We start from the raw sequence: 57003 nt of genomic DNA, 5'->3' as shown, positions 1-57003 counted from the left end.
CTGCGAAAGGCGTGTAAAGGTGCCGCATGACCAGCCTTGATGAAACCGACTCGCATCTTTTGGCCGCGCTCCAGAAAGATGCCCATCTGACCGCGCAGGAATTGGGCGAATTGCTGAACCTGTCGCCCTCTCAGGCCGGGCGGCGGCGCCAGCGGCTTGAGGCCGAGGGTTATATCGAACATTACACGGCGCGGCTGAATGCCCGGCGCCTTGGCCTGTCGATTCAGGCCTTTGTGCAGGTGGAAATGGCCAGCCATGAACCGCAAAAGGCGCGCAGCTTTTCAACCCTGCTGTCCACCCGCCCCGAAGTGATCAGCGCCTGGACCCTGACCGGCGAGGCCGATTATCTGCTGCGCGTCTTTTGCGCCGATCTGCCCGGGCTGAACCGCCTGTTGCACGATGTTCTGTTGCCCCATCCGGCCGTCGCCCGGGTGCGCAGCCAGATCGTGATGGACCAGTTGAAATCTGACGCCCCCTGCCAACCTGAACCGCACCTTCACCCCTGCCCCACCCGGAGACATTATGGAATCCTTTCTTTACCAAGCGACGATCTATCTCGGGGCGGCGGTGATCGCGGTGCCACTGGCGGCGCGGCTGGGGCTTGGGTCGGTGTTGGGGTATCTGGCGGCGGGTATTTTCATCGGCCCGGTTGTCGGGCTGGTGGGCAGCGAAACCGCCGATCTTCAGCATTTCGCCGAATTCGGTGTGGTGATGATGCTGTTTGTCATCGGGCTGGAGCTGGAGCCAAAGGCGCTTTGGGGGATGCGCCACCGTCTTTTGGGGTTGGGCGGGTTGCAGGTGACGGTAACCATGGCGTTGGTGGCAACAGGCGCGGTGATGTTGCTGGGTCTGCCGGTATCGCAGGGGATCGCCATCGGCATGATCTTTGCCCTGTCGTCCACCGCCATCGTGTTGCAAACCCTGTCGGAAAAGGGGCTGATGCAAACGCCGGGGGGCCGGTCATCGTTTTCGGTGCTGCTGACGCAGGACATCGCAGTGATCCCGATGCTGGCGCTGTTGCCGTTGCTGGCCATTGGCGGGCTGAACGCAGGGCATCAAGTCGACACCCACGCCACCGCCCCCACGGAACAGACCACGCCCCATGGCGGCCCCGAGCATGACATTGAAAGCGCCGCTGCCCTTGTCGAACAGGCCGGCGACACCACCGAGGCGATGACATCAGGCACCCCCGTCAAAGCCGCCGAAGCGGCAATGACCCTGGTACAAAGCCTGCCCGGCTGGGGCATCACCCTTGTCACCGTTGCGGCCATCGGTCTGATCATCCTGTTCGGTGCCTATGCCACGCGCCCGATCTTTTACTTCATCCACCGCGCACATCTGCGCGAACTCTATGTGGCGCTGGCGCTTTTGATCGTGATTTCCATCGCCTTTGTCATGACATTGGTTGGCCTGTCGCCGGCCCTTGGCACCTTTCTGGCCGGTGTCGTACTGGCCAACTCGGAATTCCGCCATCAGTTGGAATCCGACATCGACCCGTTCAAGGGCCTGCTTTTGGGGTTGTTTTTCATCACCGTGGGGGCCGGGATCAATTTTCACACCTTCTTTGCCGCGCCTTTCACCCTTTTGGGGCTGACGCTGGGGGTTATGGCGGTCAAGGGGGTGGTGCTGTACCTGCTGACGCTGATCTTTCGGATCCGGGGGCGCGATCGCTGGTTGTTTACTCTTGGTCTGGCACAGGCCGGTGAATTCGGCTTTGTTCTGGTGTCCTTCGCGCTCAGCACCGATGTGTTGCCCGTAGATCTGGCCGAAAAGCTGTTGCTGGTGGTGGCCCTGTCGATGTTGCTGACACCGCTGTTTTTCATTCTGTACGAGCGGCTCTCGCTGCGGATGGTGGAAACGGCCGAGACGCCGGAACACGACACCATCGACGATCAGCAGCCAATCATCATCGCGGGAATCGGCCGGTTCGGGCAGGTGGTCAACCGGATGATGCAGATGACCGGCTTTGGCACCACGGTGATCGACAACAATCTGGAAACCATCCAGTTGATGCGCAAATTCGGGTTCAAGGGGTTTTTCGGTGATCCGACCCGCCCCGAGTTGCTTCACGCGGCCGGTCTGGACAGTGCAAGGGTGCTGGTGGTGGCGCTTGATGATCGCAACGCGGCGTTGAAACTGATCCGCTATGCCCGCAAGGCGCGCCCCGACATCCACATTGTCGCCCGCGCCTATGACCGGGTGCATACCTATGAAATGTATGCCGCAGGCGCCAATGACATCGTGCGGGAATTGTTCGACAGTTCCCTGCGCGCCGGGCGCTATGTGTTCGAGCAAATGGGAATCAACGATTACGACGCAAAAGAGCTGGAACACGAGTTTTTCAAGCTCGACCGCAGCGCCCTGCGTGAATTGGCCCAATTGTGGCTGCCCGGCGTACCGCTTGATCGCAACCCCGCCTATGTGGCGCGGGCGCGCGATCTGAACAAGGAATTGGAAACCGCCCTCGTGCGCCGTGCCGATACGGAAAAACGCACCGGCACGGATGATTAAGCAGGGTTAACCGTCGGACACGCCCGCTTCGGCAAAGGTGGCCATGCCCGAATGGCAGGCCACCGCGCCCTGCACCACGGCAATGGCCAGCGCGGCCCCCGACCCTTCGCCCAGCCGAAGCCCCAGCGACAACAGCGGCGCCTTGCCCAGCCGGTCCAGCAACGGCCCATGGGCGCCCTCGGCCGAAACATGGCCCGCGATACAGTGATCCAGCGCACCGGCACCGACCACGGCCAAGGGGGCAACGGCGGCGCAGCAAATGAACCCGTCCAATATCACCGGAATGCCCAGCATTCTGGCCCGCAGAACGGCCCCTGCCATTGCCGCCATTTCCCGCCCGCCCAATGCGGCCAAAACCGCCAGAGGATCGCCCAGTACCGCGCGATGACGCGCCAATCCGGCCTCGACAATGGCGATCTTGGCTTTCAGGGCCTCTCCCTCCACACCCGATCCGGCACCCGTCCAATCCTGCGCGCTGCCCCCGTACAGCGCCGTGCAGACCGCCGCCGCTGCCGTGGTGTTGCCGATGCCCATTTCACCGACAACCAAAAGATCGCTGGCCGGATCGACCGCATCCCAACCGCAATGCAGGGCGGTCAGGCATTCGGCCTCGTCCATGGCGGGGCCTTGGGTGAAATCCGCCGTGGGGCGGTCAAGCTCCAGCGCGTGAACATCCATCCGCGCCCCGAAACAGCGCGACAATTGGTTGATCGCAGCGCCACCTGCCTTGAAATTCGCCACCATCTGCACTGTCACCTCGGGCGGAAAGGCCGATACCCCGCGCGCCGCAACCCCGTGATTTCCAGCAAAAACAATCACCTGTGGCGCGCTGACCCGGGGGCGTGCATCGCCGCGCCAGCCCGCATACCAGATCGCCAGATCCTCAAGCTGGCCCAGGGCGCCGGGGGGTTTGGTCAACTGCCCGTTGCGGTCATGGGCACCGGCCAGCGCGACGGTATCGGGGGCCGGAAGATGCGACAGGATCGCGCGGATTTCGGAAAAGGTGGTAAAGGGGGTGCTGGTCATGTCTTCTGCCTCGTTGATCTGTCTCGCCCCCTGTTTAACCATCGACCCGACAGGCGAAAGCGGCAAATAAGGTGATCCGATGCGCAACTCCGACAAACCACAGCTTGCCGATCTGGCCGCCGCCCTCGGATTGCTCAGCCGCCTGCCGGTGCCCGTTGACACCGCCCATGCCACCGCGCGGGGCGCAAGGGCCGCGTGGGCCTGGCCCGTGGCGGGCGCGGTGCTGGGGGGCTGGCGGGGTTGGTGGGGTTTGTCGCGCTTTGGCTTGGCCTGCCCACAGCCATGGCGGCGGGGCTTGCCCTTGGCGTGGGGCCGGTCGTTACCGGGTGCATGCACGAAGATGGACTGGCCGATTCCGCCGATGGTCTTTGGGGGGGCTGGACCCGCGAGCGCCGCCTTGAAATCATGAAAGACAGCCATATCGGAACTTACGGCGTGGTCGCGGTTGCCCTGTCCCTTGGGTTGCGCTGGTCGGCCATTGCGGCGCTGTTTGGCGCCGGGCATGTGGTGCTGCCGCTGGTGGCCGCCGCCGCCCTGTCGCGGTTGCCCATGGTGGTGATCGCCTCGGCGCTGCCCAATGCCCGGCCTGCGGGCCTGTCGGCCAAAGTGGGGCGCCCGACGACAGTGACCGCCAGTTTTGCCGCCCTCGCCGCGGTGCTGATCGCCCTGCCCGCCCTTGGCGCTGCCATCCTGCCGGTGATTTTGGCCATCACCCTGACCGCCCTTGGCGTGGCCGCGTTGGCGCGTGCCAGGATCGGCGGGCAGACCGGTGATATTCTGGGCGCAAGCCAACAGCTTTGCGATATCGCCGCGCTGGCCTGCCTTGCGGCCTTGCTCGGCTAGCCCATGGCCGAATTGATCACATAGAAAATCGTCGCAGACAGGATCGCGGCGGCGGGAACGGTGATGATCCATGCGGCAATGATTGTCATGAAGTGCGACCGGCGCACCAGTTTCCGGCGGCGCCGTTCCTCGGGTGCAAAGATTGCGCGTTCGGGCATGGCCAGGCGCGCCTTGCGAATCCGGCGTTCCGCATCCCATTCGCGGAAAAACCCGACGCCGAACACCCCCACGGCGATATGGGTTGAACTGACCGGCAGGCCCAGCCAACTGGCCAGAATCACGGTGGTGGCCGCCGACAGGGCCACGCAATAGGCGCGCATTGGGTTCAGCTTGGTGATCTGCCCGCCCACCATGCGGATCAGTTTCGGCCCGAACAGGAACAGGCCAAAGGAAATCCCGAAGGCGCCAATCACCATGACCCAATAGGGAATGCGAACCGCATCGGCAAAATCACCCGACAACGACGCCTGCACGATCGCCGCCAATGGCCCAACTGCGTTGGCCACATCATTGGCCCCGTGGGCAAAACTGAGCAGCGCCGCAGACACCACCAGCGGAATGCCAAACAGCACCTTGAGCGATTTATTCCGGTTCTCAAGCCCCTGAGATTGCTTGCGGATCGCCGGAATCATCACCAGCCAGACCACGATGCCGACAGCGACACCGACCATCACCGCCGCCGACAGATCAAGGTGGATGATCTGTTTCAGCCCTTTCAGCACAAGATAGGTGGCAAACGTACCGGCCATAAGCCCCACAAGCGCCGGCACCCAAGTGCGCGCAGCGGCGATTTTATCATCGCGGTAGATGATCCGCGATTTGATCAGCGCCAGAAACAACGCGGCAACCACCCCGCCAAGGATTGGCGAAATCACCCAACTGGCCGCGATCGTGCCCATGGTGGGCCAGTTCACGGCGCCAAAACCCGCCGCCGCGATACCGGCCCCCATAACGCCGCCGACCACGGAATGGGTGGTCGAAACCGGCGCACCGATCCATGTGGCAAGGTTCACCCACAGCGCAGCCGACAAAAGGGCGGCCATCATCGCCCAGATAAAGACGGATGCCGTTCCCATGCTTTCGGGCGCAATGATGCCCTTGGCGATGGTGGAAACCACATCGCCGCCCGCGATCAGCGCGCCGGCGCTTTCGAATACCACGGCAATGGCAATGGCCCCGCCCATGCTCAGCGCATTCGCCCCCACCGCCGGCCCCATGTTATTGGCCACGTCATTGGCGCCGATGTTCAGGGCCATATAGGCGCCAAGACAGGCGGCAATCACAACGATAAGGGAATTGTTCGTCTCGCCAAAGAACACCATGGCGGCAATGCCCGCCAGCAGGACAAAGACAAGGGAAATTCCCGGCCCGACCAGCGGACGCGACGCATAGCTGGTGGCCAGTTCAACGTTGGAATAGCGCGCAAGGTCACGATCCAGCGTATCAAGGTGGCGCGGGTCGCCCTGTTCTTCTGCCATAGTGTTCGTCCCCTCGGTTCGAAAAGAGGACTAGCCCTGTGCGACCGGAAAAATCAACCGCACAACGCAGGCCGGGAAAAATTACTTACTGATGCCTGCGGAAAATCGTTTTCAGCTCCGATTCATGGACCATCTCGGCGGCAGCCTCGGCCCTGACCCATTTACGGGTGCGTTCATGGGCCTCGGGGAAATCTTCGGACAGGTCTTGCACCGCCACGGAATACACCAGCGTTTCCACCGGAATTTCCCAGCCCGCCGATTGCCGTTTGCGATAGGTATAACTGCCAACCGGGTCTTTCGTGGCTTTGCTGTTGCGAACGCCGGCCTCTTCCCAGGCTTCCTGCAAGGCGGCTTCGTTGGAATTAAGCCCGCGGATCGGCCAGCCTTTGGGAATGATCCAACGGGCGGTATCGCGGCTGGTCACCAACAGAAATTCCTTATTCCCCCCTCGCCACGATGGCACAGGGCGGCGACTTGCAACCGTTTCGGGCGTCGCAACATCGGGCCCAGGAACGAATCCCAGACGGTTTGAAGGGCGGCATTCATAACAGGACCACTCGATATTTTTTTCTTATGTCAGCAATATATAGGGTGCCGCTGCGGAAATTACAATTTTCATTCCGTCAATTCCGTCACAGGTGTTTGACAATACGCTGCACCAATCAGAGACGACAGCACAGACCACGGCCAGCGTGAAAAGGCATTTCCGCGCTGGCCGTGAAAATAGACGCCCCTAAAGAATGAAATCGCCCGCTGCCACGGATGGCGCGCCATGCAGTTCTATGGCGAAATCCCCCACACCGTCGCCGTTGACATCGCCCACAACAAAACTGACCCATCCATTGTCTAAATAGCGCAATTGCGCGCCACCACTAAATGCCGCGTCACCAATGAACGTCAGGTTCATGGTATCGAGGTTGATCTTGTCTATCCCGGTTTTAAAATCCATGATCTCGTCACGCGTCGCGCCGATACCGGCCTGTTGGGCGCTGTTGAACACAAACACGTCGGCGCCGCTGCCCCCTACGATCACATCACGCCCGGTTCCGGCAAACACCGTATCATTGCCCATGCCGCCATAGATTGTGTTCGCTCCGGCCCCTGCGGTGATCTGATCGTCCCCCCCGTCACCGTTGGCATAATCATTGCCGTGCCCCATGAAAATCAGATCGTCGCCGTTATCCCCATACAGAATATCATTGCCTGCACCGCCAACCAAAAGGTCGTCACCCCCGGCCCCCAATATATTGTCATTGCCGCCGTTACCCCAGAGTTCCTTGTCGTCAATACCCACGCCGCAGAATCGTATCGTTGCCCGTGCCGCCCTGAACCGTGTCTTCGCCCAGACCTGTATAAATCAGGTTTGCACCTGCCGATCCATAAATCAGATCATTGCCATTTCCGCCGCCAATCAGATCATTGCCTAATCCGCCATAGATCGTGTCGTCACCACCGTTGCCCCGCAGGGTATCACTGCCTGCGCCGCCGCCCATGAAGTCGCCGCCACTGCCGCCGGACACATCATCCTCACCCGCGTTGCCCAACAGAACGTTCCGCCCGTCACCGCCACCATAGATCGTGTCATTGCCGCTGCCGCCCTGCACGGTATCGTTGCCCAGACCACCATAAATGGTGTTGGATCCGCCAAGCACGGTAATGCGGTCATTGCCCGTTCCACCGCCGATGTAATCATCGCCCGACCCTGCCGTGATCACATCATTGCCGGCGTCGCCCAGAACAGTGTTGTTCCCATCCCCCGCAACGAGTGTATCATTGCCGCCGTAGCCGCGCAGATCGTCAGGGCCATCATCGCCTTCGATATACTGCGCCTCTTCCGGGTCTGGCACATGCACAGAATACGGAATTAGGGTGCCGATGCCATAATAATCAGACAGCAGCGTAAACGATCCATCCGCCTCCATCCGGTAGAGGTTTTCCTGATCAAGGTCGGTCCCCCCATAGCCATCGTCCACCAGACGCCCGCCTTCGAAATAAAGGGCGCCATTGTGAACCGTCAGATGTTCCACCGTGTCATAGGCAAACCCCGGAATATCAAACAGGGTTTCGAACGTTCCATCCGCGTTAAGCCGCGCAAGCACCCGCCCCCCACCATTTCCGCTGATCGCGGCATATATTTCACCGTCAAGTTCAACAACCTCCCACAAGAAGTGAGGTATTCCCAGCGTCGTGAACAGATTGTCGCCCAAGGTTCCGTCAGGCGAAAGTGGGTACAGCCCCTTTTGTGCATGCAGATACAACTGCCCATCAAACACCTTGAAGGCTGTGGGCCGAATAAGGGGCAGTGACGGGAGTTCAACTGCATTCCCGGTCGGCGTGTCAAACCGGAACATCCGGGACACCTCACTGCTGTAGCCGACTGTCGTGACGAAAAGACTGCCATCATGGACAATCATGTCCATGACCTCACCCGAGGAAGTGATATTCAGCGCCGGTTCAACAGTCCCGTCGGGCAATCGACGCCATATTTCTGACGTGCCAAGCGGGGTTTGCTGATCCGCCACAAAATACACTGCTCCATCAAACCCGGTGACGATGCCAATGGCCCCCAAGGCAAAGGGGCGGGAAAAGCCCGTCAACTGAGTTGAGTCCAGATTTTCATCGAACCTCATGTACTGACCGATCACCTCATGAAAATTGGCGTAGAGGCTTCCATCGATGACTGCCACACTGTCGGATTGACCACTTTGTATCCGGCCCGGCACTTCACGAGCGATCGGGTCAAATCGGCCATCGTCATGGACCTGCGCGATATAAGTGTCAGACCCGGTATATTGCCCGCCCGTAAAATGTGTTCCGTTCCAGAAATACGTAAGCGCACCATCAAAAACCGCCCAGCCCAATTCATCAAGGGCAAGCGATCCCCCTCATCCGCTGTGAACAATGGGTCCACAACGCGAGAGGGGGCCATGATCTCGACCACGGTATCGTCACTGGTCACGCCATAAAGTTGGGCGGAATTTGTGCTGTAATTCGGGCCAAGGGCGGTAAAGAAAAATTCGATATCTTGCGAGATGTTCATTTTATGACTCCCCAATAAATCAAATCAGAATACCCGGTATTTTTACTTTGACAATAATTTGAATCACGTCAGCCGGGCATCTGCGGCAGCGGTGAAACCGCCTTTAAAAAATTGCGCCCCGGGCGATCCGGCCTTGTCGAAGGCGCGGGGCGCGCCTATCTTTGGGGCTGCGGCGGGTTCTGGCCTTTTCGTGCCGGGGTAAAATCTGGTGGCCTTAATCAATTTCGAGGGAGCTGGCTCTGGCTGGATCGTGGTCCTGCTACCTGGTGCCCACCTGTACATACAGGCTCTCGAGATTTAACACCCTGACGGTCGTGCTGGTCCCGTCGCGCCTTGGTTCCATCGGCATTCCATCGCCCCGGCGGCCCGGGTTTACCATCTGGGCTTGGGAAATGCCCGCAACCGCCCCATATTGCATGGAAGGTCAAGGGGATGGGTGATGGACACGGATCGTAACATGAGCCGCGCCGAGGCGCAGGGGGTGCGGTATGCCCGCGAACTTGAGGGGCATCTGAGCTGGCTCGATACGTTTTCCGGGGCCGCTTTGGGGGTTCTGGCAGCGGCATCGGGGATTTACACCTATCTCGGGGTTTCATCGCTCTTGGACAGTGACGGCGCGCTCAGCGTCTTTGCCGCACTCGCCTATTCCATCGCCGTATCGGTCGGGATTTTCGTGTTCTGGTCCTATCTCATGCGCCTGCTGCCTGCGGTGCGTACTGCGGGCGCGCGTTTGGGCCTGCTTGGCTCGATGGTTCTGGGGTCGCTGGCGATCATTGCCATGTCATCCTGGTTGAACGCGGCGGCCTTGGCCGGGGCGGCGGCGGTTGAACAACATCTGGCGCGCACGGTGCAGCAATATCAGGGCGCGCTAGAGCGGGCCAATGCCATCGCCGTTGCGGCGCAGGGGTTGCAGCGGGATGTCGCCCGGGTGCGCCAGAGCTTTGAGGATCTGAGCCAGCAGGAAGCCACCGGCGATCTGTCAGGCTTTGCCGGGCGCGGCGCGGTGTTTCGCATCCTGCGCCAGAAATCCGAGGAACTGACCGGGCTGGAAACCCAGATCGCCAGTCAGGAGCCGCTGATCGCCCAGGATTTCACCACTGGCAACGAAATCCTGTCCCGGATGCGGTCGCTCACCGTTGAACCCGGCCCGGTCGAGGCCCGCTCGGTCGAATTTTCCGAAGAAGCGGTGCGTCTGGCCGGTATCATCACCCGGTTGCGCCAGCTTTCGGTGGCGCCGCTGGTTGCGCGGGCGGCCTCTGATCTGTCGGCCTCGGTGGTGCTGCCCCGGCTGGACGGGTCCAGCGCCGATATTCAGGCCGGTCAACAGGCCACCATTGATTCCGTGCTGTCGTTGCTGGGCCAGAGGGCCGATACCCTGCGCGCCGCCGCCGAAGCGGTCAGCGCCATGTCCCCCCCGCCTGACATCACCTACACCCCAATTTCCACCGCCGATGCGGTGATCCGCTATGCCGGAAATTTCATTCCCTCATGGGCAGGGGCCATTGCCATTGATCTGTTGCCTGCGGTGCTGGTGTTCATCCTGATGATCACCCAGGCCGCCATCCGTTCCGGGCGCGATGGAGTCGCCATGGAACAAACGATGACCCTGGCCGAATTGCGCGCCGCCCTGGCCGCCGCGCGGGAAATGGAATTGACGTTGGAGCGCGACACCCAAACGCCCCCGCACACAGGCCCCGCCCCCTGCGTGAACCGGCCGAATGAAACTGGGCGGCGTGACACCGGGCGCGATGATCAAGGGCATTCTCGGGCTGCAACTGGGAATGGCGGCGCTGATGTTTGGCGCTGATCTTCTGGATGGCTGGCAAGGGTTGTCTTTTGCCCCCGCCGCGCCGCAATTGGAAACCCCGGTCAGCCCCGGCGATCAGACCCGCCGCTATCGCCCCGGCGATCTGCCCCAAGGCCCCGCCAACCGCCCTTTTCCGCCCCCCGCCGACCTGCCCAAACGCCTGATGTTTCAGACCACTGGCGACGTTCTGCGCATCACAGGCACCATCGCCCCCGGCGACGGTGTACGTTTCACCAAATGGCTGTCCGAGGCGGATGATCCCCCCACCACAGTGTCGCTCAACAGCCCCGGTGGGTCGGTGTCCGATGCGCTGGAAATTGGTCACGCGTTGCGCGGGGCGGGGTTCAACACCGAACTGACCGCGGGTGACATCTGCCTGTCGGCCTGCCCCTATATTCTGGCGGCCGGGGTTGTGCGCACGGTGGATAGCGATGGCTATGTCGGGGTTCACCAGCATTATTTCGGCGAAAACACGGTGTTGCCCGCCTTTATGGCTGTCGAGGATATTCAGCGCGGTCAGGGGCGGGTGATGGAATACCTTGCCGAAATGGGCGTCGATCCCCTGCTCATGCGCCACGCGCTGATCACCCCACCGGACGAGATTTACATCTTCCTGCCCGAGGAATTGGAGCGTTACCGGATCGTGACCACGGCCTCTGAACGCTGAGCCGCCGATTTACCCGGTCAGCAGCTTTGCCGCCGCGCCGCGCGCCTCTTGCGTCACGATATCCCCGGACAGCATCCGCGCAATTTCATCCACCCGCTGCGCGGCGTTCAACGGCACCACGTTTGACGTGGTCACGTCGCCGCTGACCGATTTTTCCACCCGCCAATGGTGCTGCCCCAAAGCCGCCACCTGCGGCGAATGGGTGACGACCAAAACCTGCTGCCCCTCGGCCAGTGACGACAGACGCCGGCCCACGGCATCGGCGGTGGCACCGCCCACGCCCCGGTCAATTTCATCAAAAATTAATGTCAGGCCGGTATCACTGCGGGTGAGACACACCTTGAGCGCGAGGAGGAAACGCGACAATTCACCGCCAGATGCGATTTTTCCCAGTGGCCCGGCGGGGGCGCCCGGGTTGGTCGCCACGGTAAAATCAACGCTGTCACTACCGTCCGGCCCCGGATCGACCGGGGTGATACGGGTGGCAAACACCGCCCGCTCCATCTTGAGCGGGGTCAGCTCCGCTGACATCGCCAGATCAAGACGCTTGGCCGCCTCAATGCGCAATTCGCTCAGGCGGGTTGCGGCGGCGTGGTATTCGGCCTCGGCTTTGGTGACAGCAGTGCCAAGGCGCGACAGGTCGGCCTCGCCGGCATCAAGCGCCGCAAGACGGCTGCGCAGCCCATCGGCAAAGGAGGAAAGATCATCAGGCAGAACCCCGTGTTTGCGCGCCATCCCCCGGATGGCAAACAGACGTTCTTCCGTAATCTCAAGGGTATGCTGATCGAAATCAAGCGCTTCAAGACAGGCCAGCACCCCCTGTTCGGCCTCGGCCAGTTCATTCAGTGCGCGGCCCAGACTTTCCAACGGCGCGTCAAGCAGGCCGTCGGATTGCGCGGCGGCACCGTCAAGCCAACGCATGGCGTCGGTCATCTGCCCCTCGGCGCCATCCGCCCCAAGGGCACGCACCGCACTCAGCACGCCATCGCGAGATCCGCTCGGCACCCTGCATCTTGCGCCGGGCTTCATCCAGCGCGGCTTCTTCGCCCGGTTCCGGCGCCAAAATGTCAAATTCGTCCACCGCGTGGCGCAGAAATTCTTCTTCGGCGCGAATTGCCGCAATCGCGCTCTGTGCCTGATCCAACGCCTTGCGCGCCGCGCGCCACCCGGCCCAGGCAGCGCGCGTGGCCGCAAGGGGCAAATCAGCGCCCGCGAACTGATCGAGCAGCGCCATATGACCGCGCGGGTTCAGCAGCCCACGGTCATCATGCTGTCCGTGCAGTTCAACCAACGTATCGGACAGTGCGCGCAGCACCTCGCCGCTGGTCCGGCGGTCGTTGACAAATGCCGTCTTGCGCCCTTCGGCGGTGTTGATGCGGCGCAGAATCAATTCATCCGTGACGGGAAACCCCGCCTCTTCCAGCACCGCGCGGGCCGGGTGCTGGGGCGACAGATCGAACCACGCCGTCACCTCGCCCTGGCTGGCGCCCTGGCGCACCAATTCGGCCCGGCCCCGCCAGCCCAAAACAAAGCCCAGCGAGATCCAGCAAGATAGATTTGCCCGCCCCGGTTTCACCGGTCAACACGTTCAGGCCCGGCTGAAACATAAGTTCCAGCCGGTCAATCAACAGCATGTCCCTGATATCCAGACCGCGCAGCATGTTCAGATCACCTGTCGGGGCCGTCGTGCCCCGAAATCACAACCATTCGCCCTTGATGACCTGCCGATAAATATCACGCAGCCAGCTTTTTCCAGACGGCTCCAACGTGAGCCCCTGCCCCGTCAGCAAGGCAAAACTGTCCTCGTACCAAGGGGTAGACCGGAAGTTGTGACCAAGGATCGCGCCCGCCGTGCGCGCCTCATCCTGAAGGCCAAGCGAAAGATATGCCTCGACCAGCCGGTGCAGCGCCTCGGGGGTGTGGGTCGTGGTCTGGAATTGCTCAACCACCACCCGGAACCGGTTGATCGCGGCGGCATAATTCTTGCGCTTGAGATAATAGCGCCCGATCTCCATTTCCTTGGCGGCCAGATGGTTGAACGCCAGATCGAATTTCAGGATCGCCGAGCGGGCATATTCGCTGTCGGGGTATCTCTCGATCACCACGCGCAGGGCCTGAAGCGCCTGAAAGGTCAGCCCCTGATCGCGGCCCACATCATCAATCTGATCGTAATAGGACAGCGCCATGAGATATTGCGCATAGGCCGCATCCTCATCCGCCGGGTAAAAATCAAGGAACCGCTGGGCCGCACCGCGGGCAGATCTCGTAATCCTTGTCACGGTGATAGGCAAAAGCCTGCATGATCAACGCGCGTTTGGCCCAGTCGGAATAAGGGTAGAGCCGCTCGACTTCACCGAAATACCGCGCCGCCTCATCGGGCTTGCGCGATTCCAGCTCAAATTCGGCGCGTTTATAGATATCTTCGGCGGAAAAGCTCTCAAGCGGCTGTTCACGGCTGGAAAATCCATCGCCACACGCGCCCAACATCAATGCGGCAACCATTACGGCGGCAAGGGGCCTGTGCCTGACCGGGAAGAATTTCATGCCATTTACCTCCGACGCCGCCCTTGTTTCGACAGGGGCGTTCCCACTCTTACGGGGTGGTCTAGCATATTAAAAGTCGGGGCAAAACGCCTTTGCGCGCCAAATTTACTGGGCGCGTGGTGCATCTGTGCGCGACAGCCCCGCACCGGGCAGGCGCGCCTCCATCGGGGCGTCGCAAATCACCATCCGGCAGGCACCCGCGCGCGCAAACAAGGCCCGCAACAGGGCGTTAGTCATGGCGTGGCCCGCACGATACCCGGTGTAGCGCGCCAACAGCGGCGCCCCGGCCAGCGCAAGATCACCCAAGGCATCCAGCATCTTGTGGCGCACCGCCTCATCCCGGTGGCGCAGACCGCCCGGCGAAAGAACATCGGCCCCGTCAACCACCACCGCATTGTCCAGCGTCCCCCCCAGCGCCAACCCCTGGGCGCGCATGGCGTCCACGTCGGATTGACGGCAAAACGTGCGGCTGTCGCACAATTCATGCACAAAGGTGCCATTGGCCATGTTCAGGGTTTTATCCTGCACACCGATCGCCGCGTCGGGAAAGCTGATGTGAAAATCCATCTCAAGGGATTGCGCCGGGGTCAGGCGGGCAAAGGCATCACCGTTGCGCACCTCGACCGTTTCAAGCACCTGAAGCGCGCGCACCGGCACCTCAAGCCGCCGCAGGCCGCGGGCCAGAATCCCGGCAACGAAGGGTGCCGACGACCCGTCAAGAATCGGAACTTCGGGGCCGTCGATTTCGATCAGCAGGTTCTGGATGCCACACCCTGCAACAGCCGCCATGACATGTTCGATGGTCGAAACAGTCACGCCCTGCCCATTGGTGATCCGGGTACACAATTGCGATGGCATCACCGCATCCCAATGGGCCGGGATCAGGGTGTTGCCTGTTGTGATGTCGGTCCGGCGAAACCAGATGCCGAATTCGGCGGCGGCGGGGCGCAGGGTCATACGGACGGGTTGACCGGAATGCAGGCCAAGCCCTGTGAAGGTCACGGGTGACTTCAATGTGGTTTGCATGATCTGCCTCGTCTTTAGGTGTCGCCGATGCCAGGCCCGGTCGTTACAGAGAGCTAATCACACTGTGCGATGCAGACAATTCAATCTTTGTAACGGTCTGAAACATGCCATCGCGAAAAGGGCGGGATTTCGCCGCAATCCTGCGAAAACGACAGTAATCATCTGATAAAAAAAGAAAAAGGCCAGCGCAGGCTGGCCTTTCCTTTTCGAATTGTGACCCAGCGTCAGTTGGCTTGACGCCGCAGGAAGGCGGGAATTTCGATCCGTTCCTGATCGGGCGACATATCCTGAGGCTCTTCCTGGCGGCTGACCTGGGGTTGTTCGCGGCGCACGGCGGGCTGGGCGGCGGGGCGTTCGGCGCCCCCTTCCTGATGGCCGGTCATGCGATTGATCAGCGAATTGATGCCAAAGCGCGGACGATCAACACCCGCGGGGGCTGCCGGACGCGGCGCGCCTGACGCGGCCGACGGTGCCGGGCGCTGCTGGCCGGCCTGTCCTGGCGCACGCTGAACCGCAGCCTGAAGCCGTGCCATCGCCTCGGGCGAAGGGGCGCCGGGTTTGGGGGCGCGGGGGGCAACAAAAGCCTCGGCGGGGGTTTCATCACGGGGCTGGAACGCGGCCGGCGCTTGCGGACGATAGGCCGGGGGCGGCACATCGTCCTGCCCGTTGTCGCCGAACAGATCCCGGTCATCGGCCCGTTCAGCAGGCCGGTTCATGTCGGCGAAGAAATCGTCGACGTCTTCCTCGACCGGCTCTGGTTCGGCCACGCGGGCAACTTCGGGCATCGGGGCCGGTTGCGGCGCAGGAGTCGGGCGCGGTGCGGGTGCCGGTGCTGCGGCTTCTTCCATGGTCGTCGCGTTGCGCAGCGGTTCCGCCATGCGGCGGCGCGGCACGGGGATGTCGTGAACCGCTTCGCTGGCGTCGATGCCGGTGGCGACAACCGAAACCCGCATGCGGCCTTCCATCATCTCGTCCAGCGTGCTGCCGACGATGATGTTTGCCTCGGGGTCCACTTCCTCGCGGATGCGGTTGGCGGCTTCGTCCAGTTCAAACAGGGTCAGGTCATGGCCACCCGTGACATTGATCAGCACGCCCTTGGCACCGCGCAGCGAGATTTCGTCAAGCAGCGGGTTGGCAATGGCCTTTTCGGCGGCCTGGATGGCGCGGTCCTCGCCGTCGCCTTCGCCGGTGCCCATCATCGCCTTGCCCATTTCGTCCATCACGGCGCGGACATCGGCAAAGTCGAGGTTGATAAGGCCGGGGCGGACCATCAGGTCAGTCACGCCTTTCACGCCCTGATACAACACGTCATCAGCCATGGAGAAGGCTTCGGTAAATGTGGTTTTTTCGTTGGCCAGACGGAACAGGTTCTGGTTGGGAATGATGATCAGCGTGTCGACCATTTTCTGAAGAGCCTCAACACCCTCCTCGGCCTGCTTCATCCGCTTGGAGCCTTCGAACTGAAACGGCTTGGTCACGACCCCAACGGTCAGAACACCCAGTTCGCGGGCGGCCTGCGCGATGATCGGCGCGGCGCCGGTTCCGGTGCCCCCGCCCATACCGGCAGTGATGAAACACATATGCGCCCCGGCCAGATGATCGACGATCTGTTCGATGCTTTCCTCGGCGGCGGCAGCGCCCACTGAGGGGCGCGCACCGGCACCCAGACCTTCGGTCACTTTCACACCCATCTGCACCTTGGCCGGTGCGGTGGATTGCTGCAACGCCTGCGCGTCGGTGTTGGCCACCACGAACTCGACCCCGTCAAGCTGTTTGGCGATCATGTTGTTTACGGCATTGCCGCCTGCCCCACCGACACCGAACACGGTGATCCGCGGCTTGAGTTCTTCTTGCTGGGGCATCATGAGGTTGAGTGTCATCTGGTCTGTCCGCCTGTTCTGATCCCGTTATCCGGGGTTTGCTGCCGTCGTTTTCAGTGATTCTAACGGCTCCCCCCGCCTCGTCACCCAAAAAACATCTTTTTACCACAAAATATGGCCAATTTTTTACGGTTCTCAGCGGGATTTCGCCAAATCCACCGTATATAGCGGCTACCAGTTGTCCTTGAACCATTTCACCGCCCGCTTTAGCGACCGCGAAGGATAGCGGTCGGCGGGAATCTCGAAATCCCACCACTCATCCTGTGGGTGCGCCGCGAAAAGACACAGCCCCACCGCGCTGGCGAATCCCGCGCCCGTGGCCGCCTGTGGCAACCCCTGCACCCGCAGCGGACGGCCAATGCGCACCTGCTGACCCAGAATTTTCGGGGCCAGCCCGTCCAGCCCCGGAATCTGCGAGGCGCCGCCGGTCAGCACGATCTGCTGCGAGGGCAGATGTTCAAACCCGGCACCGTCAAGGCGGCCGCGCACCTCTTCCAGAATTTCCTCGACCCGGGGGCGCATGATGCCGATCAGTTCGGCCCGCGATACCGTGCGCCGGTCCAGTTCCCAATCGCCGGTTTCGCCGCCGATCTCGATCAGGTCACGGTCGTCCATCCCCGTGGCCACAACCCCGCCATGGACGGTTTTCAGACGTTCCGCCACAGACAGCGGCACCTGCAACCCTTTGGAGATATCCGATGTCACCTGATCGCCGCCCAGACTGACCGCATCGGCATAAATCATGTGTTTTTTCATGAAAATCGAAATGCCGGTGGCCCCGCCCCCCATATCGACACAGGCGGCGCCCAGTTCCTGTTCATCCTCGACCAGACTGGAAACCCCCGACACATAGGCAGATGAGGCCAGCCCGGCCAGTTCCAGGTCACAGCGTTTGATGCAGTAAAGAAGGTTGGCAATCACATTGCCATCAACGGTCAGCAGATGCATGTCACAGGCCAGTTGATGGCCGGTCTGGCCGCGCGGGTCGGCCATGCCACTGCGATGATCCAGCGCAAAGTTTACCGGCTGCGCGTGCAGCACCTCGCGTCCTTCGCCGAAATCGGGAACGTCGCTGGCGGCCATGACCCGGGCCACATCCTGTTCGCTGACCGTACTGCCCTCGACCTCGATCTGCCCGGCCAGCCCGTAAGACCGCGGCGCGCCGCCGGCCAGACAGGCAATCACATGATCCACCCGCACATTCGCCATTTTCTGGGCCGCCTGCACAGCGGTGCGGATGGCGCGTTCGGTTTCCTGAATGGCATCGACCTCGCCAAACCGCACCCCGCGCGACCGGGTGGTCGCCGCGCCTATCACGCGAAAACTGCTTTGCCCCGCGAGTGAGCCAACACCATCGCTGTCACGAAACCCGTCGGGGCCGTCAAACCGCAGCACCAGACAGGCGATCTTGGAGGTGCCCACATCCAGAATGGCGATCACCCCGCGCTGCATCGCGGCCTTGCGCATGGCCCGCATGGCGCGCTGGGATTCATAAAGGTCCGTCATCTCAATTGGCTCCCAGTTCTTTTACTCGTATTTCACGCAGGGTATCGGCTGCCGCTTCGCCCAACCGGACAGTGGGGCGGTGAATGTTGCGCATATCCACATCGGTCACATCCCGCGCCAAAAGATCCTGTGCCTCGTTCAGGGCCAGCACCTGTTCCAGCACGCGCACCGGGTTCTTTTCAGGCAGTTGGATTTTCTGCCCACGATCCAGCACCACATCCCAGCGCCGTTCACCCATCCGCACAAGACCGCGCAAGCGATCGGCCAGCGGCGCGGCGGCGGCAATGATCGCCACGCCTTCCGCAACCGCATTTTCCGCGCCAGGCCCCGCCACCAGCGGCAGATCGGGCCGTTCGCCACGATGGGCGACGGGCGCCACGCGATGGCCTTCGTTGTCCAGCAGATCCAGTGAATCGTCATTGCGCCAGATGGCAACCGGCACCCGTTCGACCACGGAAACCTGCAACACGCCGCCCGGGCGCACCCGCAGATCGGCCTTGGCAACGGCATCCAGATTGGTCACTTCCCGCAGCATCAATGGCAGATCAAGATCGAACGACGACACCGGGAAATTGATCGGCACGACTTCGCGGATATCATCGGCCACCCCGGGGGATGCACCGTCGATCGCCATCAGTCTGACCATGAATTCCGGGCGTTCGCGCACCGTTGCCTTTACATCGTCAATCCAAAGCGAAATGCCGTCGCGCCGGGCCTGATCAGAAAGATAGATACCCGTGCACAGCGACAGGGAAAGCACCGGCACCCCAACCCAAAGCAACCGCCGGATCATCGGTGTCAGCAGCAGGCGCTGCATCCGGTAGGCCAGGCGCGACGGCGCCGGGTCGCGACGGGGGGCCGCAGCGGGTGATGTCATCTGTTGCATGAAGCATCCTCGATCAGCCGGGCGCAAAATTTACCGAATGGAATACCGCAGTGGGCCGCCTGTTCGGGGGCCAGGGATGTTGGGGTCATTCCCGGTTGTGTATTGGTTTCCAGCAGGATCAGCCCATCAACGCCCCGGGTTTCATCCCAGCGAAAATCAGTACGGCTGACACCGCGACAGCCCAGCACCTCGTGGGCGCGCAGGGCATAATCCAGACAGGCCGCGTGAACTTCGGCGGGCAGATCGGCGGGCAGGATATGGCGCGATCCGCCGGGCTTGTATTTGGCATCGTAATCATACCAGCCATCGACGCGGATGTCGGTTACGGTCAGGGGCCTGTCGCCCAGCACGGTGGTGGTCAGTTCGCGCCCGGGGGCGAACCGTTCGACCATCACCCAGTCGGGCATGTCAGGGGCCAGTTGGGGCGGGCCGTTCGCGGCGCCATGCACCAGGTAAACACCGACGCTTGAGCCTTCGTTGAAGGGTTTCACCACATAGGGCGGGTCCATGACGTGCGAGGCGCGCACATGTTTCGCCTCGGCCAACAGTGATGCAACCACCGGCAATCCGGCCTTGCGGAACGCCACCTTGCTGCGTTCCTTGTCCATGGCCAGCGCCGAGGCAAGAACCCCGGAATGGGTATAGGGCAGGCCCAGCCACTCCAGCATGCCCTGCACACAGCCGTCTTCGCCCCAGCGGCCGTGCAGGGCATTGAACACCACATCGGGTTGAATTTCGGCCAGCCGTGCAGGCAGGTCGCGGCCCGCATCCACGGTTACCACTTCGAATCCTTCATCCCGCAGCGCGGCGGCACATTCATGCCCCGACGACAATGACACCTCGCGCTCAGCCGAGAGTCCGCCCATCAATACCGCAACTTTGGGGTCTGTCCTGCTCGACATACCCAACTTAACGCCTCACATGGCCTTTTCGGCCATTTTGCAGCCCTTGGGGCCGCTTTTCTGATTTAATCTGCCTGCTTTTGCATGGGCGCCGGATCACCGACACGCATGATTTCCCACTCTAGACGAATCCCGCTATTTTGAAAGACCTTTTCGCGCACCTCTTCGCCAAGGCCCTCAAGATCGGCGGCTGTGGCCCCATCGGCATTGACCAGAAAGTTGGGATGTTTGGGCGACATCTGCGCCCCGCCCCGCCGGTGGCCGCGCAAACCGGCGTCTTCGATCACCTTCCACGCCTTGAGATCATGGACATCATCCGCCTTGCCGGTGCTGGAAAACCCCGCCGGATTGCGAAATGTGCTGCCTGCGGTGCGGTCCTTGGTGGGTTGGGTGGCGTCGCGTTTGGCCAGTTGATCGGCCATGCGGGCATTCAGCGTGTCAGGGTCGCCCGCCTGCCCCTCAAGGCGCGCCTCGATCAACACGGCACCCTCGGGCAGATGGCTGTGACGATAGGCGAATTGCATGTCATCGGCGGTAAGGGTAATGATCTCGCCCTGTCGCGTCACCGCAGTGGCACCGGTGAAATGATCGGCAACGTATGATCCATAACACCCGGCATTCATCCGCACCGCCCCGCCGATGGCGCCCGGGATGGTGCGCAAAAACGTCAGATCAACCCCCGCATCCGCCGCCCGGCGCGCCACATGGGCATCGAGCGCGGCAGCCCCCGCCGTCACCGTGGTGCCCTCAACCGCGATGCCGTTGAACCCGCGCCCCAGCCGGATCACCACCGCACGAATGCCCCCATCACGCACGATAAGGTTTGACCCAACCCCCATGGGAAACACCGGGATGGCCGGATCAAGCTGTTGCAGAAACGCCGCCAGATCCTCGGCATCCGCAGGCTGAAACAACCAATCGGCAGGGCCACCCACCCGCAACCACGTGAGATCGGCCAAAGCGCGGTTAGGCGTCAGGGCGCCACGAGGCGTGGGAAGGTTGGTCATGATACTTGGCTTTCTGTTTGAGCAGTTCGCAGTTTCATCGGGGCAAGGCTCAGGGTCGTGCCATTATCCGGCGCAGCCAGCCCACGAGATAACGCAGGGGCCAGCGCAGGATTGATATGCCGCCCGCCATGACCAGAAGCGCGATCCAGGGGCCGTGTTGCAGGCAGACATAGCCGAGGATCGGGATGCCGGTGGCGATAAGGGCATAGGCGAGGGGCCAGTGGCTGTGTCGTGAGGGCAGGATCGCGCCGACGTTGGCGATCACGAACCAGAGGCAGGTGAGGGTGAGAGAGGCGGTCATCGGCGGCCCTCATCGCTTGCTTGCGCGCGCTTTTCGGGGTGTTGCACCGGCAGGCCAATGGTGCGCCGGGCGAGATAGATCAACGGGTTGCGAAACATCGACAGGGCCGCCGCCAGCATGGCCAGCGCGACCCACACCCCATGCACCGCACCGATCCAACCGATCAGCACGGGCGCCGCGATCAGCAGCGTGATGCCGGGGATATATTGCGCGCGCATGGGCAGCATTGCCGTCAGGGTCGTGGCCAGCACCCAAAGGCAGGCGGCGATCAGTGGCGCGCTCACCACGGGCTGCCGTCGCGGCGTTTCAGCACCCCGATGCCCTGCCCGATCACAAAAAGAATGACAGCGGGAATAACCGTCAGGCCCATAGTGTCATCCCCCGGCCAGCGTGTTCCCATGCCTGACAGGATGCCCATGACCAGCCCCGCAATCACCGCCAGCCCGGCAAGGGGCCAAACCGCACGAAACGGCAGCGCATACCCCGACCACAGACCAAGGCCAAACCCGGCCACCAGCGTCAGGAACGAGATTTCCACCCCTAGGCGCCGGACAGGCGGGCGGGCAGATTGTTGGCCCAGGCGCTGATCGTGCCGGCGCCAAGACAGACCACCATATCGCCGGGGCGGGCCTGTTCACGCACCAGCCGTTCCAGATCGTCCTCGGAATGCAGGGCGCGGGCGTGGCGGTGACCGTGGCGGATCAACCCGGTGACCAGATCGTCGCGTGACGCGCCTTTGATCGGGTCTTCGCCCGCTGCGAACACCTCGGCTATGGCGACGACATCGGCCTCGTTGAAACAGGCGCAGAAATCATCAAACAGCGAATGCAGGCGGGAATAGCGGTGCGGCTGATGCACCGCGATCACCCGGCCTGTCGTGGCCTGCCGCGCCGCCCTGAGAACGGCGGCAATTTCAACCGGATGGTGGCCGTAATCGTCGATGATCGTCACGCCGTCCACCTCGCCCACCTTGGTAAAGCGGCGGTTCACCCCGCCAAAGGTGGCCAGAGCGGTGCGGATTTCATCGGCCTTCATGCCCAGATGCCGGGCGACGGCGACCGCCGAAAGCGCATTCGAGACATTGTGATCGCCGGGCATGGGCAGGGTGCAGCCTTCGATCACCAGATCCTCTGTCTGAAGGGCGATATCGAAATGCGCCACGCCCGCCTTATAGGTCAGGTTGATCGCGCGCACATCTGCCTGGGCGTTGAACCCGAATGTCACCACGCGCCGGTCGGTGATCTTGCCCACCAGAGCCTGCACCTCGGCGTGATCGGTGCAGCACACGGCAAGACCATAGAACGGGATGTTCGACACGAAATCCAGAAACCCCTGACGCAGGGTGTCAAAATCGCCCCAATGCTCCATATGTTCGGGGTCGATGTTGGTGACGATGGCGATGGTGGCGGGCAGGCGGTTGAAGGTGCCGTCTGACTCGTCCGCCTCGACCACCATCCATTCGCCCTGCCCCATGCGGGCGTTCGACCCATAGGCGTGGATGATGCCGCCGTTGATGACGGTCGGGTCGATCCCGCCTTCGTCCAACAACGCGGCAACCATGGTTGTGGTGGTCGTTTTGCCATGGGTGCCGGCCACGGCAATGTTGGATTTCAGGCGCATCAGTTCGGCCAGCATCTCGGCCCGGCGCACCACGGGCAGGCCGCGCAGGCGGGCGCCGTCGAACTCGGGGTTGCCGGGTTTGATGGCCGAGGAAATCACGACGACCTCGGCCTTTTCCAGATTTTCCGCCTTCTGCCCCACGAATATGCGCGCGCCCAGTTGTTCCAGCCGCGCGGTGATCTTGCTGGCCTTCAGGTCTGATCCCTGCACGGTATAGCCGTGGTTCAACAGCACCTCGGCGATTCCCGACATGCCAATTCCGCCAATCCCGACAAAGTGGATCGGCCCCATTTCAGTCGGCAGTTTGGTGGCGGTCATGGCGGGCTCTTTCTGGAGGTCAAACATCGGTGGCGTTCCTTGGCGGTAACAGGGAATCGATAAGCGCGACAAGGCGCTCCGTTGCGTCGGGGCGGCCCTGGGCGGCGGCGCTGCGGGCCATTTCCCGGGCTTTCTCCGGGTCAGACAGAATGTCCGCAATCCGGGCCGACAACGCGGCTGATGTCGCGTCCTTCTCGGTCAACAAGACGGCGGCGCCCGCATCAACCAAACCCCTGGCGTTGGCGCTCTGGTGGTCGTTGGTGGCGGCGGCATAAGGGATAAGGATCGATGGGCGACCGATCACGCTGATATCGGCCACCGAAGATGCCCCGGCGCGCGACACCACCAGCGTCGCCTGCGCCATCCGGTCCGGCACATCGGTGAAAAAAGGTGAAACGTCGTGCGCAATCCCCTGAGCGGTGTAAAAATCCGCAACCCGGGCCTGATCTTCGGCGCGGGCCTGTTGGGTGACGTGCAGGCGCGCCTTCAACGGCGCGGGCAAGGCGGCAACCGCCTGCGGAACCACGTCCGACAGAATGCGCGCCCCCTGCGAGCCACCAATCACCAGCAGCGACAGCCGCGCGCCGATGTCATAGGCCGCCCCGGCGTGGTGCAGGATGGCGCCGCGCACCGGGTTGCCAATGTGAACCCCTTTGATACCCGCAGGCAGATCGGTGGGCCATGTGCCACAGGCCACGGCATTGACACGGCGCGCAAACAGCCGGTTCACCCGGCCCAGAACACCGTTTTGTTCATGGATGATCCGGGGCAGGTTCAACATCACCGCCGCCATCAGCGCGGGCACCGACGGATACCCGCCAAAGCCCACCACGATGGCGGGCCGGTCAGCCCGCATCGCACGGCGCGCCGCCATCCCGCCGGCCAGAATGCGGAATGGCACCGCCAGTTTGGCCAACAGCCCGCCGCGCGCAAAGGTGGCCGATTGCACTTGCCGGATCTCGACCGCCTCGGGGAAGCCACCAGTATAGCGCGCGCCCCGTGCATCGGTGGAAAGCTGCACCCGCCAGCCGCGCGCCAGCATCGCCTCGGCCAAAGCCTGGGCCGGAAACATATGCCCGCCGGTGCCACCCGCCGCGATCACGATCAGCGGCGCCATGGGGCACCCCCGGCGACAAGGGACCGCAGGGACCGAGGAGCGCCCCTCACCCTACCGCCCCCGTGAAATCAGGATATCGCCAATTTCGCCCTGTGGCCGGGTGCGGGTAAAGGCCAGAAGCATCCCAACGGCAATCCCCCCGCAATCAGCGAGGACCCACCATAAGACACAAACGGCAGGGTCATCCCCTTGGCCGGAAGCAGCCGCACGGCAACCCCCATGTTGATGATTGCCTGCACGCCGAACACACAGGCCAAACCGGTGCCCGCCAGCCGGATGAACGGATCACGTTCACGCATCAGCCGGATCAGCGAGCGCACAACCACGATGCCGTACAGCGCAATGATGACCAGCACCAAAAGCAGGCCATATTCCTCGGCGGCGACGGCAATGATGAAATCCGTGTGGGCATCGGGCAACGACCATTTCACCTGCCCCTCGCCCACGCCAACCCCCAGAAAGCCCCCTCGCGGATCGCATCGGTGGCATAGCCGATCTGGGTTGTCGGATCGACATCCGCCGACAGAAACCCGTCAATCCGTCGCGCCACATGTTCGGAATTGTTATAGGCCACAGTCCCAGCCACAACGACCGCCCCCGCCAGCCCCAGCAACAGCGTGATCGGCGCACCAGCCACGAAATACATCACCGCCCAGGCAAACAGCACCAGACTGGCCTGCCCGAAATCCGGCTGCATCGCCAGAAACCCGACAACGACAACACAAAGGCTCAGGGAAAACGTCTTGCCGGGCGGTCCGCCCACCTCATAACTGGCGGCCAGCATCCAGGCCGAAACGACGATAAACCCGGGCTTGAGAAACTCGGAGGGCTGAAGGCTGCCAAAGCCCAGCGAATACCACCGCACCGCCCCCTTGCCGAAATCGGTGCCAAACACCGGCAGCATAACAAGGGCGGCAAAGGCACCGACAAACCCCAGAACGGCAAGGCGGCGCACCAGTTGCGGCGACATCAGCGTGGTGATCCACATGGCCAGCAACGCAGCGCCGCCAAAGACGGCCTGCCGTTTCACATAATGAAACGGCTCAAACCCGTTGCGCGCGGCCAGCGGCGGCGACGAGGCAAGCCCCAGCAACAGCCCGATCCCGAACAATAAAAGAATGCACGACAGCGACCAGCGGTCGATCGTGTTCCACCAGCGCGGAAGAATCGGTTCTCCGCTCTGCACGGGTGCCGTGCCGTATACCATTTCAGTCATGGATGTGCTGCCTACTGCCTCGGGTGTTGCCCGTTTTCCGGGTCTGCCTGTGATTCTAGCGCGAAACCCGCGTTTAGGCCAGCGTTTTGCACGCCCCGCGTCACATCGGCCCGTCAAGTGCCCCTTGCCCCCGCCCCGCCAACATGGTGACAGGGGGCATGAGCGATTATGATACCCTGATCCTTGGCGCCGGTGCGGCGGGCATGATGTGCGCCGCCCATGCCGGTGGCCGGGTGCTGATCGTCGATCATGCCAGGGCGGCCGGCGAAAAGATCCGCATCTCGGGCGGTGGGCGGTGCAATTTCACCAACATCGGCACCGGGCCGGAAAATTTCATCTCGAACAATCCGCATTTCTGCAAATCCGCCCTGTCGCGCTATACCCAGTGGGATTTTCTCGATCTGATGGCGCGCCACGCCATCCCCTGGCACGAAAAAACCCTGGGACAGTTGTTTTGCGACCGCTCCGCAAAAGACGTCATCGCGATGCTGCTGGCCGAAATGGCCACGGCGGGGGCCGTCCTGTGGTTGCAAACTTCGGTGCGCGATGTTTCCCATGACGGGCAGTTCTTTACTGCCCGGCTGGAGCGCGAGGGGCGCGCCGTCACCATCACCGCGCGCAATCTGGTGCTGGCCACCGGTGGGCGGTCGATCCCGAAAATGGGCGCGACCGGCCTGTCGCACAGCCTTGCGCGACAGTTCGGCCTGGCCCTGACCGACATCCGCCCTGCCCTTGTGCCCCTGACCTTTGGTGATGAGATGATGGCGGGCTTTCGCCCCCTTGCCGGTGTTGCCACCCCCGTCGCCGTGACCACCGGCAGCGCCCGTTTCGATGAGGCGTTATTGTTCACCCATCGCGGCCTCTCTGGCCCGGCGATCCTTCAGGCCTCGTCCTATTGGCGTGAAGGGCAGGACATCACGATCAACCTCAGCCCCCACAGTGATCTGTTCGCCGCCCTGCGTGAACGCCGCGCCACGGCCGGGCGCCGCGCCCTGACCACCCATCTGGGCGATCTGCTGCCCTCGCGTCTGGTTGGGTATCTGGGCCAGACATTCGATCTGACCGGCAATCTGGCCGATTGCTCTGATGACCGCCTGCGCGCGCTGACCGCCGATCTCACCGCATGGGCCCTGCGCCCCACCGGCACCGAAGGATACCGCACCGCCGAAGTCACCCTTGGTGGCATCGACACTGCCAGCCTCGACAGCCGCACCATGGCGGCCCGTGCCCTGCCCGGGCTTTATGCCATTGGCGAGGCGGTGGATGTCACCGGATGGTTGGGCGGGTATAATTTTCAGTGGGCGTGGTCATCGGGCTGGGCTGCCGGAACGGCGATTGCGGCGCGGCTGACCGCGTAAAACGCAACCGTCACACCAACCGCGCCACCTCGGCCACGAAATCATCTCCGCGCTTTTCAAAGTTCGGGTATTGGTCGAAACTGGCCGCCGCCGGCGCCAAAAGCACGGTATCGCCCGACTCGGCCTCGGCCGCCGCGCGCTGCACCGCCTGCGCCATCGTTTCGCATATCTCATGGGGGGTTTCGCCCAGTTGCAGCGCGAATTCCCGCGCCGAATGCCCGATAAGATAGGCCTTTTTCACCTCACCCAGATGCGGCACCAGGGCCGCAACCCCGCCATCCTTGCCCAGGCCTCCGGCAATCCAGCGGATCGCGCGGAATGCCTGCAAGGCCTTCATGGCGCTGTCCACGTTCGTCGCCTTGCTGTCGTTCACAAACCGCACCCCGCCCCGCTCGCCCACAAGCTGGCTGCGGTGGGGCAGGCCGGCAAAACTGTGCATGGCCTCTTCGATCACCCGCGGCGCTACGCCAAGGGTGCGGGCAACCGCATAGGCGGCACAGGCATTCTGATGGTTGTGACTGCCCGGAAGGCCGGAAATCTTGCGCAGGTCGATGCTGGCCACTTGCCGCCCCTTGCGCCATTCCGAAAGCTGCCCCTTGCGCGCCTGCACCATCCAGCCGGGGCCGGACAGCCTGCGCTCAACCGACACCCGGATCAGCCGGTCATCGGCGGCATGTTCCACCAGTTGGTTGGCCAGATACACGCCCTCGGGTTCATCCACACCCACCACGGCGCGGTCCGGTCCGCCCTCGGCAAACAAACGCCGCTTGGCCGCGAAATATCCGCCCATACCCCCGTGCCGGTCCAGATGATCGGGCGAAAGATTGGTGAACACGGCAATATCAGGGGTCAGCGCCCGGGCCAGATCGGTCTGATAACTGCTCAGCTCAAGAACCACGACAGCACCGTCGCCGGGCGGGTCGATGTCCAGCACCCCGCGCCCGATATTCCCCGCCAACTGACAAGGCTTGCCCGCCGCCACAAGAATATGCTGTATCAACGCCGAGGTGGTGGATTTTCCGTTGCTGCCCGTCACGGCAACCACGCGCGGCGGGCTGTCGTGCTGATCCCACTCGCCCAGGGCAAGGCTACGGAAAAACAACCCGATGTCGTTGTCCACCGGCACCCCCGCCTCCATCGCGCGGGCGATCAGCCGGTTGGGTTCGGGATAAAGATGCGGAATGCCCGGCGAAACGACAAGGGCCGCAATATCATCCCAGGCCTGCGCACGGGTCAGATCATACAGGGTCAGACCCTCTGCCTCGGCGGCGGCGCGCGCCTCGGGGCTGTCATCCCAACACAAGGCCTGCGCGCCCCCCGCCACCAGCGCCCGCGCCGTGGCCAGACCGGACCGGCCCAGCCCCAGAACGGCGATGCGCGCGTTTTCATAGCCCCGTACCGGTATCATATTCTGCCCTTACTTGCTCTGCCATTGCGGCTTAACCAGCGAAAAGCGCGGGCAACGCCCAAGCGATGAGCGCCCGCGCCGAACTCAGATCTGTTTTTCGGGCATCTGCACGATCAGGCCTTCCAGCGCATCGGTGACTTTCAACTGGCAGGTCAGACGCGACCGGTCGGCATCGGGCTGAAAGGCAAAATCCAGCATGTCCTCTTCCATGCTGTCCTTTTCCGGCAGCTTTGCCACCCAGTCAGGATGCACGTAAACGTGGCAGGTGGAACAGGCACAGGCGCCGCCGCAATCGGCCTCAATCCCCGGAATGCCGTTGTCGCGCGCACCTTCCATGACGGTCAGCCCGTTGGCCACATCCACCACATGTTCGGTGCCGCCATGTTCGATATAGGTAATCTTTGCCATCTGTCGTCTCAATCCCTCATTGACGGTATCGCACCTGTACCTAGTGCCGCGCGCGCCATGATGCCAGTCTCATTCGCGCGATCCTGCTCTCTGCAAACGGACAAGGCTCTTCCCCACCCTCATGCTTTGGGCTAGAATCCCGCGAAACGACCCGCCAGAGGCCGAGCAGAATGCACATCCCCTTGCCCATCCCGGCCCTTTTCCCCGCGCTCATGCTGATGACGCTTGCGGGCTGTGGTGGCGTGGCTGCGCCTGATGTGGCGCGGTTTCTCGAACCCGAACTCGGGGTCAGCAACGGGCCCGACCAAACCGGCCCCAACACCTGTTACAGTCGCGATGTCACGCCCGCCCTGATCGAAACCGTGACCGAACACGTCGAGGAACGGCCCGCCGACGTTTCCGCCGACGGCACGATCCTGCGCCCGGCCACCTATCGCACGGTCACCGAAACCCGGATCGTGAAAGACCGCCACGACATCCGGTTCCAAACCCCCTGCCCCAACGAACTGACACCGCAATTCACCGCCAGCCTGCAACGGGCACTGGCCGCGCGCGGCCTTTACACAGGCCAGATCACCGGCGAGATGAACGCGCAAACCCACCGGGCCGTGCGCCGTTATCAACAGGCCGAAGGGTTGCACAGCGGCGTGATTTCCACCGCCGCGGCCAAACGTCTGGGCCTGGCCGTCTATAGCCGGGACGAGGCGCTGGCAACGCGGCGCTGACCGGCCCGCCAAAACGAAAACAGGCGCCCCGAAGGGCGCCTGTTTCACTGTCAGGTCAAAGGGTGATCAGCCCAGCGGCAGCGCCACGAACCGCGGCTCGCCCGCCCGCCGCACCAGCAGCAGGATCGAATTGCGCCCGGCATCCTTGGCTTCGGCAATCCGGTCGTCCAGATCGGACGGGCCGGTGATCTTGCGCTGACCGGCCTCGGTGATCACATCCCCGGCGCGGATGTTCTTTTCAAAGGCCTCGCTGTCTTCGGCCACATCCATAACCACCAGACCGTCGGTTCCGGCGTTCAGGTTCAGCTCCTTGCGCATCTCATCCGTCAGGGTCGAAACCGTCATGCCAAGCACTTCGGTGTTTTTCGGCTCTTCCGGTTTTGTGGCCACGGCAGGCACGGCGCTTTCGGCGGATTCGCGCCGACCAAGGGTGATCAGCAGCGTTTCGGTTTTGCCATCACGATAGACGACGACGCGCACGGCCTTGCCCACCTGGGTGTTGCCCACGGTGCGCACCAACCCACGGGTGTCGGCCACGTCTTTGCCATCAAAGGTCATGATGACATCGCCGGCCATCATGCCCGCCTCTTTTGCCGGGCCATCCGGCACATCCGTGACCAGCGCCCCCGAAGCGGTTTTCAGATCCATGGAATCGGCGATGTCGTCGGTGACATCCTGAATGCGCACCCCCAGCCAGCCGCGCCGGGTTTCACCAAATTCCTTGAGCTGCGCGACGACCTTGTTGACCACGTTGCTCGACATGGAAAACCCGATACCGATCGAACCACCGTTGGGCGACAGGATCGCGGTATTCACGCCGATTACCTCACCTTCCATGTTGAACAGCGGCCCGCCCGAGTTGCCCCGGTTGATGGCTGCGTCCGTCTGGATGTAATCGTCATAGGTGCCCGAAAGCGCCCGGTTGCGGGCCGAAACGATGCCCGAGGATACGGAAAATCCTTGCCCAAGGGGGTTGCCCATGGCCAGAACCCAATCACCGACACGCATGACATCGCTGTCACCGAACGAAACATGGGGCAGCGGCTTATCGGCCTCGACCTTCAACAGCGCAATATCGGTGTTGGGGTCGGTGCCAACCAGCGTGGCCGGAAGTTGCAGACCCGAGAAGAATTCGATCTGGATCTCGTCAGCACCTTCAATAACGTGGTTGTTGGTGACGATATAACCGTCTTCGGAAATCACGAAACCCGATCCCAACGCCTGACTGCGGCGTGGGCGGTCGCCTTGGCCACCGGGGTTGTTGCGATTATTGAAATCACGGAAGAAATCCTCGAAGGGCGATCCTTCGGGTACGATGGGTGCGGGGCCGGAACGGGCCGCCACGGTTGTTGTCGTGGTGATGTTCACCACCGAGGGGCTGATCTTTTCAGCCAGGTCCGCAAAGCTGTCGGGGGCGCCACGGGCATCTGCGGCGAGGGTCTGCGCCAGAACCAGCGCCAAACCGACGACCAGCGCCCAGAACGCGCGCAGCGGGACCGATACGGACCGTTGAAGTGTTGTTGTCTGAGATATCACGATATGCTCCTCCAAGCAAAGCATTGGTGCAAATGGCAGAGCGGGCGCAGCGCCGCTGCGCGAACCACCTGTCACAGATAGTGTGGCATCGACGCAGCGCAACCGCCAGCCCACGGCGTGTCAACAGGCCGTGATTGCCGCGCGACGGAAAGTGATGTTAACGTCACAGCCCCGCCCCCATGGCCCGGGCGCCCCAGACCAGACACACACCAACCGCCAGCACGCCCAGCCCCACAAGGCGCCGGGTGTCCGGTGACATGTTGCGCAGCGCCTCAAGCGCGTCCTCCAAACGCGAAGGGGCCAGTGCGAACACCAGCCCCTCGAGACACAACACCAGCCCAAGAGCCAGAAGCGCGCTTGCCATCACTGGCCTGCCGCGCGCGGTTTATCCGATTTGAGATAGTCGAAGAATTCGCTGTCCGGCGACAGGACCATGGAGGAATTCTCAGACTTGAGCGACCGTTCATAAGCCGTGAGCGAGCGATAGAATTCAAAGAATTCCTCATCTGCGCCAAAGGCTTTGGCGAAAATGTTGCTGCGCTGCGCGTCCGCTTCGCCGCGCGTCACGTCGGCGTCACGGGTCGCCTCCGAGACCAGTTCGACCACGGTTCTGTCTGCGGCGGCACGCACCCGTTGCGCCGCTTCCTGACCACGGGCGATTTCGTCGGCCGCTTCGCGTTCACGCTCGGCGCGCATCCGGTCGAACGTGGCTTCCAGGTTTTGTTCCGGCAATGCGGTTTGCTTGAGACGCACGTCAAGCACCTCAAGCCCCAGAGGGGCCGCGCGGGTGCGGGCCTGGGTGGTGATGCGCGTCATCAGATTTGCACGATCTGCCGACAGGATCGTGTTGGACGTCACCCCATCCGAACCCAGAACAGCGCGAGATCTGCGGGTTCAGGATACCTTCGAGGCGGGCTTCGGCGGCGCGTTCGCCCCCAAGACCCACGGCGCGGCGGAACTGGCGTACATCGGAAATCCGATAGCGGGCAAAGGCATCGACAACCAAACGGCGGTCATCGCTGGGCGTGACTTCGATCGGGTCGGTATCAATCGACAGGATCCGGTCATCATAGCGCACGACATCCTGAATGAACGGAACTTTGAACGCCAGCCCCGGTTCTTCCTTTACGGCTTTGATCTGGCCGAATTGCAGCACCAGAACCTTTTCCCGTTCATCCACGATAAACACCGACGACATCAGAACGGCGCCGATCACCACGATGATCGGGATAATAAGTGCGGATTTCTTCATCACTTCGTCTCCCCGGTGCTGGAATTGCGGCGCAGCTCATTCAGCGGCAGATATGGCACGACGCCCTGCTCGCCCGGCTTGCCGGAACTGTCGAGGATGATCTTGTCGACCCCGCCCAGCACCTTTTCCATGGTTTCAAGATAAAGACGCTTGCGCGTCACCTCGGGGGCTTTGACGTATTCACCCAGCACAGCGCTGAAACGGCTGGCCTCACCCGTGGCTTCGTTCACCTCTTTGGCGCGGTAGGCTTCGGCCTCTTCCAACAGCTTGGCGGCTTCACCGCGCGCGCCGGCAAGGGCCTGGTTGGCATAGGCATCAGCCTGACGTTGCAGGGTGTCGCGCTTTTGCTCGGCGGCCTGCACTTCGCGGAAGGCGTCGATCACCTCATGGGGCGGATCGGCCTTGTCGAGGTTGAGCCGCACGACGTTCACACCGGAATCGTAACTGTCGAGCGTGCTCTGGATCAGTTGCTGCACGGTATCGGCGATCAGGGCGCGATCCCGGTTCAGGATCGGCGCCAGCTCGCTGCGCGCGATCACTTCGCGCATGGCCGATTCCGAAACGGCCCGGATCGTCTGGCGGGGGTCACGCAGATTGAACAGGTATTTCGCCGGATCGTTGATGTTCCACACCACTTCGAAATCAATATCGACGATGTTTTCATCCGTGGTCAGCATCAACCCTTCGTCGCTGCGCGTCGCAGCAGTTCCGCCCACCCCGATCTGTTCGGTTTGTTCGCGCGTCACCGGCAAGACTTCGGCGGTCACAAGGGGCCAGGGCGCAAAGTTCAGGCCCGGGTTGCCCGTGGCCGAATATTTGCCAAGAAACAATTCAACCGATTGTTCTTCGGGTTTCACGGTGTAAAAACTGGCAAACACCCAAAGACCAACCACGGCCAGCGCGGCAATGCCAACGGTGCCACGGGTCAGGCCCGGCCCGCCAGACGACCCGCCCCCGTTGCCAGAACCGTTGTTGCGGCCACCACCGCGCCCGCCCATCAGCACGCGCAAGTGTTCCTGACCCTTTTTCATGAGTTCATCAATTTCAGGTATTTGCGGGCCGTCGTTGCCCGGTTTCCGGTTGCCCGGTTTCCGGTCATCGTCGTCACCGCCACCTCCGCCTCGGGGGCCGTTGCCCCAGGGTCCGCCGTTATTGCTGGCCATCCAGGTCTTTTCCTTTTGTCGGTCAGTATCGCTTGTAACTGTGGTTTCCTGCGCCAAAATCAACCGCTGCGCAAAGTATTGCGCGCGCTCAATCCCTGCGCACCGGGGTTCGCATCGTCACCAGTTCCTCCGAGATCGTCGGATGAACCGCAACGGTGCGGTCGAAATCTTCTTTTGTCGCGCCCATCTTGATCGCCACCGCGGCAAGTTGAATCAGCTCGCCCGCGCCTTCGGCCACGATGTGACAGCCCAGAACCCGGCGATCATCTGCATCGACGATCAGCTTGAACAACACCTGATCCTCGCGCCCGACAAAGGCGGTTTTCATGGGTTTGAACGCAGTGGCATAGACCTCGATGGTGTGATCCTTGCGCGCCTCTTCCTCGCTCATCCCGACATAGCCGTATTCGGGTTGGGTGAACACCGCGCCGGGCACAAGCGCGTGATCGGCTTTCACCTTCTTGCCACCGAACAGGGTGTCGGCAAAGGCGTGCCCCTCGCGAATGGCCACGGGGGTGAGGTTGATCCGGTCGGTCACATCGCCCACGGCAAAGATCGACGGCACGCTGGACTGCGACCATTCGTCCACCACGATTTCACCCTTGCGGCCCAGTTTCACGCCGATGCCTTCCAGACCAAGGCCCGCTGTGTTGGGGTTTCGCCCGGTGGCATACATCACCGCATCATAGTGGCCACAGGTGCCATTCGTCGCGTCAACCTGTATCCCGTCATCCGTGCGCTTCATTTCGCGCACATCCCGATCCAGCCGCAGAGCCACGCCGCTTTGTGCAATCAGCTCGCTCAGGTGGGTGCGCACCTCCTGATCGAACCCGTTGAGAAGTTGCGGCCCACGATAAAATTGCGTCACCTCAACCCCAAGACCATTCAGGATGCAGGCGAATTCACAGGCAATATAACCGCCCCCCACGATCAATATGGATTTGGGCAGTTCGTCGGCAACGAAGATATCGTTGCTTGTCATCGCCAGATCGCTGCCCGGGAAATCGGGCACAAAGGGATGGCCACCCGTGGCCACCAGAATATGCTTGGCCGTCACCAGCTTGCCATCGGCAAGGCGCACCGTGTGGGCATCCTCCAACACGGCACGGCTGTCAAAAATCGTCACGCCGGCTGTCTCGGCATTTCGCCGATAGGCCGCTTCCAGCCGGTCAAGTTCGGCGTCAAGAACCCCGCGGAATTTGCGCCAATCAAAGCCGTCGCTGCGGATATCCCAACCATAGCCGCCCGCATCCTTGACCATCTGGGACACCCCGCTGGCAAAGACCATCAGCTTTTTCGGCACACAGCCCCGGATCACACAGGTGCCGCCCATGCGGTATTCTTCGGCCAGCGCCACCTTTGCGCCACCTTCCGACGCCGCAATCCGCGCCGCCCGCACCCCGCCCGAGCCGCCACCGATCACGAACAGATCGAAGTCAAAATTCATCAGCATCCACCCCTTCGTTCGCGTCGCGCCGGTATCCCACAATGACGGCCAGATGGCCAGTGCGCGTCACTCGCCCAGATCGCTGAACAGGTTTTCCGTGTCCACGAAATCAATCTTGTCCTGCTGGGTGACGCCGGTGTTCACGTCTTTCACCTCGACCCGGCCATCGCCATGGCCGATCACCACCACATCGCAGATATCGATGAACAATCCGTTTTCAACGATCCCCGGAATCTGGTTGATCACCAGTGCCAGTTGCCGTGCATTGCCGATCCGGTTGAGATGCAGATCAAGGATATAATTCCCCTCGTCGGTGATATAGGCCGAATCGCCGGTCATCCGCAGGGTGCCGGAATCGCCCAGCACATCCAGCGCGGCCAGGGTTTCCTCGACCAGCGCCTTGGTGGTCTGCCAGCCGAACGGCACCACCTCTACCGGCAGGGGAAAGGCACCAAGGGTCTGAACCTGTTTGGAAACATCGGCAATCACCACCATCCGGTCGCTTGCCGTTGCCACGATTTTTTCCTGCAACAGGGCGCCACCGCCGCCCTTGATCAGGTTCAGCTCTGCGTCGAATTCATCGGCGCCGTCGATGGTCACGTCCAGCCACTTTGCCTCATCCAGGCTGGTCACCCTGATGCCCACCTGCCGGGCCAGTTCGGCGGTGCGCGCGCTGGTGGGCACGCCAGTGATGCGCAGCCCGTCTTCCTTTACCATCTCGCCCAGACAGCGCACCAGCCAGGCGGCGGTGCTGCCCGTGCCAAGGCCCACGCGCATGCCGTCTTCGACAAATTCGCAGGCCCGTTTCGCGGCAACGAATTTTGCGGTGTCGATGGGGGAAAGGCGACCTGACATCAGAACGGCTCCGGTAAAACGGCATTTGGGGGGTTATAGTCCGCCTTGCCCCCGGGTGCGAGTGGATATTGGCCCACGGGGGGCCTGCGCTGCGCCGCCACCCGTTGAAACGTCGCATTCGCCCGTGCAATCGTGCCGGTGCCGTGGCACAGATCGCCCAGCCCCGTAACAACAGGTTCATCCATGTTTCTCTCTGTATTCGATATGTTCAAGGTCGGAATTGGCCCGTCGTCGTCGCACACCATGGGGCCGATGGTGGCCGCCGCGCGATTTCTTGCGCACCTGCGCACGATGCCCTTTACGGCCCATGGGTTGCGCGCCTCGTTGCACGGATCGCTGGCGTTCACCGGCGTGGGCCATGCCACTGATCGCGCGGTGATCCTTGGGTTGGCCGGGTTCCTGCCCGAAACCTATGACAATGAGGCGGCCGAGGCAGCCTTGACCACGATCAGGGCCGACAAACGGGTCACGCCACCGGATTTGCCGCCACTGGCCTTTGATCCGGGCAGTGACCTCCGGTTCGATTATGGCCCGCCCCTGCCCGGCCATTCCAACGGCATGGTCCTGATGGCCACCGACGCCCAGGGCGATATCATTGCACAGGAAACCTATTATTCCGTCGGTGGCGGCTTTGTTCTGACCGAGGCCGAGCTGCAAAGCGGCGCCGATACCGATGACGGGGCGCCGGTGCCCTTTGCGTTCAAATCCGCCGCCGAAATGCTGGAGATGTGCGCCAGCACCGGCAAAACAATCGCCGCCCTGAAACGCACCAACGAATTGACCCGCCGGGATGCCACCACCCTGGACAAGGGAATGGCGCGGATCTGGCAGGTGATGAACGATTGCATCGACCGGGGGCTGGCGAATGACGGCATCCTGCCCGGCGGGCTGAGCGTGCGTCGGCGGGCGCGCGCCATCCACCGCGCCCTGATCGAGGAACGGGGCATGAACCAACCCGCCCCCCATACCATCAACGACTGGATGAGCACCTATGCCATGGCGGTGAACGAGGAAAACGCCGCCGGGGGCCAGGTGGTGACCGCCCCCACCAACGGCGCGGCGGGGGTGATTCCGGCAACCATCCGGTATTGGCTCGATCATGTGCCGGGGGCCACACCGGCGCGCATCCCCGAATTCCTGCTGACCGCCGCCGCCATTGGCGGGCTGGTGAAACATAACGCCAGCATTTCAGGCGCTGAATGCGGTTGTCAGGCCGAAGTAGGCAGCGCCGCCGCCATGGCCGCCGCCGGGCTGGCCGCCGTGATGGGGGCAACCCCGCAACAGGTGGAAAACGCCGCCGAAATCGCGCTGGAGCATCATCTGGGCATGACCTGCGATCCGGTCCGCGGCCTTGTTCAGGTGCCGTGTATCGAACGCAACGGCCTTGGCGCGATCAAGGCGGTTTCGGCTGCCTCGCTGGCGTTGCGCGGCGATGGCACCCACCTTGTGCCGCTGGATGCCGCCATCGAAACCATGCGCCAGACCGGTGCCGACATGAGCGAGAAATACAAGGAAACCTCGCTTGGCGGGTTGGCGGTGAATGTGCCCAACTGCTGACGGCGCTCAGCCGCCCAGACGCACGCTTTCGCCAACCGTGGTACGGTCTTGCGCCGAGAACCCGGCGAAATGGGTCAGGGCATAATTTGCCCCGACCGCGATAAGCGCGATGGCGCAGGCGGCCAGCAACATCTGTTTCATGTTTTCACCTCGCCGCCCCTCGGCGCATCGCCTTCGGCCTCGCGGGCTTTCACCTCGTCCAACCAAAGGCTGTGGTGTTCACGCGCCCATTGCTCTTCGACCTCGCCTGTTCCCATGGCCTCATAGGCGCCCTCCATCCCCAGAGTGCCGATATAGATGTGGGCAAATATGATGGCGAGCAGAACAAGGCTGACGATGGCGTGCCACAGTTGCGCATATTGCATTTCTTCCTGCGGGGTAAGGTGTTCGGGCAGTGGCCCCTGCGAAAACCAACCGGGCACGCCCAGGGCGTTCAGCTTTTCAAACGTGGGCGCAAACAGGTGCAGTTCGAACGGAAACAACAGCGCCAGCCCGGTCAGGGAAATCGACCCGCCCAGCACAATCACCGACCAAAAGATCATCTTTTGCCCGGCATTGAATTTCTTGGCCGGGGGATGCCCGCCGCCGAAAATTCCACCGCCTTTCAACAGCCAGCGAATATCGGTGCGGTCAGGCAGGTTGTGGACAACCCAGAACACAAACACCATCACCAACGCCACCATGAACGCCCATGATACATTGTTGTGAATCCACTTGCCGCCAATGGCGAGGGTCGAAAACGCCTCGTGACCGAACGTGGGAATCAGGTATTTTCGCCCGAACAGCGAAATCAGACCGGTGATGCCCAGCAACAGGAACGACCCGGCCAAAAGCCAGTGCGCGAACCGTTCGATTGCCTTGAACCGGGTGATGGTGTGGCCGGTCTTTTCCCCCTCGATACGGATGCGCCCGCGCAGCAGAAAAAACAGCGCCAGCACGCCAAGGGTTCCGATCAGAAACCACGCGCCATAGCCCAACAGCGGCCCTTCCCGGAACCGTAGCCACCACATGCCACCATCCTGCACCAGAACCGTGGCGGCGGGGCCGTGGTTCTGGGTGCTTACATCAGCCTTGTCATAGCGCAGCGCGCGCCACATTTCGGCGTCCGAAACCCCGCCAAGGGTGCCAAGGGGCGCAGTTGCCGGGGCGGCAGATTCGGGGTCGCCTGTCGCGTCGCTGCGAAACTTGTCATCCACATGCTGCCGGGCCTGACGGGCCAGGATATCTTGCAATGTCTGGGCGCCGCCGGTTGCCGCGCGGCTGTCTGCGCCTGCGCCATCCTGCGCCGCCGCCGTTCCCGCAATGAGAACCACAGCCAGCACCCGCGCCAAGTTTCGTAGGATCATCATCTTGCCGCCCTCCTTGCCACACAGCCAGACGTTAGCCGAGCCTCGCCCCTCTGGAAAGGCCCTCAGCGATGGATAAAGACCTTTGCCCACCCGTTTCGCCAGTCAAGGGGGGGCGGTTACAGCGCCACATCCTTTACCGCCTGCATCGCCACATAGGTCGAGGTTTGCGCCACATGGGGCAGCGTTGAAATCCGCTCGCCCAGCACGGCGCGGTAACTTACCATGTCGGCGGTCCGCACCTTGAGCAGATAATCGAAAGACCCCGCGATCATATGGCATTGTTCCACCTCGGCGACCCCCTGCACGGCAGTGTTGAACGCCGTCAGCGCCGCCTCGCGGGTATCGGTCAGTTTCACCTCGACAAAGGCCACATGTTCGCGCCGCACCCGAACCGGGTCGATCATCGCGCGGTAACCGGTGATTACACCGTCATGTTCCAGCCGCTTCAGCCGCGTCTGTGTCGGTGATTTGCTCAGCCCGATCCGCTTGGCCAGATCGGTAACGCTGATCCGCCCTTCGACAGCCAGAATCGCAAGGATTGCGCGGTCGAACCGATCCGGTTCAGTTTCGGTCACTTGCATTGTATTTCCAATCAATTTCGGTCGTTTGTCCTGACTTTTGCACGAATTCAGGCCATCGTCATAAAAATTCCGGGATATGCTCGGACAAATCCCGGAAAGGCCTGCCCATGCGCGACACACCCCATGCCCCCGCCCTGCCCTTTGTGGCCGACAAATACGCCGATGCCGATGCCACGCTGACCGCGTTGATCGACACTGCGGCCCTGTCCGCAACCGACCGCACACAGATCAGCAACCGCGGGGCCGAACTGGTTACTGCGATCCGCAAATCGGCGCGACCGGGGCTGATGGAGGTCTTTCTGGCCGAATACGGGCTGTCCACCGAGGAAGGCATCGCGCTCATGTGCCTGGCCGAGGCCCTGTTGCGCGTGCCCGACGCCGATACCATTGATGAGCTGATCGAAGACAAGATCGCGCCGTCCCAATGGGGCACGCACCTGGGCCGCTCCTCGTCCAGTCTGGTGAACGCCTCGACCTGGGCCTTGATGCTGACGGGCAAGGTGTTGCGCGATGAAAAGCCGGGCATCGCCGGCACGTTGCGCGGCGCGGTCAAACGGCTGGGCGAACCGGTGATCCGCACCGCCGTGGCCCGCGCAATGAAGGAAATGGGCCGGCAATTCGTGCTGGGCGAAACAATGCCTGCCGCCATGACCCGCGCCGCCAACATGGAAAAGCGCGGCTATACCTACAGCTATGACATGCTGGGCGAAGCGGCGCGCACCGCCGCCGATGCCGCGCGTTATACCACCGCCTATGCCCGCGCGATCGATGCCATGGCCCCCGCCGCCACCCATGGCGACATTCGGGAAAACCCCGGCATCAGCGTGAAATTTTCCGCCCTGCATCCCCGTTATGAGGTGGCCCAGACCCACCGCGTGCTGGATGAACTGGTCCCCCGGGTCATCGCCCTTGCCCGCCAGGCCGCCCGCCTTAAAATCGGGTTCAACGTCGATGCCGAAGAGGCCGACCGCCTGAGCCTCTCGCTTCAGGTGATCGAGCGGGTGCTGGCCGATCCCGAACTGGCAGGCTGGGATGGATTTGGCGTGGTGGTGCAGGCCTATGGCCTGCGCTGTGCGCCCACCATTGATTGGCTGCATGACCTGGCCACGCGGCTGGATCGCAAGATCATGGTCCGGCTGGTCAAAGGCGCCTATTGGGACACCGAGATCAAGCACGCCCAGACTTTGGGCATGCCATCCTTTCCGGTGTTCACCGCCAAACCGGCCAGCGATGTCAGCTATATCGCCAATGCGCGCAAACTGTTGGGCATGACTGACCGGATCTATCCGCAGTTCGCCACCCACAACGCCCACACCGTGGCCGCGATCCTGCACATGGCCGATGACAAGACGACGTTCGAATTTCAACGCCTGCACGGGATGGGCGAGCGGCTCCATGATATTGTTCTGGAACAGGAAAAGACCCGCTGCCGGATTTATGCGCCGGTGGGCGCGCATCGTGATCTGTTGGCCTATCTGGTGCGCCGCCTGTTGGAAAACGGCGCCAATTCATCCTTTGTGAACCAGATCGTCGATGAAAACGTCCCCGCCACCGAAGTCGCCGCCGACCCCTTTGAACAGATCGCGCGCAAGGCGCCGGTGCGCGCTGGCACTGCCTTGTATTCAGACCGGGACAATTCCAAAGGCTGGGATCTGAGCAATGCCAAAACCCTCGCGCTGATCGACGCGGCCCGCGCGCCCCACCAAGAGGCACAGCCCGAAGCGGCCCCGATCATCGCCGGTGACGCCGCCCCGAAACCGGCGCATCCGATGCCCAGCCCGGTTGATGGCCAAACCGTGGGCAGCGTCGCTGATGCCTCGGACAGCGATGTGGAAACCGCGCTGGCCGCCGCCCGGCCTTGGGGGGCGGATGTGGCGGAACGCGCGCGGATTTTGAACCGCGCTGCCGATCTATATGAGCAAAACTTTGGCCCGCTCTTTGCCATTCTCGCCCGCGAGGCCGGGAAAACCCTGCCCGACAGCACCGGAGAACTGCGCGAGGCCGTTGATTTTCTGCGCTATTACGCCCAACAGGCGCAATCCCTCGCCCGCCCGGCGCGGGGCACGTTCACCTGCATTTCACCGTGGAATTTCCCGCTGGCCATCTTCACCGGCCAGATCGCGGGGGCCTTGGCCGCAGGCAACGCGGTGCTGGCCAAGCCGGCGCAACAGACCCCGCTGATCGCCCATGCCGCCATAAAGTTGCTGCACGCGGCGGGCGTTCCGCGCGACACCCTGCAATTTCTGCCCGGTGACGGCGATGTCGGGGCCGCGCTGACGGGCGATGCCCGGGTGCAGGGCGTCGCCTTTACCGGTTCCACCGCGACGGCGTTGAAAATCCGCGCCAACATGGCCCGGCATATGGACCCGGGCGCGCCCCTGATCGCTGAAACCGGCGGGCTGAACGCGATGATCATCGATTCCACCGCCCTGTTGGAACAGGCCGTGGGCGATGTGATCATGTCGGCGTTTCAATCGGCCGGTCAGCGATGTTCGGCCCTGCGCTGTCTTTATGTGCAGGAAGATATTGCCAAGGAATTCAAACAGATGCTCTTTGGTGCGATGGATGAGCTTGCCCTTGGTGACCCGTGGGAGATCGCCACCGACTGCGGCCCGCTGATTGACGCAGCCGCCCATGAAACCATCATCGCCCACATCCGCGCCGCCCGGGCCGAGGGGCGGATGCTCAAACAAGTGGGCGCGCCGAAAACCGGGCATTTCCTGCCCCCGACCGTGATCGAGGTGCCCGGAATCGCCGCCATGAAACGCGAAATCTTTGGCCCTGTTCTGCATCTGGCGACGTTCGGGGCCGATGAAATCGACGCTGTGATCGGCGCGATCAACGCCACCGGCTATGGCCTTACCTTTGGGTTGCACACCCGGATCGACACCCGGGTGCAGCATGTGACCGACCGCATCCATGCGGGCAATCTTTACGTCAACCGCAACCAGATTGGCGCCGTAGTGGGCAGCCAACCCTTTGGCGGAGAAGGGCTTTCCGGGACAGGGCCAAAGGCGGGCGGCCCGTCCTATCTGCCACGTTTCACCCAACCCGCGACGGCAATCAAAGGGCAGGAAGACAGCCGCAACGCCGCCGATCTGACTGCGCTGGCGCGCCGTCTTGCCCGGGGGCGGCGCCCAACCGGCGCGATCCGCGCGATCTGCCGGGGCCGACGGGCGAGATCGAACCGGCTTTCGGTGCATCCGCGCCCGCCGATCCTGTGCATGGGGCCGGGCGAAACGGCGCGCGCCGCGCAGATGCGCGATGTCGCGGCCAAGGGCGGCACCGCCCTGCCCTGCCCGCCACTGGACCCGGCATCACTGGATGCCCTGCCCGCCATGGGCGGCGTGGTCTGGTGGGGCGATGACGACACTGCGCGCGCCATCGCGCTGGCCCTGTCGCGCCGCCCCGGCGCCATCGTGCCGCTGATCACAGGGGCGATCACCGCCAACGATTGCACCCATGAACGCCACATCTGCATCGACACCACCGCGTCGGGGGGCAACGCGCAACTTCTGGCCGAGGCGGCAACCGCTTGACCAACGTGGGAAACACGGGCAACCCTTTGGCCGATGTTTCCCATTCGCGATCATAATCCGTCCCTGCGCACGCCGTTTGTGACCTACGCCCTGATTGCCGCAAATATCGCGGTGTTTCTGTGGGGGCTGGCGTTCCTGAGCGGTGCCAACGCGCAGGGGATGTTCTATCACAACTGGGCGTTGATCCCGGCCAAATCCGCGCCTGTGACCTATGTAACCTCGCAATTCCTGCATGGCGGGTTGCTTCATCTTGCGGGTAACATGCTGTTTTTGTGGATCTTCGGCGACAACCTCGAAGATGAGATGGGCCATCTGCCGTTTCTTGGCTTTTATCTGATCGGGGGCATTGCGGCCGGGTTGGCACAGACATTGGCCAACCCCGGATCACCGGTTCCCATGGTCGGCGCCTCGGGGGCGATTGCGGCGGTGATGGGCGGCTATCTGTTGCTGTTTCCACGGGCGCGGGTGGATGTTCTGATCATTTTCGTGATCTTTTTCCGCATCTTTCCAATTCCGGCCTGGATCGTTCTGGGCATCTGGTTTGCGCTTCAGATGTTTTCCGGCCTCAACACCCCAACCGATGGCGGCGGTGTGGCCTATTGGGCGCATGCGGGCGGGTTTATCGCCGGATTGGCGATGACCATGCCCCTGTGGCTGCGCCTTGGCGCGACAACATTCTGGGACCGCACGCGCGGCCACCCGCCCCACCCTGCGGCGCAATACAAACTGTCGCCCACCACCATTCCCCGGGTAGGCCGGAGATGAGGGCGACATGTCATTGCGGGGCGGTTGTTCTTGAGGTGACGCTCAGCGATGGGATGAATACGCTGCGCCGGTGCGATTGTTCGTTTTGTGCAAAACGTGGTGCCGCCGCTGTGACGGCACACCGCGATAATGTTGAAATTGTGCAAGGCGGCGAAAATCTGCAAACCTATCAATTCGGCACGAAAACCGCGCGTCACCATTTTTGCAAGACTTGCGGGATCTATACCCACCACAACCGGCGCAGCAATCCGCAAGAGGTGGGAATCAACGCCGCCTGTCTTGAGGGCGTCCACCTGCCCGATCACGATCCGATCACTTGGGTGGATGGCCGCAACCATCCGTCAGACAGAAAACCCTAGCCGCGCACCAGTTTCGCAAAACCATCAAACAGCGGTTCGTTGGCCGCGATCACTTCGCCATGCTCCAGCATCGAACGGCCTTCATGCACCGGTTCAAGCAGCGCGCCAGCTTCGCGGCAGATCAACAGACCGGCGGCAACATCCCAGGGTTTCATCCGCCGTTCCCAGTATCCATCAAACCGGCCCGCCGCCACATAGGTCAGGTTCAGCGCCGCCGATCCCCAGTGCCGCACCCCGGCCACGGCAGGCAGAACGCGGCCAAATTCACGCAGCAATTCAGGCAGCCCCGGCGCGCCGGAATGGGGCACGCCACAGGCAAAGATCCCCTCGATCAGCGACCGGCGCCCCGAAACCCGCACCCGGCTTTCGTTCATCCAGGCGCCACCACCCTTTTCAGCCACGAACATTTCGTCCTTGGCGGGGTCGAACACCACGGCCGAAACGATTTCACCCTTATGTTCCAACGCAATGGAAATGCACCAATGGGGCAGCCCGTGCAGGAAATTCGTGGTTCCGTCCAGCGGATCGACGATCCAGCGCCGGGTCGGATCCTTGCCCTCGACCGGGGCGCTTTCTTCGGCCAGCCAGCCGTAATTGGGGCGCGCCGCCATCAGATCTTCTCGGATGATCGCCTCGGCGGTCAGATCCGCCTTGGTCACGAAATCACCGGCGCCCTTGGCGGACACCTGCAAATTCTCGACCTCGCGGAAATCCTTGACCAGGGAACGCCCCGCCCGGCGCGCGGCCTTGATCATCACATTCAGATTTGCACTGCCCTGCATCGCATCCAACCCTTAAATTCCAAGCTCGCGCGATACACCGGGGCCGTGCAAAAGCCAACCCCAACTTGCCGCTTAACCATCGCCGCGTTGCAACTTCACCGGCTCACTGCGGCACAGACGCAGGAAATGCGCCATCCACGGCACGGTCGTATCCTCGGCCCGGGTCGCGGCATAGAGGCGCTTTGTCACGCCCTTGGCGGTGAGCGGGCGGGTCACATAGTCAGAGTTATAGCGCACCTCGCGCACCACCCAATCGGGCAACACCGACACCCCGCGCCCCGACGCGACCAACAGCAGGATCACGGCGGTCAATTCCACCTGCCGCAATGCACGCGGTTCAACCTTGGCCGGGATCAGCAATTCAGTGAACACATCCAGACGCGAACGCTCTACCGGATAGGTGATCAGGGTTTCTTCGCGAAAATCCCCGGCCTCGATGAAATCCCGTGCTGCCAATGGATGGTTGGCCGAAGCCACGAAAACCGGCGCATAATCGAACAGCGGGCTGAAATCGACCCCGGGCAGGTTTTCCGGGTCGGACGACACCACCAGATCAACCTGTTCCTTTTGCAACGCAGGCAGCGCGCCAAAGGCAAGGCCGGGGCGGATATCGACATCGACATCGGGCCAGGCGTGGCGGAACTTTTCAAGCACCGGAAACAGCCATTCAAAACAGGCATGACATTCGATGGCGATATGCAAACGCCCGGATTTACCACTGAGAAGACCGGCAAAATCATCCTCCATGGCGGCGATTTCAGGCAAAATCCGTTCCGCAAGGCGCAACAGTTTCATTCCCGCCGCCGAGAGTTTCAGGGGTTTGGAGCGGCGCACGAACAATTCAACGCCTGCCTGATCCTCCAACCCCTTCACCTGATGGGACAGCGCAGATTGGGTGATGTTCAACTGGTCAGCCGCCCGCGCAACGCCGCCTGCATCATGGATTGCCTTGATCGTGCGCAGATGGCGAAACTCGATATGCATGGCCGCCTCATGATGTTGATGAAAATTATGAATTGGCTTCACATACGGGATTCCGGCACAAGGGGGCAACACCAATCAGGATTTGCGCCATGCCCACCCCGACCGTTTCATTCGAATTCTTCCCGCCCCAGTCGCTGGAGGCGTCGTTCCGCCTGTGGGACACGGTTCAGACGCTTGCGCCGCTTGATCCGGGATTCGTGTCGGTCACGTACGGCGCCGGTGGCACCACCCGCGACCTGACCCACGAGGCGGTGGGCCTGCTGCACCGCAATTACAACCTGCCCGTGGCCGCCCATCTGACCTGTGTGGATGCCACCCGCGATGAAACCCTGGCCATTGCCCAGTCTTACAAGGATGCAGGCGTGAACCAGATCGTTGCCCTGCGCGGCGATCCGCCCAAGGGCAGCACCGGCTTTGCCCCCCACCCCGAGGGATTCGCCAATTCCATCGAATTGATCGAAGCATTGGCGCGGACCGGCGATTTCGACATCCGCGTCGGCGCCTATCCTGATCGCCACCCCGAAGCGGCCAGCGATACGGCGGATGTGGAGTTTCTCAAGCGCAAGATCGACGCTGGTGCCACATCGGCGATCACCCAGTTCTTTTTCGAGGCAGACACGTTCCTGCGGTTCCGCGATGCCTGTGTCAAAGCGGGGATCGACGCGCCGGTCATTCCCGGCATCCTGCCGATCGAGAACTGGAACGGTGTGAAACGGTTCGCCACGCGGTGTGGCACCTCGGTGCCAAAGTGGCTGGACGATGCGTTCACCACCGCCATCCGCGACGACCGCGAAGAGTTGCTGGCCACTGCGATCTGCACCGAATTGTGCAGCACGCTGATGGCCGAAGGGGTGGAGGATCTGCATTTTTACACCCTGAACAAGCCGCATCTGACCCGCGATGTGTGCCATGCTTTGGGGGTAAGCCAGAAAGTGGTTCTTGAGAACGTCGCCTGAACCAGCCAGATTGGCGCGACTGTAAAAGGACGCGCCAATGTATTTTCCCGACGATGCCAGCCAATTACCCGACCGCGAGACGATCCTGTCGATGTCGGGGATGGAGTTCATGGAGCGGCTGCGCGATGGTAAATTGCCCGCCCCGTCCATTGGCCGGGTTCTGAACTTTCACCTTGATGACATCGCGCCGGGGCGCGTGGTTTTTCGTGGCGCCCCCGCGTTCGATCACATGAACCCCTCGGGGGGCATTCACGGCGGGTGGTACGGCGCGATTCTGGACAGTTGTCTGGGCTGCGCGGTGATGACCACGGTGGCGCAGGGATCATTTTACACAACGCTGGAATACAAGATCAACATCACCCGGGCGATTGCGCCGGGCACCGAGGTGCTGGCCACGGGCATTGTCGATCACGCCGGACGATCAACGGGGGTGGCCCACGGCGAAATCCGCGACGCCAACGACGGGCGGCTTTATGCCACCGGATCGACCACCTGTCTGATCATGGCCGTTCCCGCAAAGGGCTGATCCAAAGGCGCGCCTGCGGCGCATTCCATTTTTTGATTGGCGCCCGGCGGCAGCGGAACGCCTAGCTGAACGCGTCGGGGCGGGCTTCGCGGGCCATGTGATCGAGAACGCCGTTCACGAATTTGGGCTCGCGACCATCGGGAAAGAACGCCTTGGCCACATCGACATATTCGGTGATCGCCACCCGTGGCGGCGTGTCGCCGCCGATCAGTTCGGCCCCGGCGGCACGAAACAGCGCCCGCAGGGTCGGGTCGATCCGGGCGATGGGCCATTTCGCCACCAGGGCCCGGTTGGTCATCTGGTCGATCTTGGCCTGATTGTTCACGGCATCATCCAGCAGGCGGCGGAAATGGGTCACGTCGCCTTCGATCATCTCGTCGCCCTCATAGATGGCGCCGAACCGGTGATTTTCGAACTCGGCGCGCACCTTTTCGATGGTCAGGGACGAATGCTCCATCTGGAACAACGCCTGAACCGCATAAAGCCGCGAGGCCGATTTCATCTGTCTTTTGGTCGGGGATGTCATGCGTTTGTCGAACCGTCCGTCTCACCTGCCAGGCGGTAACTGCCCGGTTGAAATCCTATGCCCTTGGGCGTGCGCGCCCATTTGCGCGACAGGGCCACCAAATGCAACGCTGCCGCAGCGGCACCGCCGCCCTTGTCCTGTTCCCCTGCCCGCACTGCCGCCTGAGCATGGTTTTCCACGGTCAGGATACCATTGCCGATGCAGCACCCATCCAGCCCCAACAGCGTGAGCGCGCGGGAACTGTCGTTGCAGACCGTATCATAATGGGTGGTTTCGCCCCGGATCACGCAACCCAGCGCGACGAAACCGTCAAAATTGCTGGTGCGTTGGGCGATGCGGATGGCGGTGGGCACCTCAAGCGCGCCGGGCACTTCGATCAGATCGAATGTGCCACCGACGCTTTCGATCATCGCCTTTGCCCCGGCGACCAGATCATCGGCGATGTCCTTGTAATACGGCGCCACGACAATGAGCAGTTTCACCGGCTCATCGAACGCGGGCATGGGCGGGGTGTAATGGGCGGTTCCGGCCATTATCCGATCTCCGATATCTTGCGGGTGCCTGTGATTTCAAGGCCATAGGCATCAAGCCCGACAACCTTGGGCTGGGGCGAATTGGACAGCAGGATCAGCCGGGAAATGCCCAGCGATGACAGGATCTGCGCGCCCAGACCATATTGACGCAGGGTTTGGGGCGATACTTCGTTTTCTGCCGACAGCTTCATGTGCAGGTCACGCAGCAGCACCAGCACCCCGCGCCCCTCAGCCGCGATCATTTCCATCGCATCGCCAAATTCGCGCGCCCGCCCGGCCCCGCCAATGCCGATCACATCCAGCATCGGGTCAAGCGCGTGCATGCGCACCAGCACCGGATCGTCGCCCGAGGGATCACCCTTGATCAAGGCGATATGTTCGGCGCCCTGGGTTTCGTCGGTATAGATCCGCATGGTCCATTCGCCGCCAAATTCGCTTTGAACCACCTGTTCCTTTTGAACACGCACCAGATTGTCGTAACGGCGGCGATAGGCGATCAGATCGGAGATCGTCCCGATTTTCAGGCCGTGCCGCTGGGCGAAAGCCACCAGATCGGGCAGGCGCGCCATGGTGCCGTCGTCATTCATGATTTCACAGATCACACCGGCGGGTTTCTTGCCCGCGAGGCGCGCGATATCCGTGGCCGCCTCGGTATGACCGGCACGCACCAACACGCCACCTTCGCGGGCGCGCAGGGGAAAGACGTGGCCCGGGGTGGCGATATCGGCGCCGGTTTTGGTTTCATCGATGGCGGTGGCAACAGTCAGCGCCCGGTCATGGGCGGAAATGCCGGTGGTCACGCCTTCGCGGGCCTCGATGCTGATGGTGAAGGCGGTTTCGTGGCGCGATGAGTTGTGGGTGGACATCAACGGCAAGCCGAGCGCGTCAAGCCGAGCGCCCGGCAGGGTCAGGCAGATCAGACCGCGCCCATGGGTGGCCATGAAATTCACCATTTCAGGGGTGGCCATTTCGGCGGGGATCACCAGATCGCCCTCATTTTCGCGGTCTTCGTGATCGACCAGAATGAACATGCGCCCGTTGCGCGCATCCTCGATGATCTCTTCGATGGACGACACGGCGTCGTGGTAATGATCGGTCATGGCGGCTCCTACGCTTGGGCGCGCAATAGCGCAGGTCACGGGCAAAGGCCAGCGCTCAAACCGCTGTTGCGTTGCCGTTATCGCCACCAAAGAACCGATCCTGCGGAACATAGCCCGCCAGACCTGCCGCACCGGCCCATTCCCGCTCGAATGCGACATCGCCAATCAGGATCACACCATCAGCGGGCAGGCCCCGGTCGCGCAGGACCGAAAGCAAACCGGCCCGTTGATCGCGCCAAAGCGCAAAGGGGCGGGGGCCGGATGGGCGGCGTCGAGAGGTTCGCCCGGTGCCACGGCCATATGGGGTGGGTGCAACAGGACGGTGCGATCACAGGCCACCCGGTGCAGATGCGCCGCCCGTTCGGGTGGCATTTTCTGGCTGGCCAGATGCAAACGCAAAGCGTTGGAGGAAAACAGAAACCCGATGATATCGCGCCCGGACGTGGCGCGCACGGTGGCATAGGTGCGATAATCCAGCCCGATTTCCTTTGCCCGCGCCACCCGGCGGCGGATCACATTCAGCGGAAGCTGCGGCAGCAGATCGCGCCGCGCCTTGGCCCAGGCATGACGGCGAAATCCCTGCCCCGGCTCCATCGACGGGCCGTTGTTATGTCCCAGGTTGCTCATCGTTCCCTCCGGTCACTTTTCGCTTTTGCGATCACGCGAATTCCTGCAAGCGGGCCACATAGCGCGCCATTGTGTCGATTTCGATGTTCACGGCATCGCCCACGGCCACGGCGCCCCAGGTGGTGGCGATTTTAGTGTGGGGGATGAAATTGATCCCGAAGGATGCGCCATCAACCTCGTTCACCGTCAGGGATGTGCCGTTGAGCGCGACCGAGCCTTTTGGCGCGATGAACCGGGCCAGAGCCCCGGGCGCGCGCAGGGTCACGCGGGTGCTGTCGCCCTCGTCCTGCATGGCGGTGATTTCGGCTACGCCATCCACGTGACCGGACACGATATGCCCGCCCAGTTCATCCCCGACCTTCAGCGCCCGTTCCAGATTGATCCGCTTGCCAAGAGGCCAGCCGTTACGCCCGATGTTCGTCGCGCCCACGGTTTCGGCGGAAATCTGTACGTCGAACCAGGGCTGCGGCGCAGTGCCAAGGGCCACGACCGTCAGGCACACCCCGTCACAGGCGATCGAGGCGCCGATGTCGATGCCCTCCACATCGTATCCGGTGGCGATGCGGGCGCGCAGATCGCCCTGCTGCTCTACTTCAAGAATACTGCCGATATCGGTGATGATGCCTGTAAACATGCCGGTCTCCTTGTCGTGTTCAGTGCTAATGCGGCCATTGCGACAACTCAAGTGTCACAAATAGGCAAAGATCGGCCCGACAATGCCCCTCTGTTGACATTTCCTTGTCGAATTTCGGGACAATGATTGGCACGTTGGGCCATGGTCTCTGGCTCGCGAACAATTCCACCCAAAGGGTACACCGCCAGATGAGCAAACCCGACAACCGCCATTTCCTGTTTCTGCAAGGGCCCCATGGGCCGTTCTTTGCGCGCCTGTCGCGGATGCTGCGGGCCGCGGGGGCAAAAACATGGCGAGTGGGGTTCAACCGCGGGGATCAGTTTTTCTGGCACGACCCCACCCATTTTCACGCCTATACCGATACGCCCGAGGCCTGGCCCGACAGGTTTTGCGCCCTGCTCGACCGGCATGCCATCACGGATATTGTCATCTATGGCGATACCCGCCCGATTCATGCGCAGGCCATCGCATGCGCCCGGGCGCGCGGCATCATGGTGCATGTGTTTGAGGAAGGATACCTGCGCCCCTATTGGGTGACCTATGAACGGGGCGGCTCCAACGGCAATTCGGCACTGATGCACACCTCGATCGGCGACATGCAGCATGCGCTGGCCAATGCCGAGCTGGACCAACCCGAGGCACCGGCCCAGTGGGGCGACATGCGTCACCATATCTTTTATGGCGCCACCTATCATGCCTTCGTCATGCTGGCCAATCGCCGATATGCCAATTTCCGCCCCCACCGCGCCCAGACCGTCACGCAGGAATTTCGCCTTTACCTCAAACGCTTGATGCTGATGCCGATGCTTTGGGCCGACCGTGTGGTTGCGACCATGCGCATCCGTGGCGGCGGATTTCCCTATCACCTCGCCTTGCTGCAACTTGAGCATGACAGCAATTTCCAACAGCATTCGCCCTTTTCCGGCACCCGCGATTTTCTGCAACTGGTGATTGAAGGGTTTGCCAAAGGCGCCCCCACCCATCACCACCTTGTGTTCAAGGCGCACCCCCTTGAGGATGGGCGCGTTCCTCAGCGGCGCGATGTGCGTGCCGTCGCGCGTCAGTACGGCGTTGAAAACCGGGTGCATTATGTGCGGGGCGGCAAGTTGGCGCAACTTCTCGACCATGCGCGCAGTGCCGTGACGGTGAATTCAACCGCCGCGCAACAGGTGCTGTGGCGCGGATTGCCGCTCAAGGTGTTTGGTAAGGCGGTTTATGCCAAACCCGAGTTTGTCAGCACCCAGCCAATCGCCGAATTCTTTGTGCAACCCACCCGCCCCGACAGCCGCGCCTATCGCGACTATCGCCATTATCTTCTTGAAACCAGCCAGATTCCCGGCGGTTTCTATTCCACCTCGGGGCGGCGGCAATTGCTGCGTCAGGTGGTCGATATGATGCTGGCCGAGGACGATCCCTATGATGCGCTGACACGGGGCACAGCGGCACCAAGGCAACAGTTGCGTATCGTGAAATAGCCAACCTGCCCGGAGGAGTAGATTTTCCCTCGGTTTCCCCGTAGCTTACAAAAAAACTTGAGGCAGAAACATAGGTCGAGGAGACCGAGCAGTGAAAATCAAGGGATCGCGCTGGGCGAAGTCCGTCGCCCTGGCCGCGCTTGTGGCCACCGTTGCAAGCTGCGGCTTGCCCCGTTCTGGCCCGACCAAGCAGGAAATTTTCGAAGGGTCCGTTCAAAGATCGGGCGATGCATTTGTCGTGACCGTGAATGATCGTGTGACCCGCGCCACGTCTGTAACCCCCGCGCTGGGGTTTTCCGATGCGTTGCAAAACGCCGGAATCGTTGGCTCTGACACCATCGCGCCGGGCGACACCCTGGGTTTGACGGTTTTTGAAAACGTCGACGACGGGTTGTTGGTGCCCCAGGGCGCGCCATCCGCCGTGTTGGACGAGGTGCAGGTCGATGGTGCGGGATACATTTTCGTGCCCTACGCCGGGCGGATCCGGGCCGCCGGCAATTCGCCTGAAACAATCCGCCGCCTGATTACGTCAAAGCTCGACAGTCAAACACCCGATCCGCAGGTGCAGGTGCGCCGTTTGGCCGGCGATGGGGCGACAGTTTCGGTTTCCGGTGGGGTTGGCGCGCAGGGCGTCTATGCCATTCAGCGGCCCACCCGCACGCTTTCGGCAATGCTGGCGCGCGCCGGTGGCATTTCCATTCCCACCGAAATTGCGCAGGTGACGCTTATCCGCGGCAGCCAAAAGGGCAAGGTCTGGTTCGCCGATCTCTATCAGGATCCGCGGCTCGACATCGCCCTGCGCGGGGGCGACCGTATTCTGGTCGAAGAAGATTCGCGTTCCTTCACCGCCTTGGGGGCCACCGGCACCCAGAACCGCGTGCCGTTTGAATCCCAGACCATCAGCGCGATCGAGGCCTTGGCCCAGGTTGGCGGTCTTTCCACATCTCTGGCCGATCCCACCGGCGTGTTCGTTTTCCGCAACGAACCGGCGGAGATCGCCAATCAGGTGTTGGGCCGCACGGACCTTCAGGGCGCACAGCGGATGGTCTATGTCCTTGATCTTACGGCGCCCACCGGCATGTTCGAGGCCCGCGATTTTGCGATCCGTGATCAGGATACGGTCTATGTGACCGAAGCGCCCTATGTGCAGTGGACCAAGGTTCTCAATGCTCTGACCGGCGCCGTGACCACCGTGGATTCCCTGAATAACCTGGGCTCGGGGTCGAGTGGCTGACCCAGCCCACCCCAGCGAAGATAACGCCGCCGGTGGGGTTTCCTCCCCCGGCGGCTTTTCGTTTATAATGGTGGTTTTCTGACCAAGCGGCGCATTCGCCGCATCCTGGCCCTGTCCGGCTGGAAGATATCTCTTGGCAAGCCGCGCGCGCAGGATTGGGTCGGTGTCTGGGGCAAATCCCCCACCTCGGCACGCGGCGAATCCGTGGCAAAAACCACGGGCGCGCCGATTCTGCGCGTTGAAGATGCCTTTTTACGGTCGGTCTTGCCGGGCCGCGCTGGCAGCCCGCCGTTGGGGTTGCATCTTGATACGCGCGGCGCGCATTTCGACAGCGCGCAACCATCTGATCTGGAGCATCTTCTTGCCACGCACCCCCTTGATGACACGGCCCTGCTGAACCGGGCACGGGATGCGATTATCCGGCTAAAGCGCGCGCATCTGAGCAAATACAACGCCTATGATCCCGCCAGCCCGCCGCCTGACCCCGGCTATGTTCTGGTAATCGACCAGACCCGTGGCGATGCCTCGATCCGCCATGGGGCCGGGTCGGAGGCGCTGTTTGATGAGATGCTCGCATTTGCACAAATCGAACATCCCGGCGCAAAAATCCTTTTGAAAACCCATCCTGAAACCACCCAAGGGCACAGAACCGGACATTACGGGCCAGATCACGAAGATGCGCGTACGTCCCTGTTTACCGCCGCCATTTCCCCCTGGGCACTGCTGGAGGGGGCCATCGCGGTCTATACTGTCACGTCGCAAATGGGGTTTGAGGCGATCCTCGCTGGCCACCGGCCCAGGGTGTTCGGACAACCGTTTTACGGCGGCTGGGGCCTCACCGCAGATGAGAACCCCTGCCCCAGACGCGAGCGGCGCCTGACGCGCGCGCAATTGTTCGCCGCGGCGATGATCCTCTATCCGGTCTGGTACAATCCGTTCACCGACCGGCTGTGCGATCTGGAAACCGCCATCGACGTGCTGGAGGCCGAGGTGCGTGCGTGGCGTGATGACCATTCCGGCCACGTGGCCAGCGGCATGCGCCTGTGGAAGCGCCGCCCGCTGCAACAGGTGTTCGGACGCCAGAAACGCCTTTTGTTTCAGGATGACGCCGCACGGGCCAGCACCCTTGCCGCGCGCACCGGACGCGGATTGCTGGTGTGGGCCGGCAAGGAAAGCGCGACGCACAAGGGGCGAATCCTGCGGGTCGAGGACGGCTTTTTGCGTTCGCGCGGGTTGGGGGCCACCCTTATCCCGCCCCTATCATTGGTCGCCGATGATCTTGGCATCTATTACGATCCCACCCGGCCATCGCGGCTGGAACAGATCATCACAGAATCGCGAATGCTGACGCCTACAGAAATCGAACATTCAGAGCGGATGATCGGCGAAATAAACCGCCATAAATTGTCTAAATACAATATTGGCGCCAATTCCGTTCCCACCCTCACGCCTGGCCACCGGATACTTGTTCCCGGGCAGGTCGAAGATGACGCATCAATCCGCAAGGGGTGCAACCACTGCGCCACGAACCTTGATCTGCTGCGCCACACATGCCGCGAAAACCCCAATGCGGTGATCATTTACAAACCGCACCCCGACGTCGAAGCGGGGTTGCGCGCGGGGCGGATCGAAACCGATATCGCACTGCAATATGCCACCCACGTCATCAATGGCGCCGACCCTGCGGCGCTGATCGCACTGGTAAACGAGGTCTGGACCATGACCTCGCTTTTGGGGTTCGAAGCCTTGTTGCGCGGCGTACCGGTGACCACCCTTGGCGCGCCATTCTACGCCGGTTGGGGCCTGACCCGTGACCTGGGCGACATCCCGGCGCGGCGCAAAGCACGCCCGACGCTGGCGCAACTGGCCCATGCCACGCTGATCGGTTATCCGCGTTATCACGACCCGGTCACCAATATGCCCTGCCCCGTCGAGGTGGTCATGGTCCGCCTTGCCACCGGCATTGTACCGCACCCCGGACGGGCCAATCGCCTTTTGGCCAAGGCTCAGGGGTTATTGGCCAGTCGCGCCCACCTGTGGCGCTAGGCGCCATTCGGCCATCACGTCACCGCCAACGCTGCGCAGCCGGTCCAACGTGAACCGCGGCCCCTCTGCCAGCACCGTGATCCCCATATCCCCAAGCGAAGGCCGCCCTTCGGCCCCCAGTGCCAGACCGGCCGTGAACCCGATCAACCGATCCACCAGCCCCGCCCGCAACATCGAAGCCGCCAGCCTCCCGCCGCCTTCGCACAATACCCGGGTCAGCCCCGCCGCACCAAGGGCATGCAACGCCTGCGTGGGGTCAATCGGGCCGTTCCCCGGCACCTTGAACGTGCGCGCACCCATGCGGTGCCAGGGCGCCACATCGGCCCCCGGTCCATGGACAAGCCACAAGGGAACATCTCTCGCCGACCGGGCCAGCCGGCCATCGCGGGGCAGATCCAGCATGGCCGACAGCACCACGCGCACCGGTTGCGCAACGGTGCCAAAACCGCGCACATCAAGGCTGGGGTCATCCGCACGGGCCGTTCCGCCTCCGATCAGCACTGCGTCATGGTTCATCCGCAGGGCATGCACCCGGCGCCGGGCCAGCGCGCCGGTGATCCACCGGGATCCCCCGTGGCCGTGGCAATGCGCCCGTCAAAACTGTTGGCCAGTTTCAGCGTAACCATAGGGCGCAACAGATTGATACGTGACAGAAAACCCATCTGATCGCGGCGCGCCTGATCGGCACAGATACCGATATCAACGATAATCCCGGCGGCGCGCAGCATCGCAAACCCGCGGCCAGACACCCGTTTATCGGGATCGCCCAGGGCACAGACCACGCGGGCAATCCCGGACTCAATCAGGGCTTGCGCACAGGGGGGTCTGGCCGTGATGGGCGCAGGGTTCAAGCGTGACATAAGCCGTCGCGCCGCGCGCCGCCTGCCCCGCCTGTGCCAGCGCCATCGTTTCGCCGTGGGGCCGCCCGCCCGGTTGGGTCCAACCGCGCCCGACAACGCGGCCACCCGCGACAATCACGCATCCCACCGCAGGGTTGGGCCAACAGCGCCCCAGCCCCCTCTGCCCCAAGGTGAGGGCGTGGGCCATGTGGCGCAGATCTTCGGCGCTCACGTGTCGGGGGGACGTTGGGGCGCAGGCTCGCTCACGAACTTATCGAAGTCATCGGCGGCCTGAAAGTTTTTGTAAACGCTGGCAAACCGGACATAGGCGACGGTGTCGATGCGCGCCAGACTTTCCATCACGATCTCACCGATCACCTTTGACGGGATGTCAGTGTCGCCCAGGGATTCCAGCCGCCGCACTATGCCACTTATCATCTGGTCCATCCGCTCTGGCTCAACCGGGCGTTTTTGCAGGGCAATGCGGATCGAACGCTCCAGCTTGTCCCGGTCGAAATCTTCGCGCCGGCCATTGGTTTTGATCACCACCAGATCGCGCAGTTGCACCCTTTCGTAGGTGGTGAACCGGCCACCGCAGGCCGGGCAGAACCGCCGCCGCCGGATCGCCACATGATCTTCGGCAGGACGCGAGTCTTTCACCTGCGTATCAATATTCCCGCAAAACGGACACCGCATCTATGTTGGCCCCTTCCCGTCATTTCCCACCGCAGTTATAGGGAAACC

General features: G+C 62.4%; 52 protein-coding genes and 7 pseudogenes. 16 read left to right on the top strand and 43 right to left on the bottom strand.

Annotated features, from left to right (window positions below; genetic code table 11):
* Positions 1–26: 26 nt before the first annotated feature.
* Both AC0L7P_RS08725 and AC0L7P_RS08720 read left to right on the top strand, forming a co-directional pair.
* Positions 27–476 (top strand): annotated as a pseudogene (locus AC0L7P_RS08725) (Lrp/AsnC family transcriptional regulator); the annotation flags it as partial.
* 46 nt (positions 477–522) lie between these two features.
* The gene (locus AC0L7P_RS08720) at positions 523–2511 is read left to right on the top strand and encodes a cation:proton antiporter domain-containing protein (RefSeq protein WP_473435345.1); all 1989 of its coding nucleotides are present in this window, start codon (positions 523–525) and stop codon (positions 2509–2511) included.
* Between the two features lie 6 nt (positions 2512–2517).
* On the opposite strand, the gene cobT is transcribed toward AC0L7P_RS08720, so the two are convergent.
* Positions 2518–3537 carry a nicotinate-nucleotide--dimethylbenzimidazole phosphoribosyltransferase gene (gene cobT / locus AC0L7P_RS08715; protein ID WP_473435344.1) on the bottom strand — a complete coding sequence of 340 codons (1020 nt, stop codon included), beginning with the start codon at positions 3535–3537 and terminating at the stop codon, positions 2518–2520.
* Positions 3538–3616: 79 nt separating this feature from the next.
* On the opposite strand from cobT, the pseudogene AC0L7P_RS08710 reads away from it, so the two are divergent.
* A pseudogene (locus AC0L7P_RS08710) lies at positions 3617–4380 on the top strand (adenosylcobinamide-GDP ribazoletransferase).
* Here AC0L7P_RS08710 and AC0L7P_RS08705 read toward each other — a convergent pair.
* The 5 genes from AC0L7P_RS08705 to AC0L7P_RS08685 form a co-directional block, all read right to left on the bottom strand.
* Positions 4377–5858 carry an inorganic phosphate transporter gene (locus tag AC0L7P_RS08705; protein WP_473435343.1) on the bottom strand — a complete coding sequence of 494 codons (1482 nt, stop codon included), beginning with the start codon at positions 5856–5858 and terminating at the stop codon, positions 4377–4379. The pseudogene AC0L7P_RS08710 and the gene AC0L7P_RS08705 sit on opposite strands and share 4 nt — an antisense overlap.
* Before the next feature lie 85 nt (positions 5859–5943).
* Positions 5944–6282, bottom strand: coding sequence for an NUDIX hydrolase (locus AC0L7P_RS08700; RefSeq protein ID WP_473435342.1), 339 nt, complete (start codon positions 6280–6282; stop codon positions 5944–5946).
* A gap of 309 nt (positions 6283–6591) precedes the next feature.
* Positions 6592–7152 carry a calcium-binding protein gene (locus AC0L7P_RS08695; RefSeq protein ID WP_473435341.1) on the bottom strand — a complete coding sequence of 187 codons (561 nt, stop codon included), beginning with the start codon at positions 7150–7152 and terminating at the stop codon, positions 6592–6594.
* A complete protein-coding gene (locus AC0L7P_RS08690; protein ID WP_473435340.1) occupies positions 7142–8455 on the bottom strand; it encodes a calcium-binding protein in 1314 nt (437 codons plus the stop codon). Before AC0L7P_RS08690 ends, AC0L7P_RS08695 begins: the two co-directional genes overlap by 11 nt.
* Before the next feature lie 44 nt (positions 8456–8499).
* On the bottom strand, positions 8500–8898 hold the full coding sequence (locus AC0L7P_RS08685; protein WP_473435339.1) for a hypothetical protein: 399 nt from the start codon (positions 8896–8898) through the stop codon (positions 8500–8502).
* 439 nt (positions 8899–9337) lie between these two features.
* Between AC0L7P_RS08685 and AC0L7P_RS08680 the strand changes: the two genes are divergently transcribed.
* Positions 9338–10705, top strand: coding sequence for a hypothetical protein (locus tag AC0L7P_RS08680; RefSeq protein ID WP_473435338.1), 1368 nt, complete (start codon positions 9338–9340; stop codon positions 10703–10705).
* Positions 10617–11372, top strand: coding sequence for a COG3904 family protein (locus tag AC0L7P_RS08675; protein WP_473435337.1), 756 nt, complete (start codon positions 10617–10619; stop codon positions 11370–11372). The genes AC0L7P_RS08680 and AC0L7P_RS08675 overlap by 89 nt, the downstream gene beginning before the upstream one ends.
* 9 nt (positions 11373–11381) lie before the next feature.
* Here the strand turns inward: AC0L7P_RS08675 and recN are convergent.
* From recN to AC0L7P_RS08605, 14 genes and pseudogenes are all read right to left on the bottom strand, one after another.
* Positions 11382–13033: pseudogene (recN, locus tag AC0L7P_RS08670) on the bottom strand (DNA repair protein RecN).
* A gap of 36 nt (positions 13034–13069) precedes the next feature.
* Positions 13070–13859, bottom strand: a pseudogene (locus tag AC0L7P_RS08665) (outer membrane protein assembly factor BamD).
* A gap of 162 nt (positions 13860–14021) precedes the next feature.
* On the bottom strand, positions 14022–14942 hold the full coding sequence (gene lpxC, locus AC0L7P_RS08660; protein ID WP_473435336.1) for a UDP-3-O-acyl-N-acetylglucosamine deacetylase: 921 nt from the start codon (positions 14940–14942) through the stop codon (positions 14022–14024).
* 224 nt (positions 14943–15166) lie between these two features.
* Positions 15167–16822 carry a cell division protein FtsZ gene (gene ftsZ, locus AC0L7P_RS08655; RefSeq protein WP_473435335.1) on the bottom strand — a complete coding sequence of 552 codons (1656 nt, stop codon included), beginning with the start codon at positions 16820–16822 and terminating at the stop codon, positions 15167–15169.
* Positions 16823–16993: 171 nt separating this feature from the next.
* Complete coding sequence (ftsA, locus tag AC0L7P_RS08650; protein ID WP_473435334.1) at positions 16994–18328, bottom strand: cell division protein FtsA; 1335 nt, start codon at positions 18326–18328, stop codon at positions 16994–16996.
* A gap of 1 nt (position 18329) precedes the next feature.
* Positions 18330–19214, bottom strand: a complete 885-nt coding sequence (locus AC0L7P_RS08645; RefSeq protein ID WP_473435333.1) for a cell division protein FtsQ/DivIB — start codon at positions 19212–19214, stop codon at positions 18330–18332.
* Positions 19202–20122 (bottom strand): D-alanine--D-alanine ligase, encoded by a 921-nt coding sequence (locus AC0L7P_RS08640; RefSeq protein WP_473435332.1) that lies wholly within the window; start codon positions 20120–20122, stop codon positions 19202–19204. Before AC0L7P_RS08640 ends, AC0L7P_RS08645 begins: the two co-directional genes overlap by 13 nt.
* 59 nt (positions 20123–20181) lie before the next feature.
* Positions 20182–21123, bottom strand: coding sequence for a UDP-N-acetylmuramate dehydrogenase (murB, locus tag AC0L7P_RS08635; protein WP_473435331.1), 942 nt, complete (start codon positions 21121–21123; stop codon positions 20182–20184).
* A 49-nt stretch (positions 21124–21172) separates the two neighbouring features.
* On the bottom strand, positions 21173–21424 hold the full coding sequence (locus AC0L7P_RS08630) for a DUF2484 family protein (protein WP_473435330.1): 252 nt from the start codon (positions 21422–21424) through the stop codon (positions 21173–21175).
* Positions 21421–21708, bottom strand: a complete 288-nt coding sequence (locus tag AC0L7P_RS08625) for a DUF2484 family protein (protein WP_473435329.1) — start codon at positions 21706–21708, stop codon at positions 21421–21423. The genes AC0L7P_RS08630 and AC0L7P_RS08625 overlap by 4 nt, the downstream gene beginning before the upstream one ends.
* On the bottom strand, positions 21705–21962 hold the full coding sequence (locus tag AC0L7P_RS08620; RefSeq protein ID WP_473435328.1) for a hypothetical protein: 258 nt from the start codon (positions 21960–21962) through the stop codon (positions 21705–21707). The genes AC0L7P_RS08625 and AC0L7P_RS08620 overlap by 4 nt, the downstream gene beginning before the upstream one ends.
* 2 nt (positions 21963–21964) lie before the next feature.
* Complete coding sequence (gene murC / locus AC0L7P_RS08615) at positions 21965–23362, bottom strand: UDP-N-acetylmuramate--L-alanine ligase (RefSeq protein ID WP_473435327.1); 1398 nt, start codon at positions 23360–23362, stop codon at positions 21965–21967.
* Positions 23363–23381: 19 nt separating this feature from the next.
* Positions 23382–24479 (bottom strand): undecaprenyldiphospho-muramoylpentapeptide beta-N-acetylglucosaminyltransferase, encoded by a 1098-nt coding sequence (murG, locus tag AC0L7P_RS08610; RefSeq protein WP_473435326.1) that lies wholly within the window; start codon positions 24477–24479, stop codon positions 23382–23384.
* Positions 24480–24530: 51 nt separating this feature from the next.
* Positions 24531–25695, bottom strand: a pseudogene (locus AC0L7P_RS08605) (peptidoglycan glycosyltransferase FtsW).
* Between the two features lie 158 nt (positions 25696–25853).
* Between AC0L7P_RS08605 and AC0L7P_RS08600 the strand changes: the two are divergent.
* Positions 25854–27053, top strand: a complete 1200-nt coding sequence (locus tag AC0L7P_RS08600; protein WP_473435325.1) for a BaiN/RdsA family NAD(P)/FAD-dependent oxidoreductase — start codon at positions 25854–25856, stop codon at positions 27051–27053.
* A gap of 10 nt (positions 27054–27063) precedes the next feature.
* Here the strand turns inward: AC0L7P_RS08600 and murD are convergent, their stop codons facing one another.
* Both murD and AC0L7P_RS08590 read right to left on the bottom strand, forming a co-directional pair.
* Complete coding sequence (gene murD / locus AC0L7P_RS08595; protein ID WP_473435324.1) at positions 27064–28461, bottom strand: UDP-N-acetylmuramoyl-L-alanine--D-glutamate ligase; 1398 nt, start codon at positions 28459–28461, stop codon at positions 27064–27066.
* An 84-nt stretch (positions 28462–28545) separates the two neighbouring features.
* Positions 28546–28869, bottom strand: a complete 324-nt coding sequence (locus AC0L7P_RS08590) for a 2Fe-2S iron-sulfur cluster-binding protein (protein WP_473435323.1) — start codon at positions 28867–28869, stop codon at positions 28546–28548.
* 170 nt (positions 28870–29039) lie between these two features.
* Here AC0L7P_RS08590 and AC0L7P_RS08585 point away from each other — a divergent pair, with 170 nt between their 5' ends.
* Positions 29040–29594 (top strand): peptidoglycan-binding domain-containing protein, encoded by a 555-nt coding sequence (locus tag AC0L7P_RS08585; protein ID WP_473435322.1) that lies wholly within the window; start codon positions 29040–29042, stop codon positions 29592–29594.
* 66 nt (positions 29595–29660) lie between these two features.
* Here the strand turns inward: AC0L7P_RS08585 and AC0L7P_RS08580 are convergent, their stop codons facing one another.
* From AC0L7P_RS08580 to AC0L7P_RS08550, 7 genes and pseudogenes are all read right to left on the bottom strand, one after another.
* Positions 29661–31154, bottom strand: coding sequence for a Do family serine endopeptidase (locus AC0L7P_RS08580; RefSeq protein WP_473435321.1), 1494 nt, complete (start codon positions 31152–31154; stop codon positions 29661–29663).
* Between the two features lie 139 nt (positions 31155–31293).
* Positions 31294–31494 (bottom strand): DUF2065 family protein, encoded by a 201-nt coding sequence (locus tag AC0L7P_RS08575; protein ID WP_473435320.1) that lies wholly within the window; start codon positions 31492–31494, stop codon positions 31294–31296.
* Positions 31494–32382 (bottom strand): annotated as a pseudogene (gene hflC, locus AC0L7P_RS08570) (protease modulator HflC). The gene AC0L7P_RS08575 and the pseudogene hflC overlap by 1 nt, the downstream one beginning before the upstream one ends.
* A complete protein-coding gene (hflK, locus tag AC0L7P_RS08565; RefSeq protein WP_473435319.1) occupies positions 32382–33545 on the bottom strand; it encodes an FtsH protease activity modulator HflK in 1164 nt (387 codons plus the stop codon). Before hflK ends, hflC begins: the two are co-directional and overlap by 1 nt.
* Before the next feature lie 88 nt (positions 33546–33633).
* Entirely contained in the window at positions 33634–34992 is a 1359-nt protein-coding gene (gene gorA, locus AC0L7P_RS08560) for a glutathione-disulfide reductase (RefSeq protein WP_473435318.1), read from the bottom strand.
* Positions 34993–35058: 66 nt separating this feature from the next.
* Positions 35059–35847: a ribose-5-phosphate isomerase RpiA gene (gene rpiA / locus AC0L7P_RS08555; protein ID WP_473435317.1), complete on the bottom strand. Its 789-nt coding sequence runs from the start codon at positions 35845–35847 to the stop codon at positions 35059–35061.
* On the bottom strand, positions 35847–36032 hold the full coding sequence (locus tag AC0L7P_RS08550; RefSeq protein WP_473435316.1) for a hypothetical protein: 186 nt from the start codon (positions 36030–36032) through the stop codon (positions 35847–35849). The genes rpiA and AC0L7P_RS08550 overlap by 1 nt, the downstream gene beginning before the upstream one ends.
* Between AC0L7P_RS08550 and AC0L7P_RS08545 the strand changes: the two genes are divergently transcribed.
* Positions 36031–37404 (top strand): L-serine ammonia-lyase, encoded by a 1374-nt coding sequence (locus AC0L7P_RS08545; protein WP_473435315.1) that lies wholly within the window; start codon positions 36031–36033, stop codon positions 37402–37404. The genes AC0L7P_RS08550 and AC0L7P_RS08545 overlap by 2 nt on opposite strands.
* Before the next feature lie 6 nt (positions 37405–37410).
* Here the strand turns inward: AC0L7P_RS08545 and AC0L7P_RS08540 are convergent, their stop codons facing one another.
* From AC0L7P_RS08540 to AC0L7P_RS08530, 3 genes are all read right to left on the bottom strand, one after another.
* A complete protein-coding gene (locus AC0L7P_RS08540) occupies positions 37411–37545 on the bottom strand; it encodes a hypothetical protein (protein WP_473435314.1) in 135 nt (44 codons plus the stop codon).
* On the bottom strand, positions 37542–38753 hold the full coding sequence (locus AC0L7P_RS08535) for a formate dehydrogenase subunit gamma (protein WP_473435313.1): 1212 nt from the start codon (positions 38751–38753) through the stop codon (positions 37542–37544). Before AC0L7P_RS08535 ends, AC0L7P_RS08540 begins: the two co-directional genes overlap by 4 nt.
* A gap of 116 nt (positions 38754–38869) precedes the next feature.
* Complete coding sequence (locus AC0L7P_RS08530; protein WP_473435312.1) at positions 38870–39334, bottom strand: Lrp/AsnC ligand binding domain-containing protein; 465 nt, start codon at positions 39332–39334, stop codon at positions 38870–38872.
* A gap of 107 nt (positions 39335–39441) precedes the next feature.
* On the opposite strand from AC0L7P_RS08530, the gene putA reads away from it, so the two are divergent.
* Genes putA through AC0L7P_RS08515 form a run of 3 tightly spaced genes read left to right on the top strand, consistent with a single transcriptional unit; the run spans position 39442 to position 43997 of the window.
* Complete coding sequence (putA, locus tag AC0L7P_RS08525) at positions 39442–42873, top strand: bifunctional proline dehydrogenase/L-glutamate gamma-semialdehyde dehydrogenase PutA (RefSeq protein WP_473435311.1); 3432 nt, start codon at positions 39442–39444, stop codon at positions 42871–42873.
* A gap of 33 nt (positions 42874–42906) precedes the next feature.
* Positions 42907–43638, top strand: coding sequence for a rhomboid family intramembrane serine protease (locus AC0L7P_RS08520; protein ID WP_473435310.1), 732 nt, complete (start codon positions 42907–42909; stop codon positions 43636–43638).
* Positions 43635–43997, top strand: coding sequence for a GFA family protein (locus tag AC0L7P_RS08515; protein ID WP_473435309.1), 363 nt, complete (start codon positions 43635–43637; stop codon positions 43995–43997). The genes AC0L7P_RS08520 and AC0L7P_RS08515 overlap by 4 nt, the downstream gene beginning before the upstream one ends.
* On the opposite strand, the gene AC0L7P_RS08510 is transcribed toward AC0L7P_RS08515, so the two are convergent.
* Positions 43994–44779, bottom strand: coding sequence for an inositol monophosphatase family protein (locus AC0L7P_RS08510; RefSeq protein ID WP_473435308.1), 786 nt, complete (start codon positions 44777–44779; stop codon positions 43994–43996). The genes AC0L7P_RS08515 and AC0L7P_RS08510 overlap by 4 nt on opposite strands.
* 72 nt (positions 44780–44851) lie before the next feature.
* Positions 44852–45763, bottom strand: coding sequence for a LysR family transcriptional regulator (locus tag AC0L7P_RS08505; protein ID WP_473435307.1), 912 nt, complete (start codon positions 45761–45763; stop codon positions 44852–44854).
* A gap of 89 nt (positions 45764–45852) precedes the next feature.
* On the opposite strand from AC0L7P_RS08505, the gene metF reads away from it, so the two are divergent.
* Positions 45853–46719, top strand: a complete 867-nt coding sequence (gene metF, locus AC0L7P_RS08500) for a methylenetetrahydrofolate reductase [NAD(P)H] (protein WP_473435306.1) — start codon at positions 45853–45855, stop codon at positions 46717–46719.
* Between the two features lie 37 nt (positions 46720–46756).
* Positions 46757–47245, top strand: a complete 489-nt coding sequence (locus AC0L7P_RS08495; RefSeq protein ID WP_473435305.1) for a PaaI family thioesterase — start codon at positions 46757–46759, stop codon at positions 47243–47245.
* A 61-nt stretch (positions 47246–47306) separates the two neighbouring features.
* Here the strand turns inward: AC0L7P_RS08495 and nusB are convergent, their stop codons facing one another.
* The 5 genes from nusB to AC0L7P_RS08470 form a co-directional block, all read right to left on the bottom strand.
* Positions 47307–47771: a transcription antitermination factor NusB gene (nusB, locus tag AC0L7P_RS08490; RefSeq protein ID WP_473435304.1), complete on the bottom strand. Its 465-nt coding sequence runs from the start codon at positions 47769–47771 to the stop codon at positions 47307–47309.
* Positions 47768–48304, bottom strand: a complete 537-nt coding sequence (locus AC0L7P_RS08485) for a 6,7-dimethyl-8-ribityllumazine synthase (protein ID WP_473435303.1) — start codon at positions 48302–48304, stop codon at positions 47768–47770. Before AC0L7P_RS08485 ends, nusB begins: the two co-directional genes overlap by 4 nt.
* Positions 48304–49404, bottom strand: a complete 1101-nt coding sequence (gene ribB, locus AC0L7P_RS08480; RefSeq protein WP_473435302.1) for a 3,4-dihydroxy-2-butanone-4-phosphate synthase — start codon at positions 49402–49404, stop codon at positions 48304–48306. The genes AC0L7P_RS08485 and ribB overlap by 1 nt, the downstream gene beginning before the upstream one ends.
* A gap of 171 nt (positions 49405–49575) precedes the next feature.
* The gene (locus AC0L7P_RS08475; RefSeq protein WP_473435301.1) at positions 49576–50031 is read right to left on the bottom strand and encodes a hypothetical protein; all 456 of its coding nucleotides are present in this window, start codon (positions 50029–50031) and stop codon (positions 49576–49578) included.
* A 31-nt stretch (positions 50032–50062) separates the two neighbouring features.
* Positions 50063–50665 (bottom strand): riboflavin synthase, encoded by a 603-nt coding sequence (locus tag AC0L7P_RS08470; RefSeq protein ID WP_473435300.1) that lies wholly within the window; start codon positions 50663–50665, stop codon positions 50063–50065.
* A 188-nt stretch (positions 50666–50853) separates the two neighbouring features.
* On the opposite strand from AC0L7P_RS08470, the gene AC0L7P_RS08465 reads away from it, so the two are divergent.
* The 3 genes and pseudogenes from AC0L7P_RS08465 to AC0L7P_RS08455 all read left to right on the top strand — a co-directional run.
* Positions 50854–52140, top strand: coding sequence for a capsule biosynthesis protein (locus tag AC0L7P_RS08465; RefSeq protein WP_473435299.1), 1287 nt, complete (start codon positions 50854–50856; stop codon positions 52138–52140).
* A gap of 91 nt (positions 52141–52231) precedes the next feature.
* On the top strand, positions 52232–53374 hold the full coding sequence (locus AC0L7P_RS08460) for a polysaccharide biosynthesis/export family protein (RefSeq protein WP_473435298.1): 1143 nt from the start codon (positions 52232–52234) through the stop codon (positions 53372–53374).
* Positions 53375–53419: 45 nt separating this feature from the next.
* Positions 53420–55420, top strand: a pseudogene (locus AC0L7P_RS08455) (capsular polysaccharide biosynthesis protein); the annotation flags it as partial.
* Here the strand turns inward: AC0L7P_RS08455 and AC0L7P_RS08450 are convergent.
* Genes AC0L7P_RS08450 through nrdR form a run of 4 tightly spaced genes read right to left on the bottom strand, consistent with a single transcriptional unit; the run spans position 55388 to position 56955 of the window.
* The gene (locus AC0L7P_RS08450) at positions 55388–55936 is read right to left on the bottom strand and encodes a RibD family protein (RefSeq protein ID WP_473435297.1); all 549 of its coding nucleotides are present in this window, start codon (positions 55934–55936) and stop codon (positions 55388–55390) included. The pseudogene AC0L7P_RS08455 and the gene AC0L7P_RS08450 sit on opposite strands and share 33 nt — an antisense overlap.
* Complete coding sequence (locus AC0L7P_RS08445) at positions 55933–56202, bottom strand: hypothetical protein (RefSeq protein WP_473435296.1); 270 nt, start codon at positions 56200–56202, stop codon at positions 55933–55935. The genes AC0L7P_RS08450 and AC0L7P_RS08445 overlap by 4 nt, the downstream gene beginning before the upstream one ends.
* Before the next feature lie 16 nt (positions 56203–56218).
* Complete coding sequence (locus AC0L7P_RS08440; RefSeq protein WP_473435295.1) at positions 56219–56491, bottom strand: hypothetical protein; 273 nt, start codon at positions 56489–56491, stop codon at positions 56219–56221.
* The gene (gene nrdR, locus AC0L7P_RS08435) at positions 56488–56955 is read right to left on the bottom strand and encodes a transcriptional regulator NrdR (protein ID WP_473435294.1); all 468 of its coding nucleotides are present in this window, start codon (positions 56953–56955) and stop codon (positions 56488–56490) included. The genes AC0L7P_RS08440 and nrdR overlap by 4 nt, the downstream gene beginning before the upstream one ends.
* Positions 56956–57003 lie beyond the last annotated feature (48 nt).

Source organism: Oceaniglobus sp. K40-3, assembly GCF_055808395.1.
This window is presented reverse-complemented; position numbering and strand designations above follow the sequence as displayed.

Coding starts and splice junctions, on each gene's coding strand:
- AC0L7P_RS08720 (WP_473435345.1), top strand. CDS start 523: ATGGAATCCTTTCTTTACCAAGCGACGATCTATCTCGGGGCGGCGGTG.
- cobT (WP_473435344.1), bottom strand. CDS start 3,537: ATGACCAGCACCCCCTTTACCACCTTTTCCGAAATCCGCGCGATCCTG.
- AC0L7P_RS08705 (WP_473435343.1), bottom strand. CDS start 5,858: ATGGCAGAAGAACAGGGCGACCCGCGCCACCTTGATACGCTGGATCGT.
- AC0L7P_RS08685 (WP_473435339.1), bottom strand. CDS start 8,898: ATGAACATCTCGCAAGATATCGAATTTTTCTTTACCGCCCTTGGCCCG.
- AC0L7P_RS08680 (WP_473435338.1), top strand. CDS start 9,338: ATGGACACGGATCGTAACATGAGCCGCGCCGAGGCGCAGGGGGTGCGG.
- AC0L7P_RS08675 (WP_473435337.1), top strand. CDS start 10,617: ATGAAACTGGGCGGCGTGACACCGGGCGCGATGATCAAGGGCATTCTC.
- lpxC (WP_473435336.1), bottom strand. CDS start 14,942: ATGCAAACCACATTGAAGTCACCCGTGACCTTCACAGGGCTTGGCCTG.
- ftsZ (WP_473435335.1), bottom strand. CDS start 16,822: ATGACACTCAACCTCATGATGCCCCAGCAAGAAGAACTCAAGCCGCGG.
- ftsA (WP_473435334.1), bottom strand. CDS start 18,328: ATGACGGACCTTTATGAATCCCAGCGCGCCATGCGGGCCATGCGCAAG.
- AC0L7P_RS08645 (WP_473435333.1), bottom strand. CDS start 19,214: ATGCAACAGATGACATCACCCGCTGCGGCCCCCCGTCGCGACCCGGCG.
- murB (WP_473435331.1), bottom strand. CDS start 21,123: ATGACCAACCTTCCCACGCCTCGTGGCGCCCTGACGCCTAACCGCGCT.
- AC0L7P_RS08630 (WP_473435330.1), bottom strand. CDS start 21,424: ATGACCGCCTCTCTCACCCTCACCTGCCTCTGGTTCGTGATCGCCAAC.
- murC (WP_473435327.1), bottom strand. CDS start 23,362: ATGACCGCCACCAAACTGCCGACTGAAATGGGGCCGATCCACTTTGTC.
- murG (WP_473435326.1), bottom strand. CDS start 24,479: ATGGCGCCGCTGATCGTGATCGCGGCGGGTGGCACCGGCGGGCATATG.
- AC0L7P_RS08600 (WP_473435325.1), top strand. CDS start 25,854: ATGAGCGATTATGATACCCTGATCCTTGGCGCCGGTGCGGCGGGCATG.
- murD (WP_473435324.1), bottom strand. CDS start 28,461: ATGATACCGGTACGGGGCTATGAAAACGCGCGCATCGCCGTTCTGGGG.
- AC0L7P_RS08590 (WP_473435323.1), bottom strand. CDS start 28,869: ATGGCAAAGATTACCTATATCGAACATGGCGGCACCGAACATGTGGTG.
- AC0L7P_RS08585 (WP_473435322.1), top strand. CDS start 29,040: ATGCACATCCCCTTGCCCATCCCGGCCCTTTTCCCCGCGCTCATGCTG.
- AC0L7P_RS08580 (WP_473435321.1), bottom strand. CDS start 31,154: ATGCTTTGCTTGGAGGAGCATATCGTGATATCTCAGACAACAACACTT.
- AC0L7P_RS08575 (WP_473435320.1), bottom strand. CDS start 31,494: ATGGCAAGCGCGCTTCTGGCTCTTGGGCTGGTGTTGTGTCTCGAGGGG.
- hflK (WP_473435319.1), bottom strand. CDS start 33,545: ATGGCCAGCAATAACGGCGGACCCTGGGGCAACGGCCCCCGAGGCGGA.
- gorA (WP_473435318.1), bottom strand. CDS start 34,992: ATGAATTTTGACTTCGATCTGTTCGTGATCGGTGGCGGCTCGGGCGGG.
- rpiA (WP_473435317.1), bottom strand. CDS start 35,847: ATGTCAGGTCGCCTTTCCCCCATCGACACCGCAAAATTCGTTGCCGCG.
- AC0L7P_RS08545 (WP_473435315.1), top strand. CDS start 36,031: ATGTTTCTCTCTGTATTCGATATGTTCAAGGTCGGAATTGGCCCGTCG.
- AC0L7P_RS08550 (WP_473435316.1), bottom strand. CDS start 36,032: ATGGATGAACCTGTTGTTACGGGGCTGGGCGATCTGTGCCACGGCACC.
- AC0L7P_RS08540 (WP_473435314.1), bottom strand. CDS start 37,545: ATGAAACAGATGTTGCTGGCCGCCTGCGCCATCGCGCTTATCGCGGTC.
- AC0L7P_RS08535 (WP_473435313.1), bottom strand. CDS start 38,753: ATGATGATCCTACGAAACTTGGCGCGGGTGCTGGCTGTGGTTCTCATT.
- AC0L7P_RS08530 (WP_473435312.1), bottom strand. CDS start 39,334: ATGCAAGTGACCGAAACTGAACCGGATCGGTTCGACCGCGCAATCCTT.
- putA (WP_473435311.1), top strand. CDS start 39,442: ATGCGCGACACACCCCATGCCCCCGCCCTGCCCTTTGTGGCCGACAAA.
- AC0L7P_RS08520 (WP_473435310.1), top strand. CDS start 42,907: ATGTTTCCCATTCGCGATCATAATCCGTCCCTGCGCACGCCGTTTGTG.
- AC0L7P_RS08515 (WP_473435309.1), top strand. CDS start 43,635: ATGAGGGCGACATGTCATTGCGGGGCGGTTGTTCTTGAGGTGACGCTC.
- AC0L7P_RS08510 (WP_473435308.1), bottom strand. CDS start 44,779: ATGCAGGGCAGTGCAAATCTGAATGTGATGATCAAGGCCGCGCGCCGG.
- AC0L7P_RS08505 (WP_473435307.1), bottom strand. CDS start 45,763: ATGCATATCGAGTTTCGCCATCTGCGCACGATCAAGGCAATCCATGAT.
- metF (WP_473435306.1), top strand. CDS start 45,853: ATGCCCACCCCGACCGTTTCATTCGAATTCTTCCCGCCCCAGTCGCTG.
- AC0L7P_RS08495 (WP_473435305.1), top strand. CDS start 46,757: ATGTATTTTCCCGACGATGCCAGCCAATTACCCGACCGCGAGACGATC.
- nusB (WP_473435304.1), bottom strand. CDS start 47,771: ATGACATCCCCGACCAAAAGACAGATGAAATCGGCCTCGCGGCTTTAT.
- AC0L7P_RS08485 (WP_473435303.1), bottom strand. CDS start 48,304: ATGGCCGGAACCGCCCATTACACCCCGCCCATGCCCGCGTTCGATGAG.
- ribB (WP_473435302.1), bottom strand. CDS start 49,404: ATGACCGATCATTACCACGACGCCGTGTCGTCCATCGAAGAGATCATC.
- AC0L7P_RS08475 (WP_473435301.1), bottom strand. CDS start 50,031: ATGAGCAACCTGGGACATAACAACGGCCCGTCGATGGAGCCGGGGCAG.
- AC0L7P_RS08470 (WP_473435300.1), bottom strand. CDS start 50,665: ATGTTTACAGGCATCATCACCGATATCGGCAGTATTCTTGAAGTAGAG.
- AC0L7P_RS08465 (WP_473435299.1), top strand. CDS start 50,854: ATGAGCAAACCCGACAACCGCCATTTCCTGTTTCTGCAAGGGCCCCAT.
- AC0L7P_RS08450 (WP_473435297.1), bottom strand. CDS start 55,936: ATGAACCATGACGCAGTGCTGATCGGAGGCGGAACGGCCCGTGCGGAT.
- nrdR (WP_473435294.1), bottom strand. CDS start 56,955: ATGCGGTGTCCGTTTTGCGGGAATATTGATACGCAGGTGAAAGACTCG.